Annotated in this window: 51 protein-coding genes (1 of these 51 running past the window's edge); 15 read left to right on the forward strand and 36 right to left on the reverse strand. The window is 64.3% G+C overall.

Annotated features, from left to right (window positions below; all coding sequences use genetic code 11):
- Positions 1–316 precede the first annotated feature (316 nt).
- Positions 317–1,159: a polysaccharide deacetylase family protein gene (locus tag WCZ84_RS01310; protein WP_372684450.1), complete on the forward strand. Its 843-nt coding sequence runs from the start codon at positions 317–319 to the stop codon at positions 1,157–1,159.
- 9 nt (positions 1,160–1,168) lie between these two features.
- On the opposite strand, the gene WCZ84_RS01315 is transcribed toward WCZ84_RS01310, so the two are convergent.
- Entirely contained in the window at positions 1,169–1,750 is a 582-nt protein-coding gene (locus tag WCZ84_RS01315) for a YrbL family protein (protein WP_372684451.1), read from the reverse strand.
- Positions 1,751–1,938: 188 nt separating this feature from the next.
- Between WCZ84_RS01315 and rng the strand changes: the two genes are divergently transcribed.
- Complete coding sequence (rng, locus tag WCZ84_RS01320) at positions 1,939–3,414, forward strand: ribonuclease G (protein ID WP_372684452.1); 1,476 nt, start codon at positions 1,939–1,941, stop codon at positions 3,412–3,414.
- On the opposite strand, the gene WCZ84_RS01325 is transcribed toward rng, so the two are convergent.
- Both WCZ84_RS01325 and msbA read right to left on the reverse strand, forming a co-directional pair.
- A complete protein-coding gene (locus tag WCZ84_RS01325; RefSeq protein WP_372684453.1) occupies positions 3,415–3,846 on the reverse strand; it encodes a hypothetical protein in 432 nt (143 codons plus the stop codon).
- A gap of 16 nt (positions 3,847–3,862) precedes the next feature.
- Entirely contained in the window at positions 3,863–5,656 is a 1,794-nt protein-coding gene (msbA, locus tag WCZ84_RS01330; RefSeq protein ID WP_372684454.1) for a lipid A export permease/ATP-binding protein MsbA, read from the reverse strand.
- A gap of 149 nt (positions 5,657–5,805) precedes the next feature.
- Between msbA and WCZ84_RS01335 the strand changes: the two genes are divergently transcribed.
- Entirely contained in the window at positions 5,806–6,750 is a 945-nt protein-coding gene (locus WCZ84_RS01335; protein WP_372684513.1) for a glycosyltransferase family 9 protein, read from the forward strand.
- Positions 6,751–6,752: 2 nt separating this feature from the next.
- A complete protein-coding gene (locus WCZ84_RS01340) occupies positions 6,753–7,517 on the forward strand; it encodes a YdcF family protein (RefSeq protein WP_372684455.1) in 765 nt (254 codons plus the stop codon).
- Here the strand turns inward: WCZ84_RS01340 and WCZ84_RS01345 are convergent.
- From WCZ84_RS01345 to hrpA, 8 genes are read right to left on the reverse strand one after another with little or no spacing between them, the layout of a single operon-like run.
- Complete coding sequence (locus tag WCZ84_RS01345; RefSeq protein WP_372684456.1) at positions 7,500–8,666, reverse strand: glycosyltransferase family 4 protein; 1,167 nt, start codon at positions 8,664–8,666, stop codon at positions 7,500–7,502. The two genes, WCZ84_RS01340 and WCZ84_RS01345, sit on opposite strands and share 18 nt — an antisense overlap.
- Positions 8,659–9,378, reverse strand: coding sequence for a polysaccharide deacetylase family protein (locus tag WCZ84_RS01350; RefSeq protein WP_372684457.1), 720 nt, complete (start codon positions 9,376–9,378; stop codon positions 8,659–8,661). The genes WCZ84_RS01345 and WCZ84_RS01350 overlap by 8 nt, the downstream gene beginning before the upstream one ends.
- Positions 9,375–10,508 carry a glycosyltransferase gene (locus WCZ84_RS01355; RefSeq protein WP_372684458.1) on the reverse strand — a complete coding sequence of 378 codons (1,134 nt, stop codon included), beginning with the start codon at positions 10,506–10,508 and terminating at the stop codon, positions 9,375–9,377. The genes WCZ84_RS01350 and WCZ84_RS01355 overlap by 4 nt, the downstream gene beginning before the upstream one ends.
- A gap of 16 nt (positions 10,509–10,524) precedes the next feature.
- Positions 10,525–11,280 carry a glycosyltransferase family 2 protein gene (locus tag WCZ84_RS01360; protein WP_372684459.1) on the reverse strand — a complete coding sequence of 252 codons (756 nt, stop codon included), beginning with the start codon at positions 11,278–11,280 and terminating at the stop codon, positions 10,525–10,527.
- Positions 11,277–12,119 carry a polysaccharide deacetylase family protein gene (locus WCZ84_RS01365; RefSeq protein ID WP_372684460.1) on the reverse strand — a complete coding sequence of 281 codons (843 nt, stop codon included), beginning with the start codon at positions 12,117–12,119 and terminating at the stop codon, positions 11,277–11,279. The genes WCZ84_RS01360 and WCZ84_RS01365 overlap by 4 nt, the downstream gene beginning before the upstream one ends.
- Positions 12,116–13,213, reverse strand: coding sequence for a glycosyltransferase family 4 protein (locus tag WCZ84_RS01370; RefSeq protein ID WP_372684461.1), 1,098 nt, complete (start codon positions 13,211–13,213; stop codon positions 12,116–12,118). Before WCZ84_RS01370 ends, WCZ84_RS01365 begins: the two co-directional genes overlap by 4 nt.
- Positions 13,210–16,689, reverse strand: coding sequence for a DNA polymerase III subunit alpha (dnaE, locus tag WCZ84_RS01375; protein ID WP_372684462.1), 3,480 nt, complete (start codon positions 16,687–16,689; stop codon positions 13,210–13,212). The genes WCZ84_RS01370 and dnaE overlap by 4 nt, the downstream gene beginning before the upstream one ends.
- A gap of 39 nt (positions 16,690–16,728) precedes the next feature.
- A complete protein-coding gene (gene hrpA / locus WCZ84_RS01380; RefSeq protein WP_372684463.1) occupies positions 16,729–20,589 on the reverse strand; it encodes an ATP-dependent RNA helicase HrpA in 3,861 nt (1,286 codons plus the stop codon).
- A 41-nt stretch (positions 20,590–20,630) separates the two neighbouring features.
- On the opposite strand from hrpA, the gene argA reads away from it, so the two are divergent.
- The gene (argA, locus tag WCZ84_RS01385; RefSeq protein ID WP_372684464.1) at positions 20,631–21,986 is read left to right on the forward strand and encodes an amino-acid N-acetyltransferase; all 1,356 of its coding nucleotides are present in this window, start codon (positions 20,631–20,633) and stop codon (positions 21,984–21,986) included.
- 61 nt (positions 21,987–22,047) lie between these two features.
- On the opposite strand, the gene phoU is transcribed toward argA, so the two are convergent.
- The 11 genes from phoU to alr are packed head-to-tail and all read right to left on the reverse strand — an operon-like array spanning position 22,048 to position 32,156.
- On the reverse strand, positions 22,048–22,767 hold the full coding sequence (gene phoU / locus WCZ84_RS01390; RefSeq protein WP_372684465.1) for a phosphate signaling complex protein PhoU: 720 nt from the start codon (positions 22,765–22,767) through the stop codon (positions 22,048–22,050).
- 17 nt (positions 22,768–22,784) lie between these two features.
- Complete coding sequence (rpiA, locus tag WCZ84_RS01395) at positions 22,785–23,468, reverse strand: ribose-5-phosphate isomerase RpiA (protein ID WP_372684466.1); 684 nt, start codon at positions 23,466–23,468, stop codon at positions 22,785–22,787.
- Positions 23,469–23,512: 44 nt separating this feature from the next.
- Positions 23,513–24,319, reverse strand: a complete 807-nt coding sequence (locus WCZ84_RS01400; RefSeq protein WP_372684467.1) for an ABC transporter permease subunit — start codon at positions 24,317–24,319, stop codon at positions 23,513–23,515.
- Positions 24,316–25,215, reverse strand: coding sequence for an ABC transporter permease subunit (locus WCZ84_RS01405; protein WP_372684514.1), 900 nt, complete (start codon positions 25,213–25,215; stop codon positions 24,316–24,318). Before WCZ84_RS01405 ends, WCZ84_RS01400 begins: the two co-directional genes overlap by 4 nt.
- 11 nt (positions 25,216–25,226) lie before the next feature.
- On the reverse strand, positions 25,227–26,348 hold the full coding sequence (locus tag WCZ84_RS01410; RefSeq protein WP_372684468.1) for an ABC transporter ATP-binding protein: 1,122 nt from the start codon (positions 26,346–26,348) through the stop codon (positions 25,227–25,229).
- 6 nt (positions 26,349–26,354) lie between these two features.
- Entirely contained in the window at positions 26,355–27,455 is a 1,101-nt protein-coding gene (locus tag WCZ84_RS01415; protein ID WP_372684469.1) for a polyamine ABC transporter substrate-binding protein, read from the reverse strand.
- An 11-nt stretch (positions 27,456–27,466) separates the two neighbouring features.
- Entirely contained in the window at positions 27,467–28,159 is a 693-nt protein-coding gene (locus WCZ84_RS01420) for a 3-deoxy-D-manno-octulosonic acid kinase (protein WP_372684470.1), read from the reverse strand.
- Positions 28,156–28,941, reverse strand: coding sequence for a sulfite exporter TauE/SafE family protein (locus WCZ84_RS01425; RefSeq protein ID WP_372684471.1), 786 nt, complete (start codon positions 28,939–28,941; stop codon positions 28,156–28,158). The genes WCZ84_RS01420 and WCZ84_RS01425 overlap by 4 nt, the downstream gene beginning before the upstream one ends.
- Positions 28,935–30,305, reverse strand: coding sequence for a DNA repair protein RadA (radA, locus tag WCZ84_RS01430; RefSeq protein ID WP_372684472.1), 1,371 nt, complete (start codon positions 30,303–30,305; stop codon positions 28,935–28,937). Before radA ends, WCZ84_RS01425 begins: the two co-directional genes overlap by 7 nt.
- Complete coding sequence (locus WCZ84_RS01435; RefSeq protein ID WP_372684473.1) at positions 30,305–31,021, reverse strand: SDR family oxidoreductase; 717 nt, start codon at positions 31,019–31,021, stop codon at positions 30,305–30,307. Before WCZ84_RS01435 ends, radA begins: the two co-directional genes overlap by 1 nt.
- Before the next feature lie 7 nt (positions 31,022–31,028).
- Positions 31,029–32,156: an alanine racemase gene (gene alr / locus WCZ84_RS01440; RefSeq protein WP_372684474.1), complete on the reverse strand. Its 1,128-nt coding sequence runs from the start codon at positions 32,154–32,156 to the stop codon at positions 31,029–31,031.
- A 52-nt stretch (positions 32,157–32,208) separates the two neighbouring features.
- Between alr and hpnC the strand changes: the two genes are divergently transcribed.
- Genes hpnC through hpnE form a run of 3 tightly spaced genes read left to right on the forward strand, consistent with a single transcriptional unit; the run spans position 32,209 to position 35,245 of the window.
- Positions 32,209–33,087: a squalene synthase HpnC gene (gene hpnC, locus WCZ84_RS01445; protein ID WP_372684475.1), complete on the forward strand. Its 879-nt coding sequence runs from the start codon at positions 32,209–32,211 to the stop codon at positions 33,085–33,087.
- Positions 33,084–33,947 carry a presqualene diphosphate synthase HpnD gene (gene hpnD / locus WCZ84_RS01450; protein ID WP_372684476.1) on the forward strand — a complete coding sequence of 288 codons (864 nt, stop codon included), beginning with the start codon at positions 33,084–33,086 and terminating at the stop codon, positions 33,945–33,947. Before hpnC ends, hpnD begins: the two co-directional genes overlap by 4 nt.
- On the forward strand, positions 33,944–35,245 hold the full coding sequence (gene hpnE / locus WCZ84_RS01455; RefSeq protein ID WP_372684477.1) for a hydroxysqualene dehydroxylase HpnE: 1,302 nt from the start codon (positions 33,944–33,946) through the stop codon (positions 35,243–35,245). Before hpnD ends, hpnE begins: the two co-directional genes overlap by 4 nt.
- Here the strand turns inward: hpnE and thrC are convergent.
- The 3 genes from thrC to alaC are packed head-to-tail and all read right to left on the reverse strand — an operon-like array spanning position 35,233 to position 39,118.
- Complete coding sequence (gene thrC, locus WCZ84_RS01460) at positions 35,233–36,633, reverse strand: threonine synthase (protein WP_372684478.1); 1,401 nt, start codon at positions 36,631–36,633, stop codon at positions 35,233–35,235. The genes hpnE and thrC overlap by 13 nt on opposite strands.
- Positions 36,630–37,934: a homoserine dehydrogenase gene (locus WCZ84_RS01465; RefSeq protein WP_372684479.1), complete on the reverse strand. Its 1,305-nt coding sequence runs from the start codon at positions 37,932–37,934 to the stop codon at positions 36,630–36,632. The genes thrC and WCZ84_RS01465 overlap by 4 nt, the downstream gene beginning before the upstream one ends.
- The gene (gene alaC, locus WCZ84_RS01470) at positions 37,931–39,118 is read right to left on the reverse strand and encodes an alanine transaminase (RefSeq protein ID WP_372684480.1); all 1,188 of its coding nucleotides are present in this window, start codon (positions 39,116–39,118) and stop codon (positions 37,931–37,933) included. The genes WCZ84_RS01465 and alaC overlap by 4 nt, the downstream gene beginning before the upstream one ends.
- A 170-nt stretch (positions 39,119–39,288) precedes the next feature.
- On the opposite strand from alaC, the gene WCZ84_RS01475 reads away from it, so the two are divergent.
- From WCZ84_RS01475 to pdxA, 4 genes are read left to right on the forward strand one after another with little or no spacing between them, the layout of a single operon-like run.
- Positions 39,289–39,747: an Mth938-like domain-containing protein gene (locus tag WCZ84_RS01475; protein WP_372684481.1), complete on the forward strand. Its 459-nt coding sequence runs from the start codon at positions 39,289–39,291 to the stop codon at positions 39,745–39,747.
- Positions 39,744–40,214, forward strand: a complete 471-nt coding sequence (locus tag WCZ84_RS01480; protein WP_372684482.1) for a peroxiredoxin — start codon at positions 39,744–39,746, stop codon at positions 40,212–40,214. Before WCZ84_RS01475 ends, WCZ84_RS01480 begins: the two co-directional genes overlap by 4 nt.
- A 12-nt stretch (positions 40,215–40,226) precedes the next feature.
- On the forward strand, positions 40,227–41,948 hold the full coding sequence (locus WCZ84_RS01485) for a PhoH family protein (RefSeq protein ID WP_372684483.1): 1,722 nt from the start codon (positions 40,227–40,229) through the stop codon (positions 41,946–41,948).
- Between the two features lie 16 nt (positions 41,949–41,964).
- Positions 41,965–42,954 (forward strand): 4-hydroxythreonine-4-phosphate dehydrogenase PdxA, encoded by a 990-nt coding sequence (gene pdxA, locus WCZ84_RS01490; RefSeq protein WP_372684484.1) that lies wholly within the window; start codon positions 41,965–41,967, stop codon positions 42,952–42,954.
- Positions 42,955–42,985: 31 nt separating this feature from the next.
- Here the strand turns inward: pdxA and WCZ84_RS01495 are convergent, their stop codons facing one another.
- From WCZ84_RS01495 to WCZ84_RS01530, 8 genes are all read right to left on the reverse strand, one after another.
- Entirely contained in the window at positions 42,986–44,359 is a 1,374-nt protein-coding gene (locus WCZ84_RS01495) for a replicative DNA helicase (protein WP_372684485.1), read from the reverse strand.
- Between the two features lie 57 nt (positions 44,360–44,416).
- Positions 44,417–44,872 (reverse strand): 50S ribosomal protein L9, encoded by a 456-nt coding sequence (gene rplI, locus WCZ84_RS01500; protein ID WP_372684486.1) that lies wholly within the window; start codon positions 44,870–44,872, stop codon positions 44,417–44,419.
- Positions 44,873–44,885: 13 nt separating this feature from the next.
- The gene (rpsR, locus tag WCZ84_RS01505) at positions 44,886–45,158 is read right to left on the reverse strand and encodes a 30S ribosomal protein S18 (RefSeq protein WP_372684487.1); all 273 of its coding nucleotides are present in this window, start codon (positions 45,156–45,158) and stop codon (positions 44,886–44,888) included.
- Between the two features lie 46 nt (positions 45,159–45,204).
- Positions 45,205–45,510, reverse strand: a complete 306-nt coding sequence (priB, locus tag WCZ84_RS01510) for a primosomal replication protein N (protein ID WP_372684488.1) — start codon at positions 45,508–45,510, stop codon at positions 45,205–45,207.
- Positions 45,511–45,514: 4 nt separating this feature from the next.
- Positions 45,515–45,880 (reverse strand): 30S ribosomal protein S6, encoded by a 366-nt coding sequence (gene rpsF / locus WCZ84_RS01515; protein ID WP_372684489.1) that lies wholly within the window; start codon positions 45,878–45,880, stop codon positions 45,515–45,517.
- Between the two features lie 90 nt (positions 45,881–45,970).
- Positions 45,971–46,780, reverse strand: a complete 810-nt coding sequence (gene folE2 / locus WCZ84_RS01520) for a GTP cyclohydrolase FolE2 (protein WP_372684490.1) — start codon at positions 46,778–46,780, stop codon at positions 45,971–45,973.
- A complete protein-coding gene (gene dxs / locus WCZ84_RS01525) occupies positions 46,777–48,636 on the reverse strand; it encodes a 1-deoxy-D-xylulose-5-phosphate synthase (RefSeq protein WP_372684491.1) in 1,860 nt (619 codons plus the stop codon). The genes folE2 and dxs overlap by 4 nt, the downstream gene beginning before the upstream one ends.
- Positions 48,637–48,668: 32 nt before the next feature.
- Positions 48,669–49,586, reverse strand: coding sequence for a polyprenyl synthetase family protein (locus WCZ84_RS01530; RefSeq protein ID WP_372684515.1), 918 nt, complete (start codon positions 49,584–49,586; stop codon positions 48,669–48,671).
- Positions 49,587–49,725: 139 nt separating this feature from the next.
- Between WCZ84_RS01530 and WCZ84_RS01535 the strand changes: the two genes are divergently transcribed.
- Positions 49,726–50,856 (forward strand): aromatic ring-hydroxylating dioxygenase subunit alpha, encoded by a 1,131-nt coding sequence (locus WCZ84_RS01535; RefSeq protein ID WP_372684492.1) that lies wholly within the window; start codon positions 49,726–49,728, stop codon positions 50,854–50,856.
- Positions 50,857–50,877: 21 nt separating this feature from the next.
- Here the strand turns inward: WCZ84_RS01535 and WCZ84_RS01540 are convergent, their stop codons facing one another.
- Both WCZ84_RS01540 and WCZ84_RS01545 read right to left on the reverse strand, forming a co-directional pair.
- The gene (locus tag WCZ84_RS01540; RefSeq protein ID WP_372684493.1) at positions 50,878–51,744 is read right to left on the reverse strand and encodes a sulfurtransferase; all 867 of its coding nucleotides are present in this window, start codon (positions 51,742–51,744) and stop codon (positions 50,878–50,880) included.
- Positions 51,741–52,652 carry a DMT family transporter gene (locus tag WCZ84_RS01545; protein ID WP_372684494.1) on the reverse strand — a complete coding sequence of 304 codons (912 nt, stop codon included), beginning with the start codon at positions 52,650–52,652 and terminating at the stop codon, positions 51,741–51,743. The genes WCZ84_RS01540 and WCZ84_RS01545 overlap by 4 nt, the downstream gene beginning before the upstream one ends.
- A gap of 123 nt (positions 52,653–52,775) precedes the next feature.
- Between WCZ84_RS01545 and htpX the strand changes: the two genes are divergently transcribed.
- Entirely contained in the window at positions 52,776–53,654 is an 879-nt protein-coding gene (gene htpX / locus WCZ84_RS01550) for a protease HtpX (protein WP_372684495.1), read from the forward strand.
- Between the two features lie 5 nt (positions 53,655–53,659).
- On the forward strand, positions 53,660–55,321 hold the full coding sequence (locus WCZ84_RS01555) for a Na/Pi cotransporter family protein (RefSeq protein ID WP_372684496.1): 1,662 nt from the start codon (positions 53,660–53,662) through the stop codon (positions 55,319–55,321).
- A 19-nt stretch (positions 55,322–55,340) separates the two neighbouring features.
- Here WCZ84_RS01555 and polA read toward each other — a convergent pair whose 3' ends face one another.
- On the reverse strand, positions 55,341–57,671 hold the 3' portion of the coding sequence (gene polA / locus WCZ84_RS01560) for a DNA polymerase I (RefSeq protein ID WP_372684497.1). Its footprint extends 393 nt past the window's final position; the window shows 2,331 of its 2,724 coding nt (coding positions 394–2,724); its start codon lies beyond the right edge, outside the window; its stop codon occupies positions 55,341–55,343.

Genomic DNA, 57,671 nt, shown 5'->3' on the forward strand with positions numbered 1-57,671 from the left:
CCGCCATTAAACCATTCACATCGTTCAATGTCAAACTTGACCCTGCTGCGCTTGCCTTGCCGTCCAGCACGCCAGAGTGCCCCGGAACACCGTGCCGGGCCACAGCCCCGCACCGCCCCAAAAGACCACCAGCGCAAGGGTTAACCCTGCCCTGAACCGCAAAGAAACAGGAATATAGCACGCCAAATGGCACCGGGCAAGAACCGCGCAAAACCGCGCGAAAGGCAAATCGGATACGGTATCATGCGCTTGATCCGTGATCCGATCGCAGCCCGGCCGTTTCGGGCTCTCAGGTCGATCCGCTTCGGAGCCGCAGATGAAATCCGCACATAACGTGGCTGTACTGATGTATCACCACGTCACCGACCAGCCCGGTTCGCTGGCAGTAACAGCGCGACAATTCGAGAGCCAGATGCGGGGGCTGGTCGAAAACGGCTGGCGTACGCTGCAGGCCGACGAGTTTTTCGCCTTCCTGGCGGGTGAACCGGTAGCGCCCAAATCTGTGCTGCTCACCTTCGACGACGGCTACCTGGACAACTGGGTCTATGCCCATCCCATACTCGAGCATCATGGCCTGCATGCCGTCCTGTTCGCCGTCACAGGCCTAATCGGCGACGGCCCGATACGCCCCCATGCCGGCCAGAAGAACGTCGCGCTGCCAGTATGCCCGTCACACCACGAGGCCAAGGCGATTATGTTCCGCCCCGAGCGGGATCAGGTCATGCTGCGCTGGGATGAGATACGCGCCATGCAACAGGCGGGCACTTTCGAAATCCACAGCCACACCCATACGCATACCCGCTGGGACCGGGTCAGCCCCTCTGCCGCCGAGAAAATCTCCAGCCTGAACCAGGATCTGCTCGCGTCACGCGCCGCGCTGCAGCAGCAGCTGGGAGCCAGTTCGCGCCACTTGTGCTGGCCACAGGGGTATTTCGATGCCGATTACCTGGCGGTGGCCCGCGACAATGGCTTCGACTGCCTCTACACCACCGACGCCCGCGGCCAGAACAAACCGGGTGGAAACCCAGGGTACGTTTATCGGTTCGCCGCACGCAACCGGGCTTGGGGCTGGCTCAAACAACGCCTGTGGCTGGCGACCCACCCCACGCTGGCACCGCTGTACAACGCCCGGAAGGCGCGCAGCGATGCGCGCCACTGAGCGAGTGATTCACCTTTTCGGCGCCTGATGCGCCAGCGCTTCATCCAGCAACGCCAAAGTCTTCAGGCGGAACTCCTGCGCCTTCCACACCGCTTTCGGCCAGAAGCGACGATGAAACCAATACCGCAGGCTGAATTTCCGCGCGCCGAGACCATCAACGAACACCAGGAAGCGACGCCCGTCGGACCGCGTCTGTATCAACAGATTGTCGATCCCGTAATCCACCAACAGCACACGTTGCTCGACCAACCACCCGAACGCCTCGTCGATCAGCTCGCGGGCCTGATCGGTGCTCACCCGCCCGCTGAGTACCGCCTTGAGCAGCGGCGGCGAAGGTGTGCCATCGGGCTCCTGAATCAGGTCGAAGACCAGGCCCGGACCACGGTCCGTCTGGACCCAGCCGTGTACCTCGGGCATATGAGGCCCGCGGATATTGCGCCGCGCCAGGTGGCGTGCGTAATGGGCATCGATTTCATTCTGCGGCCGTTCCTGCTCGGGCTTGGCCACTTTGACGCACCAGGCAGGGTTGCCTGGATGACGCCAACAGGACCGGTCATTGCCCGTGCCGACCAATTCGCGCAACACCAGCACATCGACCCCATCGGCACGCCACCCGGACGAAAGATCCGGGCCCGTTCTAAATAAGCCCACGTGCACTCCTTGAACGCCGATCACCCGCCCGGCCTCGATTCGTAGTGAATCGGTTCGTGATGGATAATACCAAATGCATCCGCCTGCCTGCGTCGGCCACCCCCCACTTCAAACCCTAGGCACACTTTATGCCCGTACAAGAAGACATTCTCATCAACGTCACGCCCTTTGAAACCCGCGTTGCGATCACCAGCCAGGGCATCGTCCAGGAACTGCACATCGAACGCAGCATGCAGCGCGGCCAGGTCGGCAACCTCTATCTTGGGCGGGTGGCGCGTGTATTGCCGGGCATGCAAAGCGCGTTCATCGATATCGGCCAGGAACGCGCCGCCTTCATCCACGTCTCGGATCTGCGCCAAAATCGCCAGGCGCGCAGCCAGCCCGAGCCGGTCGCGACCACCCCAATGGAAAAGCTGCTGTTCGAAGGCCAGACGCTTCTCGTCCAGGTCATCAAAGACCCGATGGGCACCAAAGGGGCGCGGCTGGCCACGCACATCAGTCTGGCTGGACGCATGCTGGTCTACCTGCCACATGAACCGCATGTCGGGATCTCCCAGAAAATCGAAAACGAAGCAGAACGCACGGCCCTGCGCAGCCGAATCCAGGCACTGGCGGGGCCAGACGAAGCCGGTGGCTTCATCGTCCGTACCCAGGCCGAAGGCGCCACGGACGCCGAGCTGCTGGCGGATCTGGATTATCTGCGCACCCTCTGGGCGAACATACAGGCCCGTATCAAACAGCAAGCCGTGCCCTCAGCCATCTACATCGAGCCCACACTCGCCCAGCGGGTCCTGCGCGACATGGTCGGCCCCGAAACCGGATCCATCACCGTGGATTCGCGCACCATCACCCAAGAGCTGCTCGACTGGGCCGAGCGCTACACCCCGTCCGTGCGCGACCGCATCCACCATTACCGGGGCAACCGGCCCCTGTTCGACATGGCCAACGTGGACGAGGAAATCGCGAATGCGCTCTCCAGGCGGGTCGGGCTGAAATCGGGCGGATACCTGATCATCGATCAAACCGAGGCGCTGACGACGGTCGATGTGAACACGGGCGGCTTCGTGGGTGGACGCAACTTCAACGACACGATATTCAAGACCAACCTCGAGGCGGCCGTCGCCATTGCCCGCCAATTGCGGCTGCGCAATCTGGGCGGCATCATCGTGCTGGACTTCATCGACATGGATGATCCGGGCCACCAGGAAGCCGTGCTTGCGGAGCTTGCCAAGGCGCTGGCCCGGGACCGCACCCGTACGACCATCAGTGGTTTCAGCCAGCTTGGCCTGGTCGAAATGACGCGCAAGCGCACGCGGGAATCACTCGCCCACCAGCTCTGCGAGATCTGCCCGACCTGCCAGTCACGGGGCTCGGTGCGCACCGCCCGCACCTTGTGTTACGAGATCCTGCGCGAAATCTTGCGCGAAGCCCGCCAGTTCGATCCCAAGGAATTCCGTATCGTGGCGGCGCAAGCCGTGATCGACCTGTTTCTTGAAGAAGAAAGCCAGCATCTGGCCATGCTGGGTGATTTCGTAGGAAAACCCATATCGCTGGCCGTCGAAGGCAGCTACAGCCAGGAACAATACGACATCGTGCTGCTGTGATCAGTCATCCAGCTTATTTTCCCAGCTGCGATCGGCCTCGCAGGTTCCTGGCTTCATGAATGCGGTGATCATTTCCAGGGCGCGCTCCAGCTGCCCCGGGTAATAGCTGTAGGCCGTAACGTTGATCGTGGTGTTATGCAGGCGCACCAGGGACAGCACCACCGAGTCCTCCCAGCCGGAATCCGGCTCGGGCCGGTAGACCACCCGGGCAAAGGCCGACTCGTTCGGGAGCATTTCGAAGGTATAGCGTATGCCGCACTCGCGCTCATGTTTGAAGAGATTTTTTTGCACATCGGGGAAATCGATCGGCAGGCGGCGGCGCTCGGTGACCAGGTAGCGCTCGGTCTCCAGCCGATCCACCTGCAGGCCCGGAGGCGTAGCGGTGCAAGCTGGCAGCAGCAGTGCAAGGGCAACAATCGACCAGATCTTCATGGTGGGCTCCGCGAGGTCAGGATTCAGGGGAAGGCGTATGCGATTCTTCGAACTGCAGATGATACAGCTTCGCATACAACCCATTCTGGGCCAGGAGATCCACGTGCGTGCCTTCTTCAACGATGCGCCCGTGGTCCAGAACCAGGATGCGGTCTGCCTTTTGCACCGTGCTCAGCCGATGCGCGATCACCAGCGTGGTGCGCCCAGCCATCAAGTGCTCGAGGGACTGCTGGACTTGCCGCTCGGACTCATTGTCCAGGGCGGACGTGGCTTCGTCCAGAATCAGGATGGGCGCATCCTTGATGAGCGCCCTGGCAATCGCCAGGCGCTGGCGTTGCCCGCCGGACAGGAAGCTGGCATTGGCGCCGACCTGGGTATGGATGCCTTGCGGCAGCGTCTGCACGAATTCGAGCAGGCTGGCGGCAGCCAGGGCATCATGAATACGCTGCTCGGACACCTGGGCAGACACGCCATAGGCGACATTTTCGGCGATGGTGCCCTCGAACAACACCACGTCCTGGCTGACCAGCGACAACTGCGAGCGCAAAGCCCTCAGCCTGAACTCGCGGATATCCACCCCATCCAAGGTAATCGCCCCGGCGGTTGGTTCCACGAACCGCGGCAGCATGTTGACCAGCGTCGTCTTGCCGCTGCCCGAACGGCCGACGAGCGCCACCGTATGCCCGGCATGCACCGTCAGGTTGATGTTGTCCAGTGTATTGTGGGCCGTATCGGCAAACCGATGATGGATGCCGCGAAATGCGATGTGCCCTTGCAGGCGCTCGGTGATCTCGCGCTGCCCGGTTTCGTGTTCCACCGGCTCGCGAATCAGGTCGAACACGCTTTCAGCCGACACCAGCATGCGCTGTGTCGGCCCCGCAATGTTCGTCAGACGCTTCAGCGGGTCGAAAATCTGCCCCAGGGCCGCCATGAACGCCGCGAAACTGCCTACGGTGAGGCCCTCGTGGTTGGCCTGGTACAAGGCGACAGAGACCACTGCGGCCACCGACAGCGCCACGAAGAACTGCGAGATGGGCGACAATGCCGAATCTGCGGACGCAGCGCGCATGGCAAAACGGCGCAGCCGCGCGTTCACATACGCGAACCGCTCGCGTTCTTTTGCGCTGCCGTCGAAAAGCTTGATGACCCGTTGCCCCGCAATGCCCTCGGAGACCACCCGGGTCAGTTCGGCATTCATGTTGATGGTGTCGCGGTTGATGCGACGCAGACGCCGGATGAAGTAGCGCGCCGTCAGTACCGACATGGGCAGCATGATCAGTACGATCAACGTCAACTGCCACGACATATACAGCAGGACGGCAAGCAGGGCCAGCACGGTGAGCGTTTCTCGGACCGTGGTCTGCAGCACGTCCGCCGCCGAATAGCTGACGCGGCCGGCATCCACGGTAAACCGGTTCAAGAGGCGCCCGTGTTCGGCCGCGCGGAACTGCGCGTCCGACATCCCCAAAAGACGCTCGAACATGTCGCGGCGCAACCCCAGCAACATGTTGTTGGCCACCCACGACATCAGGTAGGAACCAAAAAAGGAGCACACGCTGCGCACGAGCATGATGCCGACCACCGCCAGCGGGATCGACCAGATGTACGACGGCTTGTCACCAGTGAACCCTTCGTCGAGCAGAGGCTTCATGATGATCGCCAGCAGCGGCTGCGTGGCGGACGTGATGGCCAGCAACCCCATGGCCAGCAGAGCCGCCTTCCAGTCTCTGCCCAATCGCTTGTAGATGTAGAGCCAAAGTTCGCGACGGACAGGATGGGCGTGGGAGGGCTTGTCGTGAATGGTCTTCACCCGGCACACTCTCTTATATACTTGGAAATCACGCATTTTAGCCCGCCGCCACGAATGGCCCTGACCGCGGGCCGGGAGCCGCAGCATTGTCACCCGCCACCCAACCCATTCTGTACGTGCGCCTGCCCAACTGGGTCGGCGACGTCTGCATGAGCCTGCCCAGCCTGGATGCCCTGCGTGCCACGGATCTGCCACTGGTGGTGTGCGCCCGGGCATGGGCCCGGGATTTTCTCGCCGCCTACCCCTTGGCGGGATTCGTCGTCATGGAAGCCTCATGGCGGCAGAATCGCAAGGCCCTGCTTCGGTCCAGGGCCGAATTCCGGGGTCATCGGCCGCTGGGCCTGCTTTTGCCAGATTCGCTATCCAGCGCGCTGAGCTTCCGCTTTGCCGGCATCCCAAGCGCAGGCTACCGCGACGACGGCCGCAGCCTGCTGTTGCGCTGGCCGATCCGCAAGCCTGCACAGGCGCTGCATGCCGTACAGGCCTGGCATCACCTCACCCGCCAAGCGCTCATGCGCTGGCAACTGCAGGCGCCGCCTGTCGAGCCGGCCGCCGAACTGCATTGGATGGCGGCTGAATCCCACGGGGCCAGCGCCATGCAGGCGCTGGCCCGAACCGGCCTGGCCACGGGTCGGTTCGTGTTGATCGCGCCCACGGCCACGGGCCTGCACAAGGGTCAGGTGAAGGTATGGCCCCATTTCGATGCCCTGACCCGCGCGCTGCAGGCGCGAGGCCATACGGTCGTAATGGCGCCGCCCGCTGGCGAACAGGCGGCGGCCCGTCATGCGGTGCCCACGGCTACCCTGCTGCCCGCTCTGGGGCTCGGGGCTTTCACCGTGCTGACGCGCCTGGCTGCCCTGGTGATCTGTAACGATTCGGGGGTGTCACACCTGGCCGCCGCCGCTGGCGCACAACAAATCACCCTGTTTGGCGTCACCCAGCCCGCCCGTACCGGCCCATGGTCCAACAAGGCCCAACGCCTGGGGCAATGGCGCGCCTGGCCAACCCTGGATGAAGTGCTTTCAAACGCCTGCGAGCGGCTGGCCGGCACCCCTTCATCGCTTCATCCAACCGGCCCGCAACCCGCAGGCTGAGCATGTCTTTTTCCGCACTGCTTGCCCAGCTGATTCTGCCGTGGAACCTGGCTGCGGTACTGCTGCTGCTTGCCCTGGCGGTCTGGGCGCTGCGTTGGCGCAAAAGTGCGCTGTGCATGGCTGGGGGCGCAGCGGCGTGGGTGCTTTTGTGGTCTTTGCCGATCACATCGCTCTGGTCCGGCGCCTGTCTGGAACAACGATATCCTACGCTACGCCCTGGGGACGCCACACCCCGGCAGGCGATCGTCGTGCTGGGCGGGCATACCGCCAATGGCCGCACCAACTGGTTCGAACCCTACGATCCGCACAAAGTCCACACGCGGACCCATACTGCCGCCGAACTCTACCTGGCTGGCAAGGCGCCGCTGATCATCGTATCGGGCGCCGCCCTCGATGGCGGCGTGAGCGAAGCGCAACTGATGGCAGCGACACTCGAACAGCAGGCGATCCCCCCGAGCGCCCTGGTGCTGGAAAACCACAGCCTCACCACCCGTGAAAACGCCCTGTATTCAGCCGAATTGCTGCGCCAGCTGGGGATTGATTCGTTTTTTCTGGTGACATCGGCTCTGCACATGCCACGCGCCGTCGCCAGCTTTCGCAAGCTGGGGCTCGAACCGGTTGCCGCGCCCTCGCCCGCTCAAATCATTCGCCCCGACCGGCATCCGTTTTATGCCTGGCTCCCCGACGGGCGCAGCCTGCAGGCCAGCCGATCGATCATCAAAGAATACCTGGGCCTGTTGGTGTACTGGCTACGCGGCTGGGCCTGAGCCCGGGTTTTTCTCGCGCAGCACGTGTGCATAGAGATCCAGGTACTGGCGCGCCACTTCCGGCCAGGCATGGCGCGCAAGCACACGCTGCGCCCCCGAATGCAGCCGCTGCGCCAGCTGCGGATCCGTCTTCAGGCGCAATACCATGTCGGCCAGAGCCTGCGGTCGTTCAGGATGCGGCAAGATCAACGCGTCCTGTTCATGCGTCACATACTGGGCAAAGCCACACCAGGGCATTGGGCTCAGGATGACCGGCAAGCCGAATGCCATGGCCTCGAGGGGCGCCATGCCAAAGCTGTCGTTCAGCGTGGGGTGCACATAAATATCGGCCGCCCGGTAATACGGCTCGACGCGGGATGTCTGCGCGACCAGGTGAACCCGCCGGCGGACGGCTTCGGGCGCCCGGGCGACATGATCGCGCGCCGCCGCATTGGCCCCCACCACCAGCAGATGCGTGTCGTCCGGCAGGCTTTCCATGGCCCGCAACGCGGTCGGCAAGCCTTTGCGCATGGGGTTGCGCGCGACCAGCAGACACAAGGTATCCTGGCTGGGCAGACCCAGTTCTGCCCGCAGCGCCGCGCGCTCCGAGGCAGTGGTCGGCGGAACCTCGGCAACCCCGGGAGGAATGATGGGTACGGCATTCAGGCCATACGCCTGTTCTAGCTGGCTGGCAATCAGCCGGGATACCGCAACGACCCGATGGCCGGCCCGCTGTGCCATACGGCGTGCCTCGAGATGCAGGTAAGTCTGAACCCGCAGGCTGAAGCGGGCCAGCCAACGCTTGTGTCGGGGGAGCGATCCCTGGCACCAGCGGGTACGCACGGGGGTGACGTGTACCACTTCGATATCGCCACACCAGCCATTCATGTGCGAATGCACGATGTCATGCCGTGCGCGAACCAGGCGCGCCGCGCGGCGCGCAAACAGCCAGACGCGCACCCAGCTGGGCCAGTGGCGCGAGATCCGGATCGCCACGAAAGGCAGATCGAGGCCACACTCAGGGTCGTAGTCCCGGGCGTACACGGTGATCCGGTGCCCCCGGGCGTGCAGTTCGCGCATCAGCTCGAGACCATAGGCTTCGGCTCCCCCAAAACGCGAACCGAACCGGTCCACCACGAAACCGATCGATAGGTCCGGTCGATCAGCCACGCTTGCCGTCCTCTAGTGAGGTGAGGCATTTCTGCAGAAATCGCAGCAGATGGGTGGAACGCATCACGGCCACACGCGGCAGGGTGAACAAATCGTCCGTTGGACGCACCAGACCGCGCTGGGTGGTGGTCGCATTGTCGTAGCCCGCCGCCCGCACGAGATCCACCAGTTGCGCAGACAGTTTTCCGTAGGGATAGCAAAACGCCCGTACGGGTTCGCCCACCAACTGCTCGAGCACGTCGCGGGAATCACGGATTTCCCGGGCCGCCTGCTCGGGCGATACCCGGGTCAGGACGGGATGGGTCAGGGTATGCGAGCCTGCCTCATGCCCCAGGGCCACCCACTCGCGCAGCCCGGCGGTATCCATCAGCGCGGCGCTGGGCACGCCTTCAGCATGATCCCACTGATTGGTGCCGCCCAGCCGACGCATCACAAAGTAATTGGTGGCCTGGTAACCGCATGCCTCCAGCACCGGCGCGGCGTGCCGCAAGACGTTGTCATAGCCGTCGTCAAAGGTGATGCCGAAGACCCGGCCCTTTTTACGGCCTGTCAGATACGGCATCAGCAGGCGCATGGACAGGCCTTGATAGCCCAGGCGCCGCATCCACCGCATCTGTCGCTGAAAACTGCGGGGATGAACGGTCAGACCGCGGTAGGGCGTCCCACGGGGTGCCGGTTGGTCGATCTGATGGTACATGAGAATGGGGATCATGAAGCAGTCCGTCCCGACACCCCGGGGGCGATCAACGTGTGGTAGAAATCCTGCGTATTGCGGGCGAATACCGCCATGGAAAAAGTGTCCAGCGCCCGAGCCCGGGCGGCCAGCGCCATCGTGCCAGGCAGCGGCTCCCGCAGGCGCGACAGCAACCATTCTTTCAGGGCCAGAACATCGCCCGCCGGAACCACCCAGCCATCTTCGCTGTGGCGCACGACTTCCGGCAGCCCCCCCGCATCGGACACCAGGGTCGGCAGGCCCGTCGCCAGCGACTCGCAGGCCGCAAAAGAGCAGGCCTCGTGGTCGGACAGCACGAAACCGACGTCGGCCAGCGCCAGAATGCGTTCGGGATCACGGACCAGCCCCGGAAACTTCACGCAATGGTCCAGCCCCAAGGCCTGAAAATCCTCGAGCAGGCGCCCACGCAGCGGATCACCGGCCACGAGCACGCGAAAGCGCGCCTGCTGTTCCGGGGTCAAGCAAGCCAGTGCCCGCGCCAGATACAGCCATCCTTTGTCGCGGTCCGTGCCGCCGACGCTGGCCAGCACCAGGACCCCACCGGGTAGCGTACCCAGTAGCGCCTGGCGTTGTGCACGCACCCAGGCGGCGTCCCGTGGGCGAAACCGATCTGTGTCGACCCCATGCCGGATGGTCCGTATGGGCACGCGCACATACGGAGACCGCCGCAGCAGCCGGCTGACGAAGTCGCTGACCCCAATGGCGCCATCGGTCCCCAGCCGCGCCCGGATCCGGTTGCCGACGCTGTCCAGCCGCATCGTATTGTGCTTGGTGAACACAATCCGTGGCGCCTGGCGCAGGCCAAGACAGGCCAGCATGATCTGTCGATGATCCGCGGAACCATTCACGTGCACGATGTCGAACGCCTCACGGCGCAGCAGGCGGCGCAGGCGCGCGACTTCGACCAGCATGGGTGCCAGCCGCGTACTGAAAGCGGCTGCAATCGCGCGCACCCCTGGCACCTGCCCAACCTGCGCATACAACCGGCTGCTGGCGGGCGTTGCCACCATAACCTGATGCTCGCCCTGCAGGCAGGCCGCCAGGTTGGCCACATACGTAGCATGGCCCCCGCCGTTGCGCGGGTGAAAATTGGTGTAGAGAATCTTCATGCCATCCACGATGCCGTCACCGCCCCGCCTGCCGATTCAGCCAATACAGCTTGGCATACCGAAAAAAACTGCCGGCTGCAGCCATGCCTGCCAAGACCAGCCCCTGCCAACCATCCAGAAACCCGCGGCGCAGCACGTAGATCCGTATGAATGTCCACAAAGCATGCCCCGGGGGACCCAACACGGACGTTCGTCGGCCCCGGTCATGGGCCATCAGCGCGGCCTCGCTGGAGTAATGGTTGAGCTTGTCGATGAGTTCTTCAAGACCCTCGTAAGGATCATGCAGAAAATGACCCCCCTCCAGGGTGGCGACGACGCCATCGACCTCGACCTTTTCGTGCACGGACGCATCCGTGAAGCGCCCGACATCCCGACGAAACAAGCGCACCACGTAATCCGGCCACCAGCCACTGTGGCGGATCCAGCGGCCACAGAAGCGCGACAGGCGGGCTATCCGGTAGGCCGGGGCCCGTGGCGCCTGGAGCGCCTTCTGTATGGCGGCCTGCAATTCGGGCGTCACCCGCTCGTCGGCGTCGATCGACAGCACCCAGTCGCCCGTGGCCAATGCCAGGGCCCGGTTCTTTTGCGGACCAAAGCCGGGCCAGTCTGCGGATACTTCGACCCGGGCGCCCCGCGCCCGTGCAATATCGCAGGTCGCGTCGCTGCTGCCGGAGTCGAGCACGATGCGCTCCTGCGCGAAGGCCACCGAATCCAGGCAGGCGCCGATATGCGCCGCTTCATTTTTTGTGATGATGATGACAGAGAGCTTCATCCCGGGTAGCGATCGCCGCGCTTGAAACGTTTCCAGCCATTGAAGACGGGCGCCATCCATGGGCTGGCGGCCACCCGGATGCGTCGACCCACCGAGGCCCCCGTGGTATTGCGCACGGCAAAACGGAAGATCATGGTGGGGTCCGATCCGGGACGATTCCGGCCAAAAGCGCGGGTCGTATAAAGATGGCGGAAGCCGGCCTCCTGGGCGATGCGCACGTAGTCTGCATCGAAATACCCCTGCGGCCAACACAGATGATCCGAGACTTCGCCGAGCCGAGCCTGCAGGCTGGCCCTGGATTGAGCCAGCTCCTCGCGCATGTGCGCATTCTTGTCGCCCTCGAGCAGATCCCACCGGGTATGGGTATGGGTATGGCTGTGAAACTCACAGACGCCACTGGCCCGCATGCGCTCGATCTCGGACCAGCGTAATGCGAAGGCGTCGGTGTCGCCCTGCGCCCTGAGCCTCTTGAATTCGGCGTGGGTCGGCGTGTAGGGCACCGGCCCGGACGTACCGGCGTGCGCGCGTGGCGCGCCCTCGCCCACCCATCCGGTGACCAGAAAAATCACGCCATGAAAACCGAACGCTTTCAGCAGGGGCCAGGCGTGGACATAATTGTCGAGGTAGCCGTCATCGAACGTAATGAGTATCGACCGCCTGGGTGCCGGTTTTCGCCCGGCCAGGTGATCGGCGAACTGGTGGCAGGTCAGGCTGCGGTAACCATGCGCCTGGAGCCACTGCAGCTGATCACGAAAATGCGCGGGCGTGACATTGATGTCCCCCCCGGCCGGAGTCACGTGATGGTACATCAGTACCGGCACGATCGGTTCTCGGGTCATGCGTTCAATTCCTTCAGCCAGCGGTCATAGCAGGCCTCGGTGTCCGCCACCAGGGTTTCGGTGTCGAAGCGGCCGCTTTCATGAATGAATTTCAGGCCAGCCTGCCCCATGGTGCGACGCAGGCCGGGATCGTCGATCAGCCGCGCCAGCGCCTGCTCTAGTGCAGCCGTATCCTGGACGGGCACCAACAAGCCCGTCACGCCATTTTGCAACATTTCCGCCACGCCGCCCACATCGGTGCCCACGACGGGCAAACCGGCCATCGCCGCCTCCACGAAGACCGTGCCTGATGCCTCTTGCTCGGTTGCCAAGGCAAACACGTCGAACCCTGCCAGCACGTTGGGGATATCCTGGCGCCGTCCGGCAAAGATGACCTTGGCCTGTAGACCCGAATGGCGCACATCGGCTTGCAGCTCTTCATACAATGGCGACCCATCGCCGACCAGGACGAGATAAACCTCTGGGCGCTGCAGCAGGCCGCGCATGGCCTCGATCAGAACCCGGTGCCCTTTTTTTTCACGCATGACGGCCACACAGCCGACGACCACGGCATGCGCCGGAATACCCAGTTCGGCCCGTAAGGTCGACTCGGGCACCGGGTCGAACGATGGCACAGGCGAATAGACGGTGGCGAGCTTTGCTGATGGCACCCCCCGCGCGATCAACAGCTGCCCGACGTGGTCACTGACCGTCGTGACCCGATGCGGCACCCCGGTGTACGACAGCAACGATCGGGGCGCGATGGCCAGGTGACGAGTGCGTACGATGAGCGGTGTGCCCGCCAGCCGTGCCGCCACGCCAGCCAACAGCGTATCGCGTCGGCTATGGGTATTGAGGACATCGAACCGGCCGGCTTTCAAGTATCGGCGCAGCTGCAAGACGCCTCGCACATAGTTGCGCGGCCCATCCATGAGCAGGGTCTGAACCGCAAAACCCGCCTCGACCAGCTTGCCTGTCAGGCGGGCGTGGGGTTGGCAGATGGCCTCAAGAGAATGGCCACGATCTCGCATGGCGCACATTTCTTTGAAAATCCGGTTCTCTTGCCCGCCAAAACTGGTGGCAGCCTCGGAGTGCACGATCCGCAAGGGCCTCATCCGTAGTGCACCTCGACCGCATCGGCACCCAGCCACTCGCGGGCGCCAGCCAGCAGTTCGTCATCCAGGCGCACCCGCCAGCCATCCGCAAGACGCAGCAGGCACGCAAAGCCCGGCGTGCGCAGGCGCAGTTCGACCGGTACGCCGGCTCCCCCACGGCAGCGGGGCAGGAGCAAGTCACGCAGACGCGGTATATCCAGGTCGGCCTGGAAGGTCAGACGCAAGCTGCGCGCCCTGGATTCGCGCATTTCCTGGAGAGAGCAGAGGACATCGGCGGAAACGCGCAGGCCCCCCGAGTATTCGTCGTGCGCCACCCGGCCCTGGATCACCAATGGACGATCGGCTTTCAAATCCTGGGCATGCTGCGTATAGAGTTCGTTGAAGATCGCTACTTCGACCTGGGCCGTTCCGTCATCCAGCACAGCATAGACCATCTTGCCCCGCCTGCCCATGCGCGTGCGCACCTCGACCAGCACCCCGGCCAGCCACTGAGCATGGCGCGCCGGCGCGAGCCGGTCCAGCGGCACGGGCGCGACGCGGCGGATTTCATCGCGCCAGGCATCGAACAGGTGCCCACTGAAGTAGAAACCCAGCGCCTGCTTTTCCTGGGTCAGCCGGGTTTCCAGATCCCAGGCGGGCACGCGCGCCAGCTCTTGCGCCATGACCTGGGGCGTATCGTCTTCAAACAGCGACACCTGATTGGCATCGCGCTCTTGTTGCTCGGCGGCCTCCATGGCCCTGGGCAGCGTGGCCAGCATGGCCGCCCGGCTGCCCTCGAGCGAATCGAAGGCACCCGCCCGGATGAGCGCCTCGATTGTGCGCCGATTGACCACGTGCCGGTGTACGCGCGCGCAGAAATCAAAGAGGCTTGCAAAGGGCCCGTCGGCATCCCGCGCCTGGAGGATGGCCTCGACGGCCGCCTGCCCGGCACCTTTGACCCCGCCCAGCCCATAGCGAACGGTGCGCGGCGGATGGCCCTGGCGGGTATGCTCGTCTTCGACTGGCGCAAACCGCCAGGTGGACGCGTTGATGTCCGGCGGCAGCACGGCGACGCCATTGTTCAGCGCATCACGCCAGAAGATCTGCAGCTTGTCGGTATCGTCCATGTCGGAAAGCATGGTGGCCGCCAGAAATTCTGCCGGATGATGGCGCTTCAACCACGCTGTCTGATAGGCGATCAGGGCATAAGCGGCGGAATGGCTCTTGTTGAAGCCATAGCCGGCAAATTTCTCCATCAAGTCGAACAAATGGGCGGCGAGATCGGCGGCATAGCCCTTGTTCGCAGCCCCTTCGAGGAAGATGGCGCGGTGCCTGGCCATTTCTTCGGGCTTTTTCTTGCCCATTGCCCGCCTGAGCAGATCCGCCCCGCCCAGCGAATACCCGCCGATGATCTGGGAGATCTGCATCACCTGTTCCTGATACACGATGACGCCATACGTGCTGTTGAGCACAGGCTCGAGATCGGGATGGAAATAATCCACCTTGACCCGGCCGTGCTTGCGCTGCACAAAATCGACCACCATGCCGGATTCGAGCGGCCCAGGCCGAAACAGCGCCAGCAGCGCGATCACGTCCTCGAACGTACTGGGCTGCATGCTTTTGAGCAGCTCTTTCATGCCCCGCGATTCCAGCTGAAACACCGCCGTCGTATTGGCCGATGACAACAGCTCGTAGGTCGGCTGATCATCGAGCGGCAGGGCCATGAGATCAAAGTCCGCCATGTGCGCATTGAACTGGCGCACGTAGCGTACGGCCCAATCCAGGATGGTCAGGTTGCGCAGCCCGAGAAAGTCGAATTTCACCAGGCCCGCCGATTCGACATCGTCTTTGTCGAATTGCGAGACGACGCTGTTTTCACTGCCAGGCTGGCAATACAGAGGGCAGAAATCGGTCAATTGGCCCGGCGCAATCAAAACCCCACCGGCGTGCATGCCGACGTTTCGGGTCAGGCCTTCCAGGGGCCGGGCCAGATCGATCAGTGCGTGGATTTCCTCGTCCGAGTCGTACAGCTCCTTGAATGCCGGTTCGTTTTCCAGCGTACGCTCGAGGGACCAGGGGTCGGCCGGATTGAATGGGATCATCTTGGAGAGACGGTCGCACAGGCTGTAGGGCATTTCCAGCACCCGACCCACGTCGCGCACCACCGCCTTGGCCCCCAGCGAACCGAATGTCGCGATCTGGCTGACGGCATCGCGGCCGTATTTCTGCTTGACGTACTCGATGACCCGTTCCCGGTTGTCCTGGCAGAAATCGATATCGAAATCCGGCATGGACACCCGCTCGGGGTTCAGGAAGCGCTCGAACAGCAAGTCGTAGCGCAAGGGGTCCAGATCGGTAATGCCCAGGCTGTAGGCCACCAGCGAACCCGCCCCGGAACCGCGTCCCGGGCCCACGGGCACCCCGTGGCTCTTGCCCCAGTTGATGAAGTCCTGGACGATCAGGAAATAGCCCGGGAACCCCATATCGATGATGGTTTTGCATTCGCGCTCGAGCCGCGCCTGGTAATGCGGCATCTGGCGGTCACGCTCGGAGGCATCAGGATACAGCTGCACCATGCGCCGCTGCAGCCCGCTTCGGGCGAGCCCGACCAGATGGTCCTCGAGACTGACCCCGTCGGGGGTGGGGAAAGGGGGCAGCTGTGGCTGGTCCAGCACCAGCGACACAGTGCAGCGACGGGCGATCTGCACGGCGTTGTCGAGGGCGGATGGGATGTCGGCGAAGCGTTGCGCCATCTCGGCGCTATCGGGCATGTACTGCCGGGCGGTGTAGCGTCGGACCCGCCGGGGATTGCCCAGCAACTCGCCATCGGCGATACAGACGCGAACCTCGTGAGCGCGAAAATCATCGGCTTCTAAAAACTGGATGGGATGGGTCGCCACCACCGGCAGCCCGCATTCGGCCGCCAGGCGCACCGAAGACTGCACCAGCTGTTCTTCCGCGTCGAACCCGGCGCGCTGCAGTTCAACGAAATAGCATCCGGGGAAATCGGCGGACCATTGTGCGGCCAGCTGGCGGGCGTCATCTTCGCGCCCGGCCTCGAGCGCCTGCCCCACGTCGCCATCACGAGCCCCCGACAGCACGATCATGCCGGGCAACCCGGCCAGCCATTCACGACGCAGCTCAGCCCGCCCCGACTGGCTGTTCTCCAGCCACGCGCGCGTCAGCAGCCTGCACAGTGCCAAATAGGCATCGTGATTGGACGCCAGCAGGAGGATGCGAAACGGCTTGCGCGGGTCATCCGGGTTATGCAGCCACACGTCACAGCCGGCGATGGGTTTGATCCCCGCCTTGCGCGCCGCCTTGTAGAACTTGATCCAGCCAAACAGGTTCGCCAGATCCGTCAGCGCCAGCGCCGGTTGGCCATATTCCCGCGCTTTGGCAACCAATGCCGGAATACGGGCCGTGCCGTCGACCACGGAAAACTCGCTGTGGCAGCGCAGATGAACGAACAGGGGGGAATCGGAAACAGGCGTCATGCGCAAGATTGTACTCAGTGTCGGTCGCAGACCCGGCACTCAACGCTGGCGGGCCGACCATGCCTTGTGCAGGCGCTTGACCGACACTGGAAACGGCGTCTTGAGCTCCTGCGCAAAGAGAGCGACGCGCAACTCTTCCAACTGCCAGCGGAACTGGTCCAGGTCGGCGTCAGGCGCGCCCTTGAGGGCGGCACGCGCGCGCTGGTAGGCCAACGACAACGGCGCCATGTCCGCCATCAGGCGGGCGTCGCGAGTCGGGTCGGCCCGCAGTTTGTCGATCCGCAGCTGCATGGCCTTGAGATACCGGGGCAGATGCCTGAACGAATCCGGCGGCGTGTCTGTCACGAAATTCGCATGCACCAGGCCCTCGAGCTGCTGGCGCATGTCCTGGTGAGCCTGCGCCCAGGGCCTGGCCTGCGGCAATTTCTTGAGCAGCCGCGCGCGCTCATCCAGTATCTTCCCGGTCTGCAATGCACATTCGCGAGCCAGCAGCCCGAGGCGGCTGCGCCCCTGCGTGCAACGCTGCTCGAAGGCCGCGGCGTCTTCGGGCCAGGGCTCGATGAGGCAGGCCTGGTCCAGCGCCACCGCCATGATCTGTTCTGCCAGGGCGCGCACGTCACCCAGATCGATGAACTGCATCCCCATGCGTGTCAGATCCGGCAGGTTTTTCTCGAGCTGTCGCACCGGTTCGGCCAGAGCCAGCCGGAACAGGCGCCGCAGACCCACGGCGTGGACCCGGCGCGCTTCCTGGGGATCGTCGAAGACTTCGAGATCGCAATGCGTCCCCCGGTCCCGCAATGCCGGGTAGCCGATCAACGATTGCCCTGCGCGCCGGATTTCCAGCAGTTCGGGCAATGGACCAAACCCCCAGGACGTCAGACCTTCGTGCTCCAGCACCTGGGCCGCCTGCTGGTCATCGACGGCGATGCGCTGGAAGGACGCCCGGGCCTCGCGCCCGTGTTCGGCGCGCAGCTGATCCAGGCTGCGTCCGCCCGACAGCATGCGGCCGTGCTCGTCCACCACCTTGAAATTCATGAACAAGTGCGCGGGCAAGGTTTCCGGCTTGAAATCGCTGGCCTGGACGACCAGGCGACGCTGCTCGCGCAGATCCAGGATGAGCGCCTCGATGAGGCCCATGCCCGGATCGGCCGCGCGATCGAACCAGCGTGCATGGAAATCGGCTGCATACTCGGGCAGCGGCACGCAGTGCCGGCGCAGTTTTTGCGGCAGCGACCTGAGCAACAGATGCACCTTTTCCTTCAACATCCCCGGCACCAGCCATTCGCAGCGCGCCGCTTCGATCTGGTTCAAGGCAAACAGCGGTATGGTCAGCGTCATTCCGTCGCGCGGCGAACCCGGTTCGAAATGATAGTCCACTGCAAGTTCCGTACCCGCCCAGTGCAATCGGCGGGGAAACACCTCGGTGGTGACCCCGGCCGCGTCGTGCTGCATCAGGGCTTCGCGATCCAGTTGAAGCGCCGCCTTCGCCGGCTTGTCCAACGTCTTGTACCAGGCTTCCAGGCTGGCCGTCTGACAGACTTCGGCGGGGATCTGTCCGTCATAGAATGCCGCGATGAGCCCGTCATCCACCAGAATATCGGGCCGGCGGCTCTGGTGCTCGAGGCGCTCGATGGAAGCGATCAGGCGCCGATTGTGCCGGATGAAGGGCAGCGTGCTGTCGATGTCGCCCGGCACTAATGCCTGTTCGATGAAAATCGCCCGCGCGCCCTCGGGATCGATGCGCCCGTAGTGCACCCGCCGTCCATGATAGACCGGCAGCCCATGCACGCTGCCGCGCTCGTGGGCGACCACCTGCCCCGATTTTCTGTCCCAGCGCGGATCCGACCATGACTTGCGCAACAAATGGGCCCCAGCCCGCTCCACCCAAACCGGTTCGATCTGCGCGACACAGCGCGCATACAGGCGACTGGTTTCCACCAGCTCGGCCGCCAGCACCCAGCGCCCCGCCTTCTTGTGCAGGGCAGAGCCCGGATGGATCGCAAAGCGGACCCCATGGGCGCCCTGATACAGCCCGCCCTCTTCGGTGCGCATGCCGATATTGCCCAGCAACCCGGCCAGCAGCGCCATGTGGATCTGCTCGGTGGTTGCGGGGGTCTGATTGACGCGCCAGCCCTGTTCGCGCACCAGGGCATGCAGTTGCACGTGCGTATCGTGCCATTCGCGCAGGCGCACTGGAGAAAGAAACCGGGCACGCAACTGGCCGACCAGCTTGCGCTGCGATGCCTTTTGGGCCACCTGTTCACGATACCAATCCCAGAGTTTGATCCAGGCAAGGAATTCGGACTGCTTGTCCCTGAACATGGATTGCGCCTGATCAGCCGCCTCGCGGGCCTGCATGGGCCGCTCGCGGGGATCCTGGATCGACAGGGCGGCTGCGATCACAAGGACTTCCCGCAGACACTGCTGTTCGTGCGCCGCGTGGATCATGCGCGCGACCCGGGGATCCACCGGTAGGCGCGCCAACTGCCGCCCCACCGGTGTCAGAGCGTTGCCGTCATCCAAAGCGCCCAACTCCTGCAGCAGCTGGTAGCCATCGGCCACCGCGCGTCCGCTGGGCGGCTGAACGAACGGGAAGCGTTCTATGTCGTCGAGGCGCAGGGCTTTCATGCGCAGGATGACGGCAGCCAGCGACGAACGCAGAATCTCTGGATCGGTAAATGCGGGCCGCTGCAGGAAATCCGCCTCTGAGTACAGGCGGATGCAGACCCCGGGCCCGAGACGGCCACACCGGCCGGCACGCTGGTTGGCCGATGCCTGGCTGATAGGCTCGATGTGCAGCTGCTCGACCTTGCTGCGCCAGGAATACCGCTTGACCCGCGCCAGGCCACTGTCGACCACATAGCGGATGCCAGGCACCGTCAGCGAGGTTTCAGCCACATTGGTGGCCAGTATGATACGCCGGGCCTGACCATCCGGACGAAAGATCTGCGCCTGCTCGGCCCGCGACAACCTGGCATAGAGCGGCAATATCTCGGCCCCCCCCAGGTGGCGCTTGCGCAGGCCGTCCGCACACTCGCGGATTTCCCGCTCGCCGGGCAGGAAGACGAGGACGTCGCCCGGCCCCTCGCGCATGCACTCTTCCACGCCATCGCCCGCGGCTTCGACGAGGTCGCGTTCCTCGTCGGCCGGCTCGCGCCCGATTCCGTCCGGGTCATCGGCGAGAATCGGCCGGTACCGCAATTCGACCGGATGCAGGCGCCCCGAAACCTGCACCACGGGTGCGGGCCGGCCCTGCGTACCAAAATGCTGGGCAAAGCGCTCGGCGTCGATGGTGGCCGACGTAATGATGAGCTTCAGGTCCTTGCGGCGCGCGAGCAAACGCTTGAGAAACCCCAGCAGAAAGTCGATGTTGAGGCTGCGCTCGTGCGCTTCGTCGATGATCAAGGTGTCATAGCGGCGCAGCAGAGGATCGCGCTGGGTTTCCGCCAACAGGATGCCGTCCGTCATGAGCTTGATGGCGGTGGCGGGCCCCTCGCGCTGGCTGAAGCGAATCTGATAGCCGACCCAGTCTCCCAGTTCGGTCCCCAATTCCTGGGCGATGCGCTGCGCCACGGACGTAGCCGCCAGACGCCTGGGCTGGGTATGGCCGATCATGCCTTTGCGCCCCCGCCCCAGCTCGAGACAGATCTTGGGCAATTGCGTGGTCTTGCCCGAGCCGGTCTCTCCACACACGATCACCACCTGATGATGCCGGATCGCCCGGGCGATTTCATCCTTGCGGGCACTGACCGGCAGATCGGCCGGAAAATTCAGGGCCGGCAGGGGCCGCTCGCCTGCCCCACCCCGAGCATCCTGCCGAGGTGGGCGAATCGGGCGGGCGGATCGTGTAACAACAGGTTCGGACAAAAGGACTCCCAAGACTGTAAACAAACCAGTCATTATAATTTCCCCTACGACCTGACCGTAGCCAGCAAGATGCCATGAACCCTTCCGAGACCGAAATCTGGTCCGCCCACGATGCCCCCGAAGTCGCAGCTGCACAATTCGTGCGCTGGTTTCGCGAGGTCGCCCCCTACGTGCACGATTTCCGCGGCAAGACCTTCGTGGTGGCATTTGGCGGCGAACTCATCCAGGACGGCGGCCTCGAATCACTGGTGGCGGATCTCTCTCTGCTGTCGGCATTGGGGATCCGGCTGGTCCTGGTGCACGGTTCACGCCCCCAGGTCAACGAGCAGCTCCGCGTCAAGGGGCACGCTACCCAGTTCGGGCGGGGCACCGAACCCACCGGCCCTGAAGCGCTGGAATGCGCCAAGGAAGCCGCGGGGGAAATTCGTCTCGACATCGAAGCCGCCTTTAGCCAAGGGCTGCCCAATACGCCCATGTCGCACGCCAAGATCCGCGTTTTTTCCGGTAATTTCGTCACCGCGAGGCCGGTGGGCGTCATCGATGGCATCGATTACCGGCGTGCCGGCCAGGTGCGCAAGCTCGACGTACCTGCACTGCACAGCGTGATGGATCAAGGCGGCATCGTCTTGCTGTCGCCACTGGGCTTTTCACCCACAGGCGAAGCGTTCAACCTGGCCATGGAAGACCTGGCCACCAACGCCGCGGTGGCGCTGCGCGCCGAAAAACTGATCTTTCTCACCCAGAACCGCACGGTGACCGAAACAGACGGTTCGGTGGATACCGAGCTGGCCCGCAAGGATGCCGATGAACTGCTGGCACAAGGCGTTCTCGACGAAGACACAAGCGCGTTTCTGCGCCACGCATCCCTGGCCGTCAAGCGGGGGGTGGCCCGCGCCCATCTGGTGCCCTACACCCTCGATGGCAGCATCCTGCTCGAAATCTTCACCCACGACGGGGTGGGCACCATGGTGGTCGAAGACACGCTCGAAGACCTGCGCCCAGCCGAGGCCGACGACGTCGGTGCCATCGTGCAGCTGATCGAACCCCTAGAGGCCGACGGCACGCTCGTGCCCAGGGGCCTCGCGGTGATCGAGCGCGAGCTCGAACGCTTCACCGTGCTGGAGCACGACGGCGTGATCTACGGCTGCGTGGCGGTCATACCCTACCTCGACGACGGTATGGCCGAGATGGCCTGTTTGATCGTACACCCCGAATGGCAGGGTACCGGCGATGGCGAGAAACTGCTGCGCCATGCCGAAACCACGGCACGGGCGATGGGTGCCCGGCGCCTGTTCGTCCTGACGACACGGACGTCGCACTGGTTCCTGAAGCGCGGCTTCGTACAGGGCGGCGTCTCGGATCTGCCGCACGACAAGCGCGCCCATTACAACCGATCGCGCAACAGCCTGGTCTTCATCAAGCGGCTTTGACCCACCCGAGCGGCTTTGACCCGCTGCCCCACGATCCGCGGTGCGCCGCCGGCGCGCCGGTTCAGCTCCGCGGCTCGGGCGGTTCGCCGCGCGCCATGCGCTCGGTGTTGCTCACACCCGTGTGCCGGACATCATCGCCCAGCACCATGTAGATCACGCGCTCGGCCATGTTCTTGGCATGGTCGCCGATGCGCTCGAGCGCCCGGGCGATGAAAATCAGATCGATCGAGTGCGAGATGGTGCGCGGGTCCTCGATCATGTAGGTAATGATGTGACGCAGCGACGCTTTCCATTCCTTGTCGACCGCCTTGTCGTTGCGCACCACCTGCGCCGCCGCGACCGGGTCTTCACGGGCGAACGCATCGAGCGACGCACGGATCATGCTGGCGACCGCATCCGCCATGTGCCGCAACTCGACCACGGGTTCGTAGGCCGAATCGGCCTCGTGCAGGCGGCGCGCCACCTTGGCGATTTTCTCGGCTTCGTCGCCGCAGCGCTCCATGTCGGTGAGCATCTTGGAAATGGACAACAAAAGCCGCAGGTCGACCGCCGTTGGCTGATTGCGAGCGATCAGCTGGCTGATGCGTTCATCGATCTCGACCTCGAACTGGTTGACTTGGCGTTCGTGCTCGCGAACCCGCTCGACCAGCTGTAAATCGCCTTCGGACAAGGCCTGTATGCCGTCCAGCACCATGGATTCGACCACCCCCCCCATTTGCAGGAACATGGAACGCGTGGTTTCGAGTTCGGCGTGAAATTGTTTGTTGGTATGTTCCAGCATGAAGGGCTCCGGAAGAGTCAATCCTGCAGCTCGAGACGGGCGATGCCCTCTTGCCCGGCCACCAGGGCAAGATGCGCGCCGGCGATGGCAAACAACCCGCAAGTGACCACGCCAGGAATGTTGTTGATCAGCGCCTCGAATTCGGCGGGTCGATTGTCGTAGGCCAGGCCTGCGACGTCCAGGATCTGGTTGCCATTATCGGTGATGAAGCCTTCGCGCAGCTGCGGCCGCCCACCCAACTGGCGGATTTCGCGTGCGACGGCCTCTCGGGCAAGGGGAATGATCTCGATGGGCAGCGGAAACCGCCCCAGCGCCTCGACCAATTTGGATTCATCGACGATGCAAACGAAGCGATCGGCTACCGATGCCACGATTTTTTCGCGGGTCAAGGCGCCACCCCCCCCTTTGATGAGGTTCAGCTGATGATCGACTTCGTCGGCGCCGTCGACATAAAACGGCAGCGTGCTGACCTGGTTCAGGTCGAGCACCTGAATCCCCGCCGCCTGCAAGCGCTGCGTGCTGCGTTCGGAACTGGAGACTGCTGCCCTGAACGCATCGCGATGCGTCGCCAGCAAGTCGATGAAATGATCCACCGTGGAGCCCGTGCCCACCCCGAGGACGCTGTCTGGTTGCAATTGGGGCAGTACGACGTCCAGAGCGGCCTGTGCCGCCTGTTGTTTGAGCTGGTCTTGCGTCATCATGGGAGTCATGGAAACAGGAGATGCCATTCATCCATTGTAATGGCTCATTGCGACTGTGCCGCACGGATCTGCAGCCGGTTGAGCGCCACGACCACGATGGCCACGGCCAAAATGAACAAGGTGGCCAGCGCATTGATTTCCGGCTTCAGGCCCAGACGAACACGGGAGAACACTTCCAGGGGCAGCGTGGTGTAGCCTGGCCCCGACAGGAAGGACGCGATCACGACGTCGTCCAGCGACAGGGTGAAGGCCAGCAGCCAGGCGGCCACCAGTGCGGGTGCGATGAGCGGCAGCGTGATCCGGAAGAAAACCCGCAGCGGCGTGGCGCCGAGATCCAGCGCCGCCTCTTCCAGAGAACGGTCGAGATCCCTGACCCGCGACTGGATGATGACTGCGACATAAGCCGTGCACAGCGTGACGTGCCCCACCCAGATCGTGAACAGGCCATTGCCATCGGGCCAGCCGACCACTTTCGATAATTCGACGAACATCAGCAGCAGTGAAATGCCCAGCACCACCTCGGGCATCACCAGGGGCGCGCCCAGCATGCCGATGTACAGGCCAAAGCCCCGAAAACGCCCCATGCGCGCCAGGACGTAACCCGCCCAGGTGCCGATGCACAGCGCGGCGGTGGCCGTGAGGGTCGCGATCACCAGCGACAGGCGAGCGGCCGCCAGCAGGGTCTGGTCCTGAAACAGCTCGACATACCAGCGCAGGGAAAACCCCGTCCAGACCGTCATGAGCTTGGAGTCGTTGAACGAAAACACCATGAGACATACGATGGGCACGTACAAGAAGCCGTAACCCAGTGCCAGCGTGGCCCAGCGCACGCCACGGCCAGCGTGTCTCATCGGGACCGCTCCAGCTGGCGGGCCGAACTATACTGGAAGAGCGTCAGAGGCACCAGCAGCAGGAGCACCATCACGCAGGTGACGGCCGCTGCCATGGGCCAGTCGGCATTATTGAAGAACTCGTTCCACATGACCCGACCCATCATCAGAGTGTTGGCGCCGCCGAGCATTTCGGGGATCACGTACTCCCCTACCGAGGGAATGAACACCAGCATGGCGCCTGCCACCGCACCCGGCATCGACAAAGGCAACACGACCTGGCGAAACGTGGCCCACGGACGGGCCCCGAGATCGTGCGCCGCCTCGATCAGCCGCTGATCGAGCTTCACCAGGTTGGCATACAGGGGCAGGATGAAAAAAGGCAGATAAGCGTACACCAGGCCCACGTACACGGCCAGATCCGTGCGATAGATCTCGAGCGGCGAATCGATCAGCCCCAGGCCCATGAGAAGATTGTTCAATAAGCCATCGTTGCGCAAAATACCCACCCAGGCATACACGCGCAACAACAAGGACGTCCAGAATGGCAGGATGACGCCCAGAAGCAGCAAGTTGCGGATCTCCGGCCTGGACCGCGCGATCTGCCAGGCCAACGGATAGCCGATCAGGACGCAGCATACGGTGGTGACCAGGGCCATTTTCACCGAATTCAAATACACCGCGGCGTACAGACTGTCGGTGAACAGCAGCACATAACCGCGCAGATGCAGCGCCAATTGCAGCGTGTCGTCTTCCAATGTCGCAATCGGCGTATAGGGCGGGATGCCAAACTGCAGGTCCGACAGGCTGATCTTCAATACCAGCAGAAATGGCACCAGCAGGAACAGGGCCAACCAGAGATAGGGCACCCAGATGGCCCACTGGCGGGCACTCGGGCGGGGCAATGGCCAGCGCATACGCATGACGATCAGGACGCCAGAACCGTACCGGCGTCGTGGGACCACGCCACATAGACTTCTTCGTCCACCCCGGGCGCCTCGGCCGGGTTCCACTCGAGCGTGGGGATGCTGGCCTCGATCACCTGGCCCGCATCCAGCCGCACCTGATAGCGGGCATAACTGCCCATCCAGGCTACGTGCGTCACCATGCCATGGCCCCAGTTGCTGTCCGACTGCGGCATCTGCCGGCTGATGCGCAGGTGCTCGGGCCGGATGGATACATGCACCGCCATGCCCAATGGTTCGCTGACCCCATGACTGACATACAGGGGGCGGGTGAGCGCGTCCGTCTCGATCAACACGTGGTCTGGCTGATCCACCACGATGATCCCGGTAAACAGGTTGGTGGAGCCGATGAACCCGGCCACGAAGCGATTGGCTGGAAACGCATAGACCTCGTGGGGCGTTCCGCACTGCATGATCTGGCCTTCGGTCATGACGGCCAGGCGGCTGGCCATGGTCATCGCCTCTTCCTGGTCATGCGTCACCAAGATGCAGGTGACGCCGACCTGGTCCAGGATGCGCAGCAATTCGATCTGCGTGGCCTGGCGGATCTGCTTGTCGAGCGCCGACATGGGCTCATCGAGCAGCAGCAGCTTGGGCCGCTTGACCAGGCTGCGCGCCAGGGCGACCCGCTGTTGCTGCCCCCCCGACAGCTGGTGGGGCTTGCGCCGCGCATGGCCCGCCATCTGCACCAGGTCGAGCGCTTCGAAGACACGCCCCTGAATTTCATGGCGCGGCACCCCTTCCTGCTTCAGGCCAAACGCCACATTGGCCTCGACAGTCATGTGCGGAAACAGCGCATAGGACTGAAACATCATGTTGACCGGCCGCCGATAGGGCGGCAGCGCCGTGATGTCCTCATTATCGAGAATGATGCGCCCCGAGGTCGGTTCCTCGAAACCGGCCAGCATGCGCAGCAGCGTCGTCTTGCCACAACCGGAACTGCCCAATAGTGCAAAGATCTCGTGGCGGCGCACCGTCAGGTTGACCGAACGCACGGCCACGGTATCGCCAAAAATCTTGACGACCTCGTCCATGCGCACAAAATCGTCGACGCCCCCCGAAAGGGGCACGCTACGGGTCTCCATGGCCGGCTAACGGCCGGTTTTCAAGTCGGCCCACAACTTGGTCTGCAAGCGCAGAATGTTGAGTGGCTGGGGTTGGATCACATACAGTGTGCGCGAGATGTCAGCCGAGGGATAGATCATGGGATTGTTCGCCACTTCGCTGACCACGAACTTGCGCGCTTCCTTGTTGGCATTGGGATAAAACATTTCGTTGGTGATGGCTGCATGCACCTCGGGCGTTTCGATGTAATTGATGAAGGCATGCGCTTCATCGACATGTTCGGCCGTCTTCGGGATGGCCATGGTGTCGAACCAGACCGGCGCACCGCCATTCGGAATGAAGTACTCGATCTCGTACGCCTTGCCCGCCTCGCGGGCCCGGGTAGCCGCGATCATGACGTCGCCCGAGTAGCCGTACACCATGCACAGGCCACCCGATGCCAGCTCGTCGATGTAGCCCGAAGAGCTGAACTGCCGGATGTACGGCCGAATACCCTTGAGCAGCGCGAATGCCGCTTCGTAGTCGGCCGGATCGCTGCTGTTGGGATCCTTGCCCAGATAGTGCAGGACAGCGGGAAACACCTGCGCCGCTTCGTCGAGGATCGAAATCCCGCACGACTGGAGTTGGGCGGCGTTTTCGGGCTTGAAGAGCATATCCCAGGAATCCAGCGGGGCAGCCGGCCCCATGCGCTCTTGCACCTGGGTCACGTTGTAGCCCAGGCCGTTGGTGCCATAGCCCCAGGGCACCAGATACTGATTGCCCGGATCCACGCTGGCGACGAGATCCATGAGCTCTGGATCCAGGTGCTTCCAGTTGGGGATCCGACTGCGATCGAGCTTCTGGAACAGCCCGCCCTGGATCTGCCGCGCCGCATAATGGGTGGATGGCACGACCACGTCATAGCCCGATTTGCCCGTCAGCAGTTTGGCCTGGAGGGCGTCGTTGGTGTCGTAGACGTCGTAGCGGATCTTGATACCCGTGGCCCGCTCGAAGCCGGGTATGGTGTCCGGCGCCGTGTATTCTGCCCAATTGTAGACATTGACTACACGATCCTGCGCAACGGCAGGCACAGCGGCCGCCGCGAGCGCGGCGGCTGCCAACAGGGTGTGAATGGCGCCGATTTTCATGGCCAGGCCCCTTACGATCGAGGTAAACAAAGAGACAATCCGTCCCACCATTGCGCACCGCGCAAGCCGGCAACCTTAACCAAAGAGCGGCGTAGGCGCAACCAGTTTTTTTGTGCCTGTTTCCTGGATACCACACCGAGGCGCGCGCGATCGAAATCGATGAGCCAAACCTGCTGATTGCCATCGAGCACGATGTTCCAGGCATTCAGATCGGCATGCCAGACGCCGGCCGCGTGCATCGCCCGCAATGCCCCGGCCACCCGCTGCGGCTGCGCGACGTCCAGGCAGTGGACCAGCGGCCGCGCAGACGGGATACGGCGGACCAGGATCGCGTTCCGGTACCACGGACCAGTACGCCAGTAGGCGGCGGCCAGCGGCTCGGGCACCGGCACGCCGGATTGTCTCAGATGGGCCAGTACGCGCACTTCGGCCAGCGCGCGCACGCGGGCCAGGCCCAGCCAGCAATAGTGCGTGCGCCCCAGGTGCGCGCGCAGGCCGCCGCGCCGATAGTGGCGCAGGACGGCGGGCCCATGGGGGCCATCGACGAACCAGGCGGCCTGCCGCCCGCCCGCCGTGACCGGCTGAGCATCAGGCCGGGTCGCCGACATCCAGCCCGCCTCGGCCAGAGGCGCCAGACGATCGGGCACGGCCAACTGCTGCGACCCGAAGGCGAGCAGGGTCCAGCCGGCCGGCAGAGGATTCATGCCGCCTCCTTGGCCAACAGCAAAGCCATGATGATCAGCAGCATACAGGCGAAAATCAGCTTCAGGCGGGCTTCGGGCAAGGCATAGGCCAGCCGCACGCCATAGGGCACGCACAGCAGGCTGCCAAGCGCCAATGGAATGCCCACCAGGCCATGGGCCTGGCCATGCCAGGCGTAGGTCAGGAGCGCGACCAGGGTGCCGGGCACGATCATGGTCAACGCCAGCGCCTGGGCCGTCGTCTGGCGCAGATGAAAGAAGGTGGTCATGAACGGCACCGCCAGCACCGATCCCCCGACCCCGAAGATACCGCCAGCCAGCCCGGCCCCTACGCCGACGACGAAATACCGGTAGCGCGCCACGTCGTCGGCATTCCGGTATCCACCCGCCGGGGCCTGCCGGGCGCGCCGCCCCAGGCTTTCGCGAAAATAAAACAAGGCGATCAGGAATACGAAGCCCGCATAAATCTGGCGCAACAGCCTGGGTTCGACCTCCAGGGCAATCAATGCGCCCAGCCATGTGAACAAGACGGAACCCAGCGCGCCAGCCGCTGCCGAACGCCAAGCGATGGGCGTGTGCTGGTGGTACTTGCGCACCGTCAGCAGGACGGCGGGCAACACCATGATGAGTGCGGTCCCCTGGGCAGCCTGCTGCTCATAGCCAAGCAACAGGCCCAGCAGGGGAATAGCGAACAGGCCGCCGCCAATACCCAGTACCCCGCCCGTGAAACCGATCATCCCACCCGCCACCAGACAAGCCGGAATGAGCCAGAACACGCTCAACATGCCCCGTCGCGCCCCAGCACGGCCAGCGCATCTTCGATACGGTTCACCGCATGGATCCGCAGGCCTTCGATCGGCTGGCGTGGCTGATTGGCGCGCGGAATGATGGCGCTCGAGAAACCCAGTTTGGCGGCTTCGCGCAGGCGTTCCTGGCCTCGCGGCGCCGGCCGGACCTCGCCTGCCAGACCGACTTCGCCAAAGGCCAGCATGCCCTCGGGCAGCGCCTGGTTGCGCATGGACGAGAGTATGGCCAGCGCCACCGGCAGGTCGGCGGCCGGCTCGGTGATACGCACCCCGCCCACCGCATTGACGAACACGTCCTGATCATGGCTCGCCACGCCGGCGTGGCGATGCAGTACCGCCAGCAGCATGGCCAGACGGCTGCCTTCGAGCCCCACCGACAGCCGCCGTGGATTGGGCGCATGCGAGGCATCGACCAGCGCCTGGATCTCGACCAGCAACGGCCGGGTGCCTTCCTGGGTGGCCATCACGCAAGAACCCGCCACCCGCTTTGCATGGCCTGCCAAAAACAGGGCAGAAGGATTGTTCACCCCACGCAGCCCGCGATCGGTCATGGCGAAGACGCCCAATTCATTGACGGCCCCAAAGCGATTCTTGATGGCGCGCACCAGACGGAAGGAAGAATGGGTATCGCCCTCGAAGTACAGGACGGTGTCCACCATGTGCTCCAGCACGCGAGGCCCGGCCAGGGCGCCATCTTTGGTGACGTGGCCGATGAAGACCAGCGTGATGCCGGTCTGTTTGGCCGTGCGGGTCAATTGAGCCGCACATTCGCGCACCTGAGACACAGAACCGGGTGCCGCCGTCAGTTCCCCTGAATACAGCGTCTGGATCGAATCGATCACCGCGACCGCCGGCTGGTGCTCGAGCAAGGCCTGGGTGATGTGCTCGAGGCGGATTTCCGCCAGCACGTCGACGGCATCGCCAGCCACGCCCAAGCGCCGCGCCCGCAAGGCCACCTGCTCGGCGGACTCTTCGCCGGTCACGTACAGCACGGGCACGCGCCCGGACAGGCTGGCCACCGTCTGCAGCAGCAGCGTCGACTTGCCGATACCAGGATCGCCCCCGATGAGAATGACCGCGCCAGCCACCAGCCCGCCGCCCAGTACCCGATCGAATTCATCCAGACCCGTTGGCGTGCGCGCCTGTTCGCGGGCCTCGATGTCAGCCAGGCGCTGGACCGGCGCCGACGCAGCCAAAGGTGCGAAACGATGCCGGTCGGAGCGGGCGGTTTCCAGAACTTCTTGCAGGGTATTCCAGGCGCCGCACTGCGCACAGCGACCTTCCCATTTGGCGGACACCGCGCCACAATCGGCACAGACGAACGATGATCGCGCCCTGGCCATCAGCGCCCGGCCAGGCTGCCGCCACCATCCACCCCCAGCTCCTGGCCCGTGATGTAGGACGCTTCATCGCTGAGCAAAAACACCACGGCAGCGGCTACTTCATCGGCCTGCGCCAGCCGGGCCATGGGAATGCTGGCAAGGACGGTCCGCTCGGCCTCGCTGCCAATGGGGCACTGGGCCCGGAACAAGCCGGTTTCGACCGGGCCCGGAGAAACGGCATTGACGGTGATGCCGTGGGGCGCCAGCTCGAGTGCCCAGGTGCGGGTGCAGCCCAGCAGTGCGCTCTTGGCGGCCGAGAAGCTGGTATGCCCTGGCGCACCATGGACCACGCGACCGCACAGATTCACGATACGACCCTCTTTGCGCGCTTTCATGCCCGGCACGAAGGCCTGAACAGCCTGCACGGCCACCCGCACGTTGAGATCGAACGCCTGATACAGGGACGCCAGATCGATCTCGCCCAGAACCTCGGGGAGGATGGGCCCGACCCCATTGACCACGCCATCCACGGGGTATTTTTCGCGGATCATGCGCAGCAGTTCCTCGGTTTCGCCGGCGTGGGCCAGATCGCATGAATACAGGTACCCCGGGAAATCGATCTCCGCGACATGGCGCGCCAGCCCCACCACATGGCAACCCAGATCGGCCAAACGCTGGCTGACCGCCCAACCGATCCCCTTGGTGGCGCCTGTGACCAGAATGCAGCGGTTTTTCATGATGATCTCACCCTGAGCCAACGGCCGGAAGGATTCGGCGCGGAACCCGCGGCGCCAATGCCGTGAGCAATTCGTAGCCAATGGTGGCGCTGGCTGCGGCGACCTCGTTGACGGATGGGCCGCCCTCGCCCCACAGGACGACGGGCGCCCCGGGCCCGGCTTGCGGCACCGGTTCGAGATCCACCGCCAGCATGTCCATGGAGACGGTGCCCAGCAAACGGGTGCGCACCCCCGCCACCTGTACCGGCGTGCCGGTTGGTGCGTGCCTGGGATAGCCATCGGCATAGCCACAAGCCACGATGCCGACCCGCATGTCGTGCGGTGCCCGGTAGGCGTGCCCGTAGCCGAGGCCGTCGCCGGCCTGCATACGATGGGTGGAAATGAGCACTGAGGCCAGCGTCATGGCCGGACGCAAGTGCAATTCTGCTGCCGTTTTCGCTGGAAAGGGGCTGGCGCCATAGAGGCACACCCCCGGGCGCACGGCCTGGGGGCCATCCCCGAGCGTGCGCGACAGGCCTGCCGTCAGGGTGGCTGCGGAGTTGCAAACGCTGACGGGACCCGGCAGCCCCTGCGTGATGCTGCGGAAGCAATCGAGTTGTGCGCGCGTCGTGCCGGGATCATCGTCGGCCCGGGCAAAATGGGTCATCTTGCCCACCTGCCCGAGACACCCCCCGGCCTGCAGCGCCAAGGCCCGGGCATATTGACGCCGATACTCTGCAGGCTGGAAGCCCAGCCGATGCATGCCCGAATTCAGCTTGACCCAGGCATCGACCGGCCGCCCAAGAGTCGCGGACTCGAGCATGTCCAGCTGCTCGGCGCAATGCACCACGATAGCGAGCTCATACGCCTGCACCAGCGCCAGATCGGCGGGTTCGAAGAACCCTTCGAGCAAGAGAATCGGCTTGCGCCAGCCCAATGTGCGGCACTGCACAGCCTCGTCGAAATCCAGCAGCGCCAGCCCATCGGCCTGGGCAAAACCCCGAACGGCCGCCTCGATACCGTGTCCGTAGCCGCGCGCCTTGATCACGGCCCACACGAACACGCCTGGCAGCGTGGCGCGGGCAAATTCGCTGACCGCGCCGAGATTGTCAGCCAATGCATGCGTGTCGATGGTGGCCAATATAGGGCGCGGCATTCAGTCTCCCAAAAAAGCCGAACGAGGACCGGGCTCAGTATACTGCCTCACCATGGGTATCGATCATTATGAGAACTTTCCGGTGGCCTCGCTCCTGCTGCCGGCGCGCCTGCGCCCTGCCGTACGCCAGTTGTACGCTTTCGCACGCGGCGCGGACGACCTGGCCGACGAAGGCGATGCCGGGCCCGATGATCGCCTGCAAGCCCTGGAAGGCTGGCGCAGCGCCTTGCAGGCCCTGTGCAGCGCCCAGCCCTTGCCCGCGTCCCTGTCGGGCGCCGAGCGCGAGCTGTTCACACGGCTGGGCGAGACCATCCACCGGCACCAGTTGCCGGTACAGCCACTATTCGATCTGCTTTCGGCCTTCCGGCAGGATGTCCGGCAGTCGCGCTATGAAGACGAACCGGCCTTGCTGGATTACTGTCAGCGCTCGGCCAACCCCGTCGGACGGCTGATGCTGCATCTGTACGGCACCACCGATCCGCTGGATCGACGGCAGTCGGATGCCCTCTGCACCGGGCTGCAGCGTGCAAATTTCTGCCAGGACGTGGCACTGGACCACGCCAAGGGCCGCTGTTATATCCCCCAGGACTGCCTGTTGCGTCATGGGGCCCGAATGGAAGAGCTGGCGGCGCTATGCCAGGCGCCCCCTGCGCGCGTGCCCGAGCACTGGCGGGCTGTGCTGCACGAACAATCCGAGCAGGCCCGCATGGCGCTGCTGGCCGGCAGCCCGCTGGCCTGGCGCCTGCCAGGCCGTATTGGGCTTGAGCTGCGCCTCGTGGTCCACGGGGGCTTGCGCGTACTGGAAAAGCTTGCGGCCGGTGGCTACAACCCTTTTGCCAACCGCCCCATTCTGAATCGCCGGGATACCATCCTGCTATGCTGGCGCGCATTCTGCCAGTCACGGCCCCAACCTGTTTCGGCACCTTCATGACCCCAGACGAATATTGTCAGCAAAAAGCGGCCCAAAGCGGCTCCAGCTTCTACTACGCTTTTCTGTTCCTGCCGCCCGAGCGCCGCAGGGCGATTACCGCCCTGTACGCCTTTTGCCGCGAAGTCGATGACATCGTCGATGAGGTCAACGAGGCCTCGGTCGCCCGCATGAAGCTGACCTGGTGGCGAGGCCAGGTCGAGCAGATGTTCCAGGGCACGCCCGACCATCCGGTCGCACTGGCCCTGCAGCCCCACCTCCAGGCCTATGGCCTGGAAGCCACGCGGTTCCATGCGATCATCGAGGGCATGGAAATGGACCTGGACCAGTTCCGCTACGAGAACTGGGCCGCGCTGCAAAAATACTGCTGGCACGTCGCCGGGGTGGTCGGCGAACTGTCTGCTCGGATTTTCGGCTTCATCGACGCGCGTACCCTGAAGTACGCCGAAACGCTGGGGCTGGCCTTCCAGATGACCAACATCATCCGGGACGTCGGCGACGATGCCCGGCGCGGGCGGATTTATGTGCCCGCCGACGAAATGGCTCGGCACGGCGTGCAAGTGGACGACATTCTCGATGGCCGATACGTTGAAGGGTTTGAGCCCCTGATGCGCATGCAGACTGAACGGGCCCGCGATCTTTACCGTACGGCCCTGCTGGCACTGCCCGAGGCGGATCGCAGGGCGCAGCGTCCGGGGCTGATGATGGCCGCCATCTATGCGACGCTGCTCGACGAAATCGAGCGGGACCACTGGCGCGTGCTGGAAAAACGGATTGCCTTGACACCCATTCGCAAGTTCTGGCTCGCCTGGAAAGTCTGGGTCGGCGGCGGCAAGCACCTGATTCGCGACCGCACGGCATGAACGTGGCGATCATAGGGGCCGGCTGGGCCGGCCTGGCAGCGGCCGCGCAGGTGCTGCAGGCGGGCGGCTCGGTCCGTGTCTATGAAGCAGCGGCCCAGGTGGGGGGGCGGGCCCGCACAATCGAATCCGCCGCCCTAGGCCTGGCCATCGACAATGGGCAGCACGTGCTGCTGGGCGCATGCCGACGTACGCTGGCGTTGATGCGCAGTCTGGGCGTCCGGCCTTCGGACGTCCTGGACGAACGGCCCTTGAAGCTGGCGACCCTGAATGGCCGATTCAGCTTTCATCTGCCGCCCTGGCGCGCACCCTGGAATCTCGCCGGCAGCCTGCTCCTGAGCCGCGGCCTGGGCGGTTGGGCCAGCTGGCAACATCTGTTCCGGGTACTGCAGGATGCGCGTCGGTCCGAAGTTTCCGCGTCACTGAATGCAGCCGACTGGCTGGCCTCCCTGCAGGGTTCGCCGGCGCTGCTTGAGCACCTTTGGCGCCCTCTCGCCCTGGCTGCGCTGAACACGCCGCTCGAACACGCCTCCGCACGCTTGTTGGCGCGCCTGCTTGCCGAGAGTCTGGGGGCCGACGCCCAGGCCAGCCGGGTTCTGATCCCACGAACACGGTTGCACGCCTTGTGGCCGGCAGCCGTCTGCACCCGGCTGGGCACGCAACTCGTGTATCGACGCGTCCACCATGTGGAACACGACGGGCACGGCTGGCAAGTCGACGGGCAGGCCTTCGGCCAGGTCATCGTGGCCACGCCGGAACCCGAGGCACGCCGGCTGCTCGGCACGCTGGATCACGCATCCGCCGAACTGGCCAAATGGCCGCGCTACCAGCACGCCGCCATCGCCACGCTGACCCTGCAACTGCATGCCCCCTGGCCGCAGCCCAATCCCATGGCGATGCTGGCGCCCGACCCTCGCCTCGCCGTCAATGGGCACTGGCTGTTCAATCGCCACCATATCGCCCGCGATCCGGCCGAGCGCTGCCTGCTGCACGTCGTGATTGCCCGCGCCCACGCCCTTGCCCACCTGGACCGGCCGACCGTGCTCAAGCACATCGTCCGGCAGATCGATGGGCAAGCCGCACAGCCCCTGCCCCCTGTCAGGGCGCATCTGCTGGTGAATGAAAAGCGCGCCACGTTCGATGCCCAGCCCAGCCTCTGCCGCCCAGGCCCGAGGACACGCTGGCCAGGCCTGTTTCTTGCAGGCGATTGGACGGACACCGGCTACCCGGCCACCCTGGAGGGCGCCGTTTGCAGCGGGCTTCGGGCGGCCGGTCTGGCCCTCGATGATCAAAGGGCGTGATGCCGGATGTAATCGGCCACCAGGGCCGCATCACAGTCGAGCACCTCGACCCGCTGGGGCCGCTGCTCGAGATCCTCGAGACCGGCCGGTACCGCGGGCCACTGACCGGTCGCCTCGACGATCGTTTCGGCAAACTTGGCGGGCAAGGCTGTTTCGAGCACCAGCATGGGTATGCCGGGTTCCAGGTACTGAGCGGCGACCTTCAGGCCATCGGCCGTATGCGGATCCACCAGCCTCCCCGTTTCTTCGAGCGTTTGCCGTATCGTCCGCAAGCGGTCCGCATGCGTGCTGGTGCCGGCCACGAACCCATAGCGATCTTCGAACTGCGGCCGCAACGCCGACAGGTCGAACTGCCCCTGTTCGTGCACACTGCGCATCAGCTCAGTGACGCGCAACGGGTCCCGGTCGACCAGGTCGAAAACGAAACGCTCGAAGTTCGAAGCCCGTGAAATATCCATCGACGGGCTCGAGGTCGCCTGGGTCTGGCTGGCCGGCCGGGGCCGATACAGGCCGGTACGAAAGAACTCTTCCAGGACGTTGTTTTCGTTGGTGGCAAGCACCAGCCGATGGATGGGGACCCCCATCTGGCGGGCGATGTGGCCGGCCAGGATGTTGCCGAAATTGCCCGATGGAACCGCAAAAGAAACCTGGCCGCCCGGATGCGGAGCAACGCGCAGATAACCCCAGACGTAGTAAACGACCTGGGCCGCGATGCGCGCCCAGTTGATCGAATTGACGGCGCCCAGCCGGTAGCGCTGCTTGAAATCGAGGTCGCCGGCCAAGGTCTTGACCACATCCTGGCATTCGTCGAACACGCCACGCAGGGCCAGATTGTGGATGTTGCCGTCCTGCAGCGAATACATCTGGGCCCGCTGAAAGGCGCTCATGCGGCCATGCGGCGAGAGCATGAAGACGGCGATGCCTGCCTTGCCACGCAAAGCGTACTCTGCTGCCGATCCGGTATCGCCCGACGTCGCCCCCAGGATGTTCAGGGTCTGGCCCCGGCGCACCAGCACGTACTCGAAGACCTGCCCAAGGAACTGCATGGCCATGTCTTTGAAAGCCAGGGTCGGCCCCTCGGACAGGCCCAGCAACATGAGCCCGTCGCGCAGCGGCTTGACCGGTGCGATGCGCGGAAACACAGCGGGCGCATAGGCCGCATGAGTCAGGCCATGCAGATCGTCTTCGGGGATATCGCCGATGAACAGGCCCAGGACGCGGGCGGCCAGCTCGGCGTAAGACAGGGACTGCCAGGCAGCCAGGGTCGTGGCATCCAGCCGCGGCAGCCGTTCGGGCAACGTCAGCCCCCCATCCGGCGCCAGACCTTCGAGGAGGATGTCGCAGAAGGGAGCCGGGGCCATCCCGCCCCGCGTGGACAGATAGTTCAATTGATGTTCTCCACCCGCAGCCGAGTCACCCCCGAGTGCACGAATGGCAACCCGGCAATAGTCTGCAGGGCTTGGTCGACGTCGCCCTCTCGGGCCTCGTGGGTCAGGAAAATGATGTCGGCCTGATGTTCGCCGTGGGGCTGCTGGAACATGGAACCGACGGATATCCCCATTGCGGCCAGGACCCGGGCCAGATCGGCCAGTACCCCCGGTCGGTCGTCTACCCGCAGGCGCAGATAATAGCTGGTCCGGACGTCCGCCATGGGCAGAATGGGGATGTCCGCCATGGACTCGGGCTGGAAGGCCAGGTGAGGCACGCGATGCCCCGGATCCGCCCGATGCAGACGCGCCACGTCGACCAGGTCGGCCACGACGGCCGACGCCGTGGGCAGGGCGCCGGCGCCCTGCCCATAGTACAGGGTCGTGCCGACCATATCGCCACGCACCAGAACGGCGTTCATGGCGCCTTCCACCTGCGCCAGCAGACAGGTATCGGGCACCAGGGCGGGATGCACCCGCAGTTCGATGCCCTCGGGCCGATGCCGCGTCATGCCCAACAGCTTGATACGGTATCCCAGACGCTCGGCGTGGCGAATGTCTTCTGACGCCAATGAGGCAATGCCTTCGATGTGGACCTTGTCGAACTGCACCGGAATACCGAAAGCCAGCGAGGCCAGCAAGGTGATTTTGTGCGCGGCATCGACGCCTTCGATGTCGAACGTGGGATCGGCCTCGGCGTATCCAAGGCGCTGCGCCTCGGCCAATACCGCTTGAAAAGGCAGGCCGCGCTGGCGCATTTCGGAGAGAATGAAGTTGGTCGTGCCATTGATGATGCCAGCCAGCCACTGGATGCGATTCGCCGTCAGGCCCTCGCGGATCGCCTTGATGATGGGAATGCCGCCCGCCACGGCGGCTTCGAACGCGACCATCACGCCGCGCGACTGTGCGGCGGCGAAGATTTCATTGCCGTGAACGGCCAGCAACGCCTTGTTGGCCGTGACCACGTGCTTGCCGTGGGCAATGGCTTCGAGCAGGCAGGCGCGCGCGACAGTGTCCCCGCCCATTAGCTCGACCACGATGTCGACGTCCGGATCCCGTGCCAGCGCCATGCCGTCGGTGGTGACCCGCACGTCTGGACCCAGCAGGGTCCGGGCCTTGGCCACGTCACGCACGGCCACGGCCGTGACCTGGATGCGCCGCCCGGCGCGCCGGGAGATTTCCTCGGCATTCTGCGATAGCACCATCCACACGCCGCCCCCGACGACCCCCAGGCCAAGCAGCCCCACACGCAACGGTTTCATTGAATCAACCCATCCTTGCGAAACATGTCTCTGATACCGCGCACCGCTTGCCGCGTGCGCTGTTCGTTCTCGATCAGGGCGAAGCGCACGTATTCGTCGCCGTATTCGCCAAACCCGATGCCTGGCGATACCGCCACCTTGGCATCGGCCAGCAGCCGCTTGGAGAATTCCAGCGACCCCCCGGCCCGATAGGGCTCCGGTATGCGGGCCCAGATGTACATCGACGCCTTGGGGATGGTGACCGGCCAGCCGGCGTCGATCAGCCCGCGCGACAGCACGTTGCGCCGGTTGCGGTACTGTTCGACCACTTCGGCCACACAATCCTGCGGCCCTTCGAGCGCCGTGATGGCCGCCACCTGAATGGGTGTGAACGTACCGTAATCGTGGTAGCTCTTGATGCGCGCCAGGGCACCGACCAGATCCTGGTTGCCCACCATGAAGCCAATGCGCCACCCGGCCATGTTGTAGCTCTTGCTCATCGTGAAGAACTCGACCGCCACGTCCTTGGCCCCGGGCACCTGCATGATGGACGGAGCGACGTAGCCATCGAACGTGATGTCGGCATAGGCGAGATCATGCACGACCAGGATATCGTGCTCTTTGGCCAGCGCGACGATGCGTTCGAAAAAAGGCCGCTCTACGCATTGCGCCGTCGGGTTGCTCGGAAAGCCCAGCACCATCATCTTGGGTCTGGGAATGGATTCTCGCACGGCCCGCTCGATTTCATCGAAAAAATCCAGACCCGGCGTCATGGGCACCGAACGGATATTGGCACCGGCAATGACCGCCCCATAGATGTGGATGGGATAGCTTGGGTTGGGGACCAGGACCGTATCGCCCCGATCGAGCGTCGCCAGCATCAGGTGGGCCAGCCCCTCTTTCGAGCCGATCGAGACGATGGCCTCGGTGTCCGGATCCACGCTGACCCCATAACGCCGTTCGTACCACTGGGAAATTGCCCGGCGCAGCCGCGGAATACCGCGTGACACCGAATAGCCATGCGTATGGTCGCGGCGCGCCACCTCGACCAGCTTGTCGACGATATGCTTGGGCGTCTGCCCATCCGGATTGCCCATGGACATGTCGATGATGTCTTCGCCCCGCCGCCGGGCCGCCATCTTGAGTTCTGCGGTGATGTTGAACACATAAGGTGGCAGACGCTCGATGCGCGAGAAAGTCTTCATGGGGAGCCCCTGAAAAAAGCTTGGCCACAGCAGAAATTGCGGTGCAGCAAATCCGATAATCTATCTCAAGCGTGCCACTCTCGCAAATGAGGCGGCCGCAGCGGATGAAAGAGCCGACGGCCCTGGCCATGCTGCGCTATCATTGATCACATTGGCAAGACCCGCAAAGGATGCCCCACGTGCTGTTGCAAAAAGAATCGAATCCGTCTTTGAACACCGTCACCGCCTACGGCGAAGGCTATCTGGAGATCAACCGCGAACGCTTCGAGACATCGGTCTGCCTGGCCCCCGAAGGCCCGATCCGCACGCTATCCTTGCACAGCGTCGCCGACATCGACAGCACCCTGCTGACAGAGCTGGTGGGCCTGCGCGCCGCGCCGCAGGACCCGATGGCGTTCCTCGACGATGCGCCGCCCCCGCTAGAACGGCCAGACGACGCCCCCGAAGTCGTGCTCATCGGCACGGGGTCGTGCCAGGCCTTTCTGCCCCCAGACGTCATACGTCCCCTGCTCATGGCCGGCATCGGGGTCGAAGCCATGACCACCCACGCCGCCGCCCGCACGTACAACATCCTCATGTCCGAAGAACGGCGTGTCCTGGCCCTATTGCTTTTTGGAGATTCTGCATGAGCCTGCCCATCGTGGGGCAACCCATTCCCCGCCTGACTGGTCCATCCACCCAGGGTCCGTTCGATTCGGCCCAGCTGGCCGGCAAGCCGTACGTCCTGTATTTCTACCCGCGCGACAACACCCCTGGCTGTACCACCGAGGCGCAGGATTTCCGTGACCTGCACGGGCAATTTCTGGCACACGGATGCGCGGTGTTTGGCGTCTCCAGGGATTCCTTGAAGTCCCACGAGCGTTTTGCGGAAAAACAATCCCTGCCCTTCGCCCTGATCAGCGACCCCGATGAAGCGCTGTGCACGCTGTTTGGCGTCATGAAAAACAAGACCCTGTATGGCAAGCCAGTGCGCGGCATCGAGCGCAGTACGTTCCTGGTGGATGCGGCCGGCCAGCTGGCGCGCGAATGGCGGGGCGTACGCGTACCGGACCACGCGGCCGAAGTCCTGCAGGCCGTACAGGCCCTGGGCACCTGAGGCAGCCGCCCCATGCCGCTGCCCAAACCACCCGCCCGTCTGGGCGATCGGGTCCGCCCATCGAGCGAATCCACCGCGACGCCCGCTGCCACTGCAGTGCCCACTCCCGCCGAAACGCCAGCGCCATCGGTGCCCGCCCGCCAACCAGCCGCCAAACCCGGAAAGCAGCCCGCCGTGGAGACGGCCCGCCCGGCAGCCGGCCCTGGCGCCGGGGCGACCGTGCCGGTGCCGGCTGCACGCAAGGATCCGCCCCCGGATCGTGCCCCGCGTGCCAGCAAGCGCGGTGCCGTGCAGACCACATCGTCTCGCCGCCTGGCCGGCACTGGCCAGGCCGGCCCCAAAAAACTGTTCGTTCTGGACACCAACGTCCTGCTGCATGACCCGAGCTCGCTGTTCCGGTTCGCCGAACACGATATTTTTCTGCCCATGATCGTGCTCGAAGAGCTCGACCACCAGAAAAAAGGCCTATCGGAAGTGGCGCGCAATGCGCGCCAGGTCAGCCGTTTCCTGGACCAGCTCATACAAGCCGCCGACCTGACCAAAGGCGTGCCGCTCGATGCCCTGGGCAATACCGAGGCAACGGGCCTGCTGTATTTTCAGATGCGCCCTGCAGCGGCACCGCTGCCGATCGAACTGCCCATGGGCAAGGCCGACCACGTCATTCTATCGATCGTGCACGATTTACGGCAGGCGCCCCCGGGGCGCGAAGTCGTGCTGGTGTCCAAGGACATCAACATGCGCCTCAAGGCGCGTGCCCTGGGGCTGGCGGCTGAAGACTACCTGCATGACCACGTCATCGACGACACCGATCTGCTCTACGGTGGCGTCATGCCCCTGCCGGATGACTTCTGGGCCCGCCACGGCAAGCAGGTCGAATCCTGGCAACAGGATGGCCTCACCTGGTATCGGATACACGGACCTTTGTGCCAGCAGCTGATCGTCAACGAATTCGTCTGGCTCGAGGGCGACATGCCGCTCTACGCCCAGGTGCGCGAAGTGACGGGGCGCAGCGCGGTCCTGTCCACATTGCGAGACCATAGCCACGGCAAAAACAGTGTCTGGGGCATCACGGCGCGCAACCGCGAGCAGAATTTCGCCTTCAACCTGCTGCTCAACCCCGACATCGACTTCGTCTCACTGCTGGGCCAAGCCGGGACCGGTAAAACCCTGCTGGCGCTCGCGGCCGGGTTGGCCCAGGTCTTCGACACGCGCCGCCACACCGAGATCATCATCACACGGGCCACAGTGCCAGTGGGCGATGACATCGGCTTTCTGCCCGGTACCGAAGAAGAAAAAATGCTCCCCTGGATGGGGGCCCTCGAAGACAATCTCGAGATCCTCCACCAGGGCGCAAGCCGCAATACCGCCTCTGCGGCCAGCCAGAGCGAATGGGGCCGCCATCTGCCGGCGCTGGACCTGATCCGCTCGCGCATCAAGGTGAAATCGCTCAGTTTCATGCGCGGCCGCACCTTCCTGAACAAATACCTGATTATCGACGAGGCGCAGAATCTGACCCCAAAGCAGATGAAGACACTGATCACCCGGGCCGGGCCGGGCACCAAAATTGTCTGCCTGGGCAATATCGCCCAGATCGACACCCCCTACCTGACTGAAGGCAGCTCGGGCCTGACGTACGTCGTCGACCGGTTCAAGGGCTGGCCGCACGCCGGCCACATCATTCTCCAGCGCGGCGAGCGGTCGCGCCTGGCCGACTATGCCAGCGCCGCCCTCTGAAGGGGCCGGCGCTCCGATGCGCTCGGCCCAGCCCCTGGGCCTCACCATGGGCGATGCCTGCGGCATCGGCCCCGAGCTCATCGTGCGTTTGTTCGCCCGTGGCCTGCCCCACCCGGCGGTCGTCTACGGCGATGCCGCGACCTTGCAGCGAGCCTGCGCCGTAGTGGGCCTGGGCGACGCGCTCTCGATTGTTCCACTGGATGTGCCGGGGCCAGGCTCGACCGGAATGCAAATCGGCGTGCTCGATCGCTGGCGCGGGCTGCCCGCCGATCTGCCGTGGGGACAGGTCGACGCCCGGGCCGGCCGGGGCGCCTACGAATACCTGTGCCACGCGATCGACGATGCCCTGGCGGGCCGGCTCAGGGCGCTGGTGACCGCCCCCCTGAACAAAGAAGCCATGCAGCGGGCGGGGCTGGCGTTCCCGGGCCACACTGAGATCCTGGCCAAGCGCAGTGGCACGCCCCGCTACGCGATGATGCTCGCCAACGACCAGCTGCGTGTCCTGCTGGTCACGATCCATATTCCGCTGGCTCAGGTGCCGCACGCCATCAGCGTGCAAGCCGAGCTCGACGCCATGCGGCTGGCGCACTTGGCCTGCCTGCAAAGCGGCGTGGCGACGCCGCGCATCGCGGTCGCGGGGCTGAACCCGCATGCGGGGGAAAACGGCGCCTTCGGCGATGAAGAAATCCGCATCATCCAGCCGGCGATCGCCCAGGCACGCGCAGAAGGGCTGGACGTCAGCGGGCCCTGGCCAGGGGACACCGTCTTCATGCGCGCGCGGCAAGGCGAATTCGACATCGTGGTTGCCCAATACCACGACCAGGGGCTGATCCCTGTGAAGTACCTGGGCCTGGATACCGGGGTCAATGTCACGGTGGGTCTGCCGTTCGTACGCACCAGCGTCGATCACGGCACGGCGTTCGACATCGCGGGCCAGGGCGTCGCACAGGCGGATTCCCTGGAAGCGGCACTGCACATGGCGCTGCGCATGTCCGCAAAGCCCTGAGCGCCCTCGCGGACGCCGCAAAAACAGAAGATCAAAAACCCGGTGACGCGGAAAAATTGAGAAACCGGGTGCTGGCGCCCTGAAATGTCAGACGTACCGTGCCGATCGGGCCGTTGCGTTGCTTGCCGATGATGATTTCGGCCGAGCCCTTGTCTGGGGAATCGGGGTTGTAGACCTCGTCGCGGTAAATGAACAAAATGACGTCGGCATCTTGCTCGATGGCCCCGGACTCGCGCAGGTCGCTCATGACGGGGCGTTTGTTGGGCCGTTGCTCGAGACTGCGGTTGAGCTGCGAGAGCGCCATCACCGGGCAGTCGAGCTCCTTGGCCAGGCTCTTGAGGGAGCGGCTGATCTCAGAGATCTCCGTGGCGCGGTTCTCGCCCGAGCTGCTGGCCGACATGAGCTGCAGGTAATCGATGATGATGAGCCCCAGGCGACCGCATTGCCGGGCCAGGCGCCGGGATCTGGCGCGCACTTCCATCGCGGTCAGCGCAGGCGTCTCGTCGATGTAGATCTGGGCCTGTTCGACCTTCTGCACGGCGTGCGTCAGGCGCGGCCAGTCATCCTGGCCCAGCTTGCCGGTACGCATGCGGTGCTGGTCGAGCATCCCCACCGAGCCAATCATGCGCATCGCCAGCTGTACGGCGCCCATCTCCATGGAAAACACGGCGACCGGCAAACCCTGTTCGATGGCTACGTGCTCGCCGATATTCATGGCCAATGACGTCTTGCCCATGGACGGCCGCCCGGCGACGATGATCAGGTCGCCCGGCTGCAGGCCGGACGTCATGCGGTCGAGATCGTGGAACCCCGTTGGAACCCCGGTGACGTCCGAATCGCCCTCGCGATGGTAGAGCTCATCGATGCGCTCGACCACCTGGGCCAGCAGCGGGCGGATCTCCTGGAACCCGGCCATGCCGCGTGCGCCTTCCTGGGCGATCTGAAAGACTCTGGATTCTGCCTCATCGAGAATTTGACGCGCTTCTTTGCCCTGGGGGTTGAACGCCGCGGCAGAGATTTCGTCGGCAATCGTGACCAGTTTGCGCAGCATGGAGCGCTCGCGCACGATCTCGGCATAGCGCCGGATGTTGGCTGCCGATGGCGTATTGTGGGCCAGCGCGTTGAGATAGGGCAGCCCACCGCATTCGTCGAGCCGGCCCGCCGTGCTCAGGGATTCGAGCACGGTCACCACATCCGCCGGGCGCGACAGCGCGATCAGACGCGTGATGTGTTGCCAGATCAGCCGATGGTCGTGGCGATAGAAATCATCTTCGGCCAGAACGTCGGCGATGCGGTCGAACGCCGCATTGTCGAGCAGCAAGCCCCCCAAGACGGACTGCTCGGCCTCGACCGAATGGGGCGGGACGCGCAGATAATCCAGCTGGGCGTCCGTTTGGATTTCCACAGCGATTCCTCGAACGGGCCCTTGGGTCGCCATGCCGGACCCGCCGGCATGGCGCAATCAGGCCATTTCACCTTGCACAGTAAGGGTGACGTCGGCCACCACATCTGCATGCAGTGCCACCTGCAACGGGAATTCACCCACCGCCTTGATGGCCCCATCGGGCATGCGCACCTGGCCTTTGTGCACGTCTTCGAAACCGGCTGCCTGCAGGGCCCTCGCCACGTCCATGTTGGTGACCGAGCCGAACAGGCGCCCATCGACCCCAGCCTTCTGGCTGATCACCAGCGCGTAGCCGTGGATTTTGTCGGCCAATGCCTGGGCAGCGGCCAGCTTTTCAGCCTGATGCCTTTCGAGTTCGGCGCGGCGCGCCTCGAACTCTTTCAGGGCCGCATCTGTGGCCCGCCGCGCAATCTTCTGGGGGATCAGATAGTTGCGGGCATAGCCATCGCGCACCCGAACCACGTCACCCAGATTGCCCAGGTTGTAGACTTTTTCAAGCAGAATGACTTGCATGACGAGCGCCCTATCAGTGGTGGTTGTCGGTGTACGGCAGCAGGGCCAGGAAGCGGGCCCGCTTGATGGCGGTATCGAGCTGGCGCTGGTAGTGAGCCTTGGTGCCGGTGAGACGCGCCGGGATGATCTTGCCGTTTTCCTGGATGAAGTCGCGCAGGGTGTCGAGGTCTTTGTAATCGATTTCCTCGACCTTGGCCGCGGTGAACCGGCAGAACTTGCGCCGCTTGAACAGAGGGTTCTGCTGGCCAAACCGGCGCTTGTCTTTGGGCTTCTTGAAATATGCCATGATAAATGCCTATATCGATGTGCCAGCTAGCCGCTGGCGGATGGATTCAAAGTGTCTTGAACTGCTGTACATGCAGGACCAGCTGGTCGGACCCTTGCCGCTGCGGAGCCAAAAAACCGCAGACTTGCAGCAGCGTGCCGGGCTCGATGGCAGCCAGCTGCTGCGCCAGAGGGCCGACCGCGACCGCCCGGATGCCAAAGCCAACCTGGCGCGACAGCCCGGCTTCGCTGGCTTCGCCCTGGTGTTCGAGCCGCAGGTGCGCGATGGGCGTACCCGCCGGCGTATGCCGCAAAGGTTCGACCTGGCTGGCCTGGGCGACGAGTTCGAGCTGGTTGACGGATCGCAGGGACACCGGGTCAGGAATTCTGGGTCTCGGTGGACGCCTTGCGGGCTTCGTCGCGCTCGACGGATTTCATCATCAGTGACGGCTCTGTGTGCGCATGCCGCGTCTTGATGAACAGGTGACGCAAGATGGCATCATTGTAGCGAAACGAATGTTCGAGCTCTTCGAGGGCGACCGGGTTGCATTCGATGTTGAAACACACGTAATGCGCCTTGACCAGCTTCTGGATGGGATAGGCCAGCTGACGGCGACCCCAGTCTTCGACCCGATGGATCTGACCGCCATGGCCGGTGACCATGGCCTGATAACGCTCGATCATGGCGGGCACCTGCTCGCTTTGATCGGGATGCACGATGAACACTACTTCGTAGTGACGCATGATGGACTCCTTATGGATATCTGTGCGGATGAACAGACAGCCCGACAGCACGGTGGCTTATCGAGCAAGTAACCATCTATATTAACATTTTCAGTGGCTGCTTACCATGGCGTAGGCAGAATGATTATGGATGGATTCGAAATTCTCGGCCTGTACCCGATAATGGCTGACGCCTGGCAGGTTCTGGACCACCATGGCCACGTCCCGAACCAGATCCTCGACGAATTTCGGGTTCTCGTAGGCGTGTTCGGTGACGTATTTTTCGTCTGCCCGCTTGAGCAGGCCCCATAGCTCACATGAGGCCTGGGCTTCGATCCGCGCAATCAGGCCGGCCAGATCGGGGACCTGTCCGAGCGCCACACCGAGATCCAACGTGACCAGCGAGCGCTGGTTATGGGCGCCATAGCGCGAGATGGCCTTCGAGCATGGACACAGACTGGTCACCGGCACCTGTACCTGCAAGACGAACACCGAAGGCTGGTTCTTTTGGGCGCGCACCTGCCAGGACACCTGATAGTCCATCAGGCTGCGAGCGCCGGATACCGGCGCCTGCTTGGCCACGAAATAGGGAAAAGCCAAGAGAATGTCGCCTGCCTGCACCTGCAGCAGGTCGAGCATGCGCTGCGCCATCTGCCCCAGGCCCTCGGCGGACAGGGGCTGCGAACGGTATTCCTCGAGCAGCGCAATGAAGCGCGACATGTGGGTCCCTTTCTCGGAGGCTGGCAGCGCCACGGTCATTTCGACTTCGGCGATAGTCGCCTGCGGCTCGCCACCCGCCGCAATCATCAGCGGCTGTCTCAGCCCCCGGACGCCGACGCGCTGTATCGGTATCTGGCGGGTGTCCGGCCCGCCCTGCACATCCGGCAGAGTGGTCAGCACCGGATCGAGCACGGTATTCATGTGAGCTTCCTTGACAAACGTTGACGGATGGACGCTTCGATACCGACGGCATCCAGCCCGAGGCGAGCCAGAATGGCCTTTTGCTCGCCATGATCGATGAATTCATCGGGCAGGCCCAACTGCAGGATGGGGCGCTCGATGGCCTCTCGATGAAAGAATTCGGCCACGGCACTGCCAGCGCCCCCCATGATGGCAGCCTCTTCGATGGTCACGAACAGCGTGTGGTCCTGGGCGAGCTGCGCCAGCAGGGACTCGTCCAGGGGCTTGACGAAACGCATGTCGACCAGGGTGGCATCCAGCGCCTCGGCCGCGCCGGCCGCCTCGGGCAGCAGGGTACCAAAGACCAGCAAAGCGATGCCAGTGCCTGTGCGTCGCCGCACGGCCTGGCCGATTGCCACGCTCTCGAGACTGGTACCCGGCTCGGCCCCGCACCCGGCCCCGCGCGGGTAGCGCACCGAAGCCGGGCCTGCAAAGTGATAGCAGGTATTGAGCAGCAGGCGCGCTTCGTGCTCATCGGACGGGGTGGCGACCACCATGTTGGGAATACAGCGCAGGAAGGCAATATCGTAATTGCCGGCATGCGTGGCGCCATCCGCCCCAACGATACCCGCCCGATCGAGGGCAAAAGTGACGTCCAGATTTTGCAGGGCGACGTCGTGGATGAGCTGATCATAGCCGCGCTGCAGGAACGTGGAGTAGATCGCCACCACCGGCTTGTTGCCCTCGCAGGCCAGCCCTGCGGCGAAGGTTACGGCGTGCTGCTCGGCAATGCCGACGTCGAAATAGCGAGCGGGAAAGCGGCGTTCGAATTCGACCAGCCCACTGCCCTCGCGCATCGCCGGCGTGATGCCGATCAGCCTGTCGTCGTGGTCGGCCATATCGCACAGCCAGCGGCCGAATACCTGGGAGAAGCTTTGCCGCGACGGCCGGCTCGGCTTCTGGATGCCGACGGCCGGGTCGAAGCGGCCTGGCCCATGGTAGAGCACTGGATCCGCCTCGGCCAGCTTATAGCCGTGGCCCTTGCGCGTCACCACATGCAGGAACTGCAGCCCGCCCAGCTGCCGGACGTTTTCCAGCATGGGAATGAGCGCATCCAGATCATGCCCGTCGATGGGCCCCATATAATGAAAGCCCAACTCTTCGAACAGCGTGGCGGGCGACAGCATGCCCTTGGCATGCCCTTCAAGTTTGCGCGCCAGCGCCAGGGCCGGCGGCACATGCTGCAGCACTGCGCGCCCCATCGTGCGCGCCCGCGCATAGAACTGCCCCGACAGCAGACGCGAAAAATAATAATTCAGGGCGCCCACCGGAGGCGATATGGACATGTCATTGTCGTTGAGCACCACCAGCAGGTTGACGTCCGAAAGCACGCCGGCGTTGTTGAGCGCCTCGAACGCCATCCCGGCCGTCATCGCCCCATCGCCGATGACGGCAATGTGCTGGCGCTGCAGCCCCGCGTTGCGAGCCGCCACGGCCATGCCCAGGGCCGCTGAAATCGACGTCGACGAATGCGCGGTACCAAAGGCATCCCAGGGCGATTCACAGCGCCGGGGGAATCCGGAAATCCCGCCCCATTGACGCAAGCCCGCCATCGCCTCTCGTCGACCCGTCAGGATCTTGTGCGGGTACGATTGATGGCCGACATCCCAGACCAGCCGGTCATCCGGCGTATTGAAGACATAATGCAGCGCAAGAGTCAGTTCGACTGTCCCCAGGTTGGAAGACAGGTGGCCCCCTGTGCGGGCAACCGACTCGAGCACGAAAGCGCGCAGTTCGTCTGCCAGGGGGGCGAGATCCTGACGCTTCAGCCGGCGCAAATCGACCGGTGATTGGATCCCTTCAAGTAAAGTCGTCATAAGGTCATTGATTCGAGGCCGCGTGCGCCATGTCAGGACGAGCGGCCTATGATGAAATCAGATAATTCGTGCAAACGCCGTGCGGACGGGCCCAGCGGCAACAGTGCCGTCTTGGCCTGTTCGTGCAGACTGGCCAGCAGATCGCGGGAATCGTCCAGCCCGAGCGTGGAGACATAGGTGGGCTTGTCGTGGGCCGCGTCCTTGCCCGGCGTCTTGCCCAGCGTACCGGCGTCGCCCGTCACGTCGAGGATATCATCGACGACCTGAAAGGCCAGCCCCATCGCCAGGGCATAGGCTTCGAGCCCAGTTCGCACGGTCGAGCTGGCCCCCGCCACCACGCCCCCCAACAACACACTGGCCTCGAGCAAAGCACCCGTCTTCATCCGATGCATCTGCTGCAGTGCTGCCATCGACATGGTACGCCCGGCATGCGCGCAATCGACCGCCTGCCCACCCACCATGCCGTCGCTGCCGGCTGCCCGCGCCAGCAGCTGCACCGCCTGCACCACCAGCGCCGGCGCGATCGGCATTTGGGCCAGGCAATCAAAGGCCAGTGGCTGCAAGGCGTCGCCCGCCAGCATGGCCAGGGCCTCGCCGTAGCGCCGATGCACTGTTGGCTGCCCACGGCGCAGATCGTCGTCATCCATACAGGGCAGATCATCGTGCACCAGTGAATAGGCATGAACGAGTTCGACCGCGGCTGCGGCGTTGTCGAGCGCGACATCGAGGACATCGGGCGGCCCGCCGGCCGAACGGCTGGCCTCGCCCGCGGCCATGACCAGCGCAGCGCGCACCCGCTTGCCCGGCCCCAGCACGGCGTACCGCATGGCCGCGTGCAGATGCGCCGGATCGGAATCGCCCGGATCGGGCAGCAGCTCGTCCAGCACGGACGTGGTACGCTCGACCGTGGCGCGCAGCCAGTCTTCGAATTCAGGCAGGGCCGACGTCATGCCGCACAGGCCCCCTGGAGCGGGCCGGGCCAGCGCGGCTGGCAGTTGTCGGCCCGCCATGGCAGCTGGCAGCACGCATACGGAAAAACTTTGAACATGAGTATCATTTGTGCATCCCAGTCTGGATTGTACGAGAACCATGAGCACGCACGAAACTCCCACCCACCCAACCCCGAGGGGCCCCTTATCCGTCGATCATTACTTCGACCCGGGCATCCTCGAAATCGAGCGTCAAAAGATCTTTTCCCGCAGCGCGAGCTACGTCGGACACGAGAAAATGGTCCCGGCCTCGGGCGACTGGCGCACGCTGGTCCATGAAGGGGGTGGCCGCATGCTGCTGCGCGACGGCCAAACCGTTCGCCTGTTGTCGAACGTCTGCCGCCACCGGCAGGCGCTCATGCTGGGCAGCCAGGACGGCCAAGTGCCTGATTGCGCTTCGGGCAACCTGTGCAGCACCGGCGGGCGCATCCTGTGCCCGGTGCACCACTGGAGCTACGACACCCGGGGCCGCCTGCTGAATGCGCCGCTGTTTCCGCGCACACCCGACGCGGCCCTCGAGTCGTGGCCGTTGTTCGACTGCCACGGCCTGCTGTTCGAGGGGGCCCGGGATCCCTCTGACGACTTGGGCCACCTGTTCACGCGCCCGGAATTCGATTTTTCGGGCTACGCATTGCATCACGTCGAAGTGCACCCATGCCGGTACAACTGGAAGACCTTCATCGAGGTCTACCTGGAAGACTATCATGTCGGCCCATTCCATCCGGGCCTGGGCCAGTTCGTCAGTTGCGATGACCTCGAGTGGGAATTCGGCGACTTCTTCAGCCTGCAGAAGGTGGGCATCCACCAGGCGCTGGGCCAACCCGGCAGCGATGTCTACCAGGCATGGCACACGCAGCTGCTGGCATACGCATCAGGCCAGGTACCCCACTTTGGCGCGCTCTGGGTGACGTATTTCCCGACCCACATGATCGAGGTTTATCCTTATTGCCTGGTGCTGTCCACCCTGTACCCCCAGGGCCCGCAGGATACGGTGAACGTCATCGAATTCTATTACCCCGAGGAGATCATCGCTTTCGAGCCCGAGTTCATCGAGGCGCAGCAGGCAGCCTACATGGAAACGGCCATCGAAGACGACGAGATCGCCGAGCGCATGGATGCCGGGCGGCGGGCGCTGATGCGGCGCGGCACCACGGAAAGCGGGCCCTACCAGCGGCCCCTGGAAGATGGCATGGACCACTTCCACGCCTGGTACCGGCGCATGATGGCCTGAGGCCAGCGCCCCTGCAGGGCCTCAGGCCCCAGTGGCCACCGGGTGGCCAGGTCTGCTGCACCATTCGCTCCAGGAGCCCGGATACAGCGACGAGCCCGGCAAGCCGGCCAGCTCCATGGCAAACAGGTTATGACAGGCCGTGATCCCCGAGCCGCATTGGTGCACGATGCCCTGCTTCAGGCGTTCACCCAATAGATCCTGAAACTCGGCCCGCAGGCGATCGGGCGACTTGAACCGGCCGTGCTCGTCGAGATTCTGCCCAAAGGGCCGATTCAAAGCGCCCGGGATATGACCGGCCACGGGATCCAATGGTTCTACCTGCCCCGCAAAGCGCTCGGGGGTACGCGCATCGAGCACGGTAAAACGGGGTTGCGCCAGGTTGGCCAGGACGGCGGCGGCATCCACCACGGGCATGGCTGGCTGTGCAGCCAGACGCAGGCCCTGCATCGCCTGGGCTTCGCTGACCGAAGGGTTGCGCGTGCCGGTTTCAACCGCACCGCCAGCCGCCAGCCAGGCGGCCCAACCCCCATCGAGCACCGCAGCCGATTCGTGGCCAAGCCAGCGCAGCATCCACCATAAACGCGTTGCCATCGCGCCATTACCGGCGTCATAGACCACGACTTGCGCGCGAGCGGACAGACCCTGCGCGCGCATGAGCGAGGCAAAATCGGCACGATCGGGCAGGGGATGGCGCCCATTGTGACCGGACCGCGGCGCGCTGAGCTGGGTCTCGCAATCCAGGAACAGCGCACCGGGAATGTGGCCGGTTTCGTAGGCCCGGCGCCCGGCCTGGAGATCCCCGAGATCGTGCCGAACGTCAAACACCAGGCATCCTGGGCGGGCCAGCCGTTCATGCAAGTCGGACGCCTGGATCAACAAGGTATTCATGGTGCATCTGCCTCCTGCGGGCGGGCGCCCGCCGCTGAATGTTCACTGATACCACGCAAGATACGCGCCTCGGCATGGGTGCGCCACACGGACAGCATACCCGAGGCGATGATCAGCGCCATGCCGGCCCATGCGAGCGGTGCTGGCCGGTCGCCCCAGAAAACCACACCGATCAGGGCGGCAAAGATGATGGTCGTGTACTGCAGCGCCGCCGTCAAGAGGGTGGAACCGAGGCCAAAAGCCCGCGTCATCGCCAACTGCCCCACGAGCCCCGCCACCCCCAGGCCGATCAACGCCAGCACGGTCAGGGGCGTACGGGTGTGCCAGCCATTGATCGCGATGCCCGCCAAGCCGCTGAGGCTCGCGCCCATGGAAAAAATCAGCACAGTGCGCCATTCGGGTTCGCCGATACGGCCCAATTGGCGAATCTGCATCATCGCCACGGCCGACAAGGCGCCGGCAGCGAGCCCCAGCAGGGCCGCCAGCCATTGATCGTGCTCGATGCTGGGCCGCAACACGCCCAACACCCCGAGAAAGCCGGCCAGAACCGCCATGACGCGCACGGGATCCCGCTGCGCACCACCGAAGAACAGCATCCAGCCGCCAATGAACAGCGGGGCGGTGTAGTTCAGGCTGATCGCCGTGGGCAGCGCCAGGTGCGACAATGCGTAAAAACCCAGCCACATGGACAGGATGCCGCTCAGGTTGCGCCAGATATGAAAGCGCCAGCTGACAGGGCGCAGCCGCCTGCGGGTGGAACGGGCCCAGAAGAACAACAGCAGCACCGAAGGCAACCCGCGAAACAGCACGATTTCGGGCAGGCTGGCGGTGCCATCGGCAGCCACCTTGATCAGGGCCCCCATCATGGCGAACATGGCGCACGCCAGCAACATCCATAAAGACTGCATGCTTCTTACCACGTTCGGGCTACCGTTTGGAAATTCGATACTATACACTTTCGTAAAACTCGGGACGATCGCACGCGTACCCCGGCAACCTGGGCTTCAGCCCCGCCACCACACCCCATTTTCATGAAACGTATCTTTTTGTTCCTGGCGACCAACCTGGCCGTTCTGGTCGTGCTCAACATCACGATGACCGTGCTGGGCATCGGTCCGTACCTCACGGCCAATGGCATCGACCCGGGCGCCTTGCTGATCTTTGCCGCAATCATCGGTTTTGCAGGCTCATTCATATCCCTGTTCCTCAGCAAATGGATGGCCAAGACCAGCACGGGCGCTCGCGTCATCGACCCGCAGGCGCCCCGCAGCCGGCGCGAAGCCTGGCTGGTCGAAACGGTGCACCAGCTGGCAGACCGCGCCGGCGTGGGCCGCCCCGAGGTCGCCATCTACGACGGCGCCCCCAACGCATTTGCGACGGGCGCTTTCCGCAACGATTCCCTGGTGGCCGTATCCACCGGCCTGCTGACATCGATGACCGAAGAAGAAGTCACCGCCGTCCTGGGCCATGAAGTCGCCCATATCGCCAATGGCGACATGGTCACGTTGACGCTGATCCAGGGCGTGGTGAACACCTTCGTGATTTTTCTTTCCCGGCTGGTCGGATACTTCATCGACCGCGTGATCATGCGCAACGACCGTGACGTCGGCGCAGGCTACTACCTGAGCGTCATCGTATGCGAGATCTTCTTCGGGCTCATCGCTTCCATCATCGTCGCCTGGTTCTCCCGGCAACGTGAATTTCGTGCCGACGCGGGCTCCGCCAGCCTGCTGGGCTCGCGCGAGCCCATGATCAGGGCGCTGGCGCGCCTGGGCGGGCTCGAAGCAGGCGAACTGCCCAAGGCCCTGGCTGCGTCGGGCATCGCCGGGGCTGCGATCGGGGCCCTGTTCGCCTCGCATCCCCCCATCGAAAAACGCATCGAAGCCCTGCGGCAGTTGCGCAGCCGCTGAACGCGATGCGGGAGCTGCAAGTCCTCGTCTCATTTGGCGGCTACATCGCCCTGCTGCTCTGGGGCGTCTACATGGTGCAGACCGGGGTGCAGCGCGCATTCGGCAAGCGGCTGGGCCTGTGGATGGGGCGGGCCATGGGCTCGCTGTCGCGTGCATTCAGCACCGGCCTGCTCATTACGGCTGCCATCCAGAGCAGCACCGCCACGGGCTTGATGATCGCAGGCTTTGCGATGGATGGCCTGGTGCCGCTGGTGCCCGGTCTCGCGGCCATGCTGGGTGCCAATGTGGGGACCACGCTGATCGTGCAGGCCCTGGCGTTCAACCCCACCGCCATCGCGCCCGGCCTGGTGCTGCTCGGGGTCTGGATGTTCCGCCATTACGCGCCGGGTCGAACACGCGACCTGAGCCGCGCGATCATCGGCCTGGGCCTGCTGCTGCTGGCCCTGCACGAACTGGTCGGCATGTTCGAACCGCTCAAGAATGCCCCCATGTTGGGCGATGCCCTGAGAATGCTGGTCGACACCCCGCTGGTTGCCCTGGCTGCCGCCACCCTGCTGACCTGGGCCTCGCATTCCAGCGTCGCCGTCGTCGTGCTCATCATGTCGCTCGCCCACCATGGGCTGGTACCACCTGAATTGGCCTATGCCCTTGTCTTGGGCGCCAACCTGGGCACGGCCATCAATCCCGTGACCGAAAGCGGCTACAGCGGCAACCCCGCGTCACGCCGCCTGCCCGTCGGCAACCTGGGCACGCGCGTGGCGGGCTGCGCGGTCGCCATGGCCCTGTGGCCATGGGCGGCATCGATCATGCATCTGCTGGGGGCCAGCGATCCAGCCCATGCCGTCGCCAACCTGCATCTGGCCTTCAACCTCGTGGTCGCGCTCGCCTTCATGCCGATGCTGGCCCCCTACGCCCGGCTGCTCGAGCACCTGCTGCCGCAAAAAGCCGCGGGTATCGACCGGGCCCGACCGCTCTACCTGGCCGAGCCATCGCGCGAGGTACCCGCCATCGCACTGGGCCAGGCCACCCGCGAGGCCCTGCGTCTGACCGACCTGCTGCACGAATCGTTGCAGTTGACCCGCAACGCGTTACTGGCCGGCGACACATCGGCCATCGGCAGGGCCCGCGACATCAATACCAGCATCGCGCGCCTCGACCAGACCATCACGACGTTTCTTGCCACACTCGACCAGGAAAACCTCAGTTCGGAAGATGAAAGCAACCTCAAATCGGTACTGACGTTTTCCATGAATATGGCGCACGCGGCCAGCTTCTCGGGCATGGGGCTGCTGGCCCATGCCAGCCGCCTGAGCAAGAAAAACTGGGCCCTGGACCCCGATCAGCGCCACGAGCTGGCCGAAGTGATGGACCGTCTGCTGAACAACCTGAGCCAGGCCGGCGCCCTGTTCCTTTCAGGCGACCGGATTTCTGCCCGCCACCTCGCGTACGAAAAAGAATACTTTCGCGAACTCGAGGCCCGCGCGGCCGAACGCCACCTCGAACGCATCAAAACCGGCCGCATCGATGCCGCCGACATTGGCGCCTTCTACCTGGAAGTGCTGCGCGACGCGGGGGGTGTCAACGCGTACCTGGTCAATGGGGCCGCCTACCCGGTGTTGTCGCGCCACGGCGAGCTACTGCCCAACCGGTTGCGTGAGATCGACTGACACCGCGGGCCCGACGGGCTCAGTGCGCCTCGCTCCAGTTGGCGCCCACGCCCACGTCGGCCACCAGCGGCACGGCCAGCGTCGCGACGGACGACATGATCACCGGCACCCGTTCACGCAACAGGGGCACGTCATCGGCGACGGCATCGAACACCAGTTCGTCGTGCACCTGCATGACCATCAGGCTGCGCAAGCCTTCGGTGTCGAGCCAATCCTGCACGGCCACCATGGCCATCTTGATGAGATCGGCCGCCGTCCCCTGCACGGGCGCATTGATGGCGGCCCGTTCCGCGGCGGCCGCCCGCGCGCCCTTGGCCGAAAGCAGTTCGGGGAAGTGCAGGCGCCGGCCAAAAACGGTTTCCACCCGCCCCCGCTCATGGGCCTGGCGGCGGATGCGGTCCATATAGGCCGCCACGCCCGGGTAGCGCATGAAATAACGATCGATGTACGCTCGGGCAGCCGACCGCGTGATGCCCAGGTTGTTGGCCAAGCCGAACTCGCCCATGCCGTAAATCAGGCCGAAATTGATGGCCTTGGCTGCCCGTCTGTGCTCGGCATCGACGGCATCGAGCGCCAGCCCGAACACCTCGGCCGCCGTGGCCCTGTGGATGTCCAGCCCTTGCTCGAACGCCTTGCAGAGATTTTCGTCGCCCGACAGGTGCGCCATGACGCGCAGCTCGACCTGGGAGTAATCCGCCGATACGATGCAACCGCCCTGGCTGGCTACGAATGCGGCCCGCACGCGGCGGCCTTCGGGCGTGCGCACGGGGATATTCTGCAGGTTGGGGTCGGACGAAGCCAACCGCCCCGTCACCACCGCGGCCTGAGCATACCGGGTGTGCACCCGGCCCGTGCGCGCATCGACCATGCGCGGCAGCTTGTCGGTATACGTGGACTTCAGCTTGGCCAGGCCCCGGTATTCGAGCAACAACTTGGGTAGAGGATACCGGCCCGCCAATTGCGTAAGCACTTCTTCGTCGGTCGAAGGCGCGCCGCTGGCTGTTTTCCGTACCACGGGAATCTGCATCCGCTCGAACAGGATCTCACCCAGCTGCTTGGGCGAGTTGAGATTGAACGGCTGGCCCGCCAGCGCATGCGCCTGTGTCTCCAGCGCCAGCAGCTGCTGGCCCAGTTCGCGGCTCTGCGCGGCGAGCTCGTCGCCATCGATGGCCACGCCGTTGCGTTCGATGCGGGCCAGGACTTCGGATGTCTGCAGCTCGAGCGCATAGATACGTGACAGCCCGGCGTCTTCGGCCACCTGAGGGTACAGGGCCCGGTGCAGTCGCAAGGTGAAATCGGCGTCTTCGGCGGCGTACGGACCCGCCAGTTCCAGGGCGACTTCGTCGAACCCGATCTGGCGCGCGCCCTTGCCGCACAGGTCTTCGTAGCTGGTACCGGCCTGCCCGAGCCACTGGATGGAAAGATCCTGCAAATTGACCCGCCGGTTGGACTGCAGCACGTACGCCTGCAACATCGTGTCATGCTGAATCCCGCGTAAATCGAGCCCCGCGTTGGCGAACACGTGGGTATCGTACTTGGCATTGTGCAGCACCTTGGCGGCACCTGCGTCTTCGAGCCACGGGCGCAGCTGCTCGAGCACCCAGGCGGTGTCCAGCTGCTGGGCGACGCCGGGCCCCCGATGCGCCAGGGGCACATAGGCCGCGACACCCGGTGCGGTGGCCACCGAAAACCCCACGAGGCGAGCCGCCATGGGATCCAGGCTCGTGGTCTCGGTGTCTAGCGCAACCAGCGCCGCAGCGCGCAGCTTTTCCATCCAGGCCAGAAAATGTTCGCGATCCAGCACGAGCTCGTAGTGCACCCCATCCGGCGCCTCGGCCGTCTCTGCTTCGACCCGCCCATCCTGCTTGGGAATACGGGTGGGATCCCCGGTTTCCTCGCGCAGCCAGGACCGAAAGCCGTACTCTTCATAGAGGCGCACGAGTGTATCCCGGTCGGGCGCGCGCAGCTGCAGGGCCTGTGGCGCATGCTCGGGCGCCAGGGCGCAATCAAGGCGTACCGTCAGCAACTGACGGGTCAATGGAAACTGGCCCTGTGCGGCGCGCAGATTTTGCCCTGCGACCCCCTTGATCTCGTCTGCGTGGGCGAGCAGCGCATCGAGGCTGCCATAGGTACCCAGCCATCGGGCGGCCGTTTTGGGCCCGACCTTGTCGACGCCGGGGATATTGTCGACCGCATCGCCAGTGAGCATGAGATAATCGACGATGCGCTCCGGTGGTACGCCAAAACGCTGAACAACCCCGTCCTTGTCCTGGTGTTCGCCAGTCATGGTATTCACCAGCTCGACCTGGTCATTCACCAGTTGCGCCAGATCCTTGTCGCCCGTCGAGAT

The organism is Castellaniella sp. (assembly GCF_041675725.1).
Taxonomy (GTDB): Bacteria; Pseudomonadota; Gammaproteobacteria; order Burkholderiales; family Burkholderiaceae_B; genus Castellaniella.

Bases quoted from the DNA above. Each gene is read 5' to 3' on its own strand.
- WCZ84_RS01555 (WP_372684496.1), top strand. From the start codon at position 53,660: ATGCGGGAGCTGCAAGTCCTCGTCTCATTTGGCGGCTACATCGCCCTG.
- hpnD (WP_372684476.1), top strand. From the start codon at position 33,084: ATGACCCCAGACGAATATTGTCAGCAAAAAGCGGCCCAAAGCGGCTCC.
- rpiA (WP_372684466.1), bottom strand. From the start codon at position 23,468: ATGATGACGCAAGACCAGCTCAAACAACAGGCGGCACAGGCCGCTCTG.
- htpX (WP_372684495.1), top strand. From the start codon at position 52,776: ATGAAACGTATCTTTTTGTTCCTGGCGACCAACCTGGCCGTTCTGGTC.
- WCZ84_RS01420 (WP_372684470.1), bottom strand. From the start codon at position 28,159: ATGAATCCTCTGCCGGCCGGCTGGACCCTGCTCGCCTTCGGGTCGCAG.
- radA (WP_372684472.1), bottom strand. From the start codon at position 30,305: ATGGCCAGGGCGCGATCATCGTTCGTCTGTGCCGATTGTGGCGCGGTG.
- WCZ84_RS01540 (WP_372684493.1), bottom strand. From the start codon at position 51,744: ATGAATACCTTGTTGATCCAGGCGTCCGACTTGCATGAACGGCTGGCC.
- argA (WP_372684464.1), top strand. From the start codon at position 20,631: ATGAACCCTTCCGAGACCGAAATCTGGTCCGCCCACGATGCCCCCGAA.
- alaC (WP_372684480.1), bottom strand. From the start codon at position 39,118: ATGAAGACTTTCTCGCGCATCGAGCGTCTGCCACCTTATGTGTTCAAC.
- WCZ84_RS01335 (WP_372684513.1), top strand. From the start codon at position 5,806: ATGAGCCTGCCCAGCCTGGATGCCCTGCGTGCCACGGATCTGCCACTG.
- WCZ84_RS01325 (WP_372684453.1), bottom strand. From the start codon at position 3,846: ATGAAGATCTGGTCGATTGTTGCCCTTGCACTGCTGCTGCCAGCTTGC.
- WCZ84_RS01350 (WP_372684457.1), bottom strand. From the start codon at position 9,378: ATGATCCCCATTCTCATGTACCATCAGATCGACCAACCGGCACCCCGT.
- alr (WP_372684474.1), bottom strand. From the start codon at position 32,156: ATGCCGCGCCCTATATTGGCCACCATCGACACGCATGCATTGGCTGAC.
- WCZ84_RS01530 (WP_372684515.1), bottom strand. From the start codon at position 49,586: ATGACGTCGGCCCTGCCTGAATTCGAAGACTGGCTGCGCGCCACGGTC.
- WCZ84_RS01400 (WP_372684467.1), bottom strand. From the start codon at position 24,319: ATGAGACACGCTGGCCGTGGCGTGCGCTGGGCCACGCTGGCACTGGGT.
- hpnC (WP_372684475.1), top strand. From the start codon at position 32,209: ATGGGTATCGATCATTATGAGAACTTTCCGGTGGCCTCGCTCCTGCTG.
- rpsR (WP_372684487.1), bottom strand. From the start codon at position 45,158: ATGGCATATTTCAAGAAGCCCAAAGACAAGCGCCGGTTTGGCCAGCAG.
- WCZ84_RS01435 (WP_372684473.1), bottom strand. From the start codon at position 31,021: ATGAAAAACCGCTGCATTCTGGTCACAGGCGCCACCAAGGGGATCGGT.
- WCZ84_RS01415 (WP_372684469.1), bottom strand. From the start codon at position 27,455: ATGAAAATCGGCGCCATTCACACCCTGTTGGCAGCCGCCGCGCTCGCG.
- rng (WP_372684452.1), top strand. From the start codon at position 1,939: ATGCCCGTACAAGAAGACATTCTCATCAACGTCACGCCCTTTGAAACC.
- dnaE (WP_372684462.1), bottom strand. From the start codon at position 16,689: ATGACGCCTGTTTCCGATTCCCCCCTGTTCGTTCATCTGCGCTGCCAC.
- rplI (WP_372684486.1), bottom strand. From the start codon at position 44,872: ATGCAAGTCATTCTGCTTGAAAAAGTCTACAACCTGGGCAATCTGGGT.
- WCZ84_RS01370 (WP_372684461.1), bottom strand. From the start codon at position 13,213: ATGAGGCCCTTGCGGATCGTGCACTCCGAGGCTGCCACCAGTTTTGGC.
- WCZ84_RS01365 (WP_372684460.1), bottom strand. From the start codon at position 12,119: ATGACCCGAGAACCGATCGTGCCGGTACTGATGTACCATCACGTGACT.
- WCZ84_RS01545 (WP_372684494.1), bottom strand. From the start codon at position 52,652: ATGCAGTCTTTATGGATGTTGCTGGCGTGCGCCATGTTCGCCATGATG.
- WCZ84_RS01310 (WP_372684450.1), top strand. From the start codon at position 317: ATGAAATCCGCACATAACGTGGCTGTACTGATGTATCACCACGTCACC.
- pdxA (WP_372684484.1), top strand. From the start codon at position 41,965: ATGCGCTCGGCCCAGCCCCTGGGCCTCACCATGGGCGATGCCTGCGGC.
- hpnE (WP_372684477.1), top strand. From the start codon at position 33,944: ATGAACGTGGCGATCATAGGGGCCGGCTGGGCCGGCCTGGCAGCGGCC.
- rpsF (WP_372684489.1), bottom strand. From the start codon at position 45,880: ATGCGTCACTACGAAGTAGTGTTCATCGTGCATCCCGATCAAAGCGAG.
- folE2 (WP_372684490.1), bottom strand. From the start codon at position 46,780: ATGAATACCGTGCTCGATCCGGTGCTGACCACTCTGCCGGATGTGCAG.
- WCZ84_RS01475 (WP_372684481.1), top strand. From the start codon at position 39,289: ATGCCCCACGTGCTGTTGCAAAAAGAATCGAATCCGTCTTTGAACACC.
- WCZ84_RS01410 (WP_372684468.1), bottom strand. From the start codon at position 26,348: ATGGAGACCCGTAGCGTGCCCCTTTCGGGGGGCGTCGACGATTTTGTG.
- phoU (WP_372684465.1), bottom strand. From the start codon at position 22,767: ATGCTGGAACATACCAACAAACAATTTCACGCCGAACTCGAAACCACG.
- WCZ84_RS01480 (WP_372684482.1), top strand. From the start codon at position 39,744: ATGAGCCTGCCCATCGTGGGGCAACCCATTCCCCGCCTGACTGGTCCA.
- WCZ84_RS01360 (WP_372684459.1), bottom strand. From the start codon at position 11,280: ATGAAGCTCTCTGTCATCATCATCACAAAAAATGAAGCGGCGCATATC.
- WCZ84_RS01485 (WP_372684483.1), top strand. From the start codon at position 40,227: ATGCCGCTGCCCAAACCACCCGCCCGTCTGGGCGATCGGGTCCGCCCA.
- WCZ84_RS01425 (WP_372684471.1), bottom strand. From the start codon at position 28,941: ATGTTGAGCGTGTTCTGGCTCATTCCGGCTTGTCTGGTGGCGGGTGGG.
- WCZ84_RS01535 (WP_372684492.1), top strand. From the start codon at position 49,726: ATGAGCACGCACGAAACTCCCACCCACCCAACCCCGAGGGGCCCCTTA.
- WCZ84_RS01405 (WP_372684514.1), bottom strand. From the start codon at position 25,215: ATGCGCTGGCCATTGCCCCGCCCGAGTGCCCGCCAGTGGGCCATCTGG.
- dxs (WP_372684491.1), bottom strand. From the start codon at position 48,636: ATGACGACTTTACTTGAAGGGATCCAATCACCGGTCGATTTGCGCCGG.
- WCZ84_RS01340 (WP_372684455.1), top strand. From the start codon at position 6,753: ATGTCTTTTTCCGCACTGCTTGCCCAGCTGATTCTGCCGTGGAACCTG.
- WCZ84_RS01355 (WP_372684458.1), bottom strand. From the start codon at position 10,508: ATGAAGATTCTCTACACCAATTTTCACCCGCGCAACGGCGGGGGCCAT.
- hrpA (WP_372684463.1), bottom strand. From the start codon at position 20,589: ATGACTGGTTTGTTTACAGTCTTGGGAGTCCTTTTGTCCGAACCTGTT.
- WCZ84_RS01465 (WP_372684479.1), bottom strand. From the start codon at position 37,934: ATGAAACCGTTGCGTGTGGGGCTGCTTGGCCTGGGGGTCGTCGGGGGC.